The following is a 57,671-nucleotide window of genomic DNA, read 5'->3' on the forward strand; positions in this document are numbered from 1 at the left end:
TCAAGCCAACCAATCAATTTAAGATTTGAAACATGACTACCTAGCTCATCATCACCGGTTAAATAAGCAATTGGCCATTTAGACAAGTGCTTTTGCCAACGTTTAAAGTTGGTCGGCGTCATCCAGTGCTTCTTCAACCAATCAATGCACCATGCTTGGCGTTGGTTGTCATCGAGTGCGAGCGGAGAAATAACCACGCGTTCGGGTTCAACTTGATTCAGTATCTTTAGACCCAACTGGTGGAAAGTACTGACTTGCACCTTCTCGGCTGATATGCCAATTTTGCTGTTAAGGCGCTGCTTCATCTCTTCCGCGGCTTCACGACCAAAGGCGAGCAGTAACAACTCTTCAGCTTGAGCTTGGTGGCTTTGCAATAAATACGCGACGCGAGCGGTGAGAACACTGGTTTTACCTGAGCCTGCGCCCGCTAAAATAAGGTTGTGATCATCATTCATCAAGACCGCATATTGTTGCGATAAGTTCAGGGGTGACGACTCACATTGAGCAAACAATACTTCCCAATTTTGTCTTTCTGTCTCTAACCACTGTTGATTCCTCTCGGCTTGCTGAATTTCCGTTTCAGACAACCATGGCTGCATTCGAGCAATGCGGTTTGGCATGCGCTGTGCCGCTTCCTCTAGAGTCATCGTCATATTTTCCAGACCTGCGTTGACCATGTCGACCCAAGTCTTCACTTTAGAATGCGGTAGGAAAGCAGGAAGTTGCTCAAGACGTGTCAATTCAGCTTCCCATTGAGGAACGTGCTCTGCCAACTGTTCACATTGTCTGTCATGCCACTTCTGATAAGCAGCAACCGATGCGCGCGCAAATTGACGACATTGTTCCCATGGAAGGCCTTGGACTAACCAGCTTCGCTGTTTGCCATCTTGTTGATTAGCAAAAAACTGCAACGATCCCCAAAACAATCCGCGCTTTATCGCGATCTTGCCACTCCAAATAGTGAAAGGGATACGTTCTTCACTGCCTACTGAAGATAACAGCAGGCGTGGACCATCAAGCTCAACTTGATGATATTCATTTTGAATAAAAAACTGTGCAGTCTTATTAGCGCTTAGCTGCATTGGAGCGTGCTCTTTAATTGGGAATATTGAATTTATATCATGATGCAGTGAGAATTAATAATGTCTCACTGCTTATCGACGCTTTCATGACCACCTAGGGGCAATTATGGATAAGTATCAAATTCTTGTGCTTGATTTCTGTTAGGATTATGGTTTTAGTGTGTCAAGTGAGCGACTGTGGACTTCTCAGCAAAACTACGCCTTTATTGGGCGAATAAAACCATAAATTACAGCGTATTAATTCTCATCACTCTGCTCGGTGTTGTAGTACCTGCTTGGTATTATGGTCAAAACACACTGATCACACCATTAATTTTAGGGGTTATTGCTGCGGCTCTTGCTGAAAGTGATGATAGCTTTACCGGACGTTTGAAAGCACTCACGCTAACCTTTATCTGTTTTGCCGTTGCAGCCTTCTCTATTGAGATTCTCTTCGATACGCCTTGGCTGTTCGCGATAGGGCTTTTCGTTTCAACCTTCTCTTTTATTATACTTGGGGCAATTGGCCCTAAATATGCCAGTATCGCATTTGGATCATTACTTGTGGCTATCTACGCCATGCTTGGGGCTCACGAGAGCACTAACCTTTGGTTTCAACCTCTACTATTGTTAACGGGCGCAGCTTGGTACTACTTCATGTCGATGATTTGGCAGATCGTATGGCCGATGCAACCAGTGCAGCAAAACCTAGCAACAGTATTCGATCAAATCGGCAATTACATCGGCTCTAAAGCAGAGCTCTTCTATCCAGTTTCAGATTTGATTCCCCAACCACATCGCATTATTGAAGCCAAACTCAATGCTAGCACTGTTAACGCGCTCAACATGTGCAAAGCAACGCTACTCAACCGCTCTAAGCGCGGACACATTGACGGACCGAGTGACCGATTCCTTAATACTTACTTCATCGCACAGGATATTCATGAACGCGTAAGCTCCAGCCACTACCGTTATCAAGAGCTGGCAAAACACTTTGAGCGATCAGACGTTTTATTTCGATTTAAGTATCTGCTCGAAGCCCAAGCTAAAGCTTGTAAAGAAGTAGCAAGCTCACTGAAGGTTGGCGCTGAATACCAACATGGCGAAAAATCTGTTCTGGCACTGGATGAACTGATGTCTTCACTTAATCATCTGCATCAACAGAACAACCCAGAATGGAAATCACTGCTCAACCAGTTGGATTACTTATTTAATAACCTAGCTACCGTCGAAAAACAGCTATCAAATATAAGTAACCCAGATGCAGAAAAACTAGAAGAAGGCGTACTGGACGATACCAACCCTCATACTTTGACGGCGATGTGGCATAAGATCAAAGCCAACTTGAACACCGACTCAATGCTATTTCGTCATGCAATTCGTATGGCGATCACTTTGACGATCGGTTACGGAATTATCCAAGGTTTTGAGATTGAAAGAGGTTATTGGATTTTGCTAACAACACTGTTTGTGTGCCAACCAAACTACAGTGCAACGCGACAAAAGCTGACGGCTCGTGTCATTGGCACCGTCGCAGGCTTGTTGATTGGAGTACCGTTGTTGACCTTTTTCCCATCTCAAGAGAGTCAGCTGGTATTCATTGTGGTCAGTGGCGTGATGTTCTTCGCTTTCCGTATCAATAACTACGGTTTCGCGACCGCCTTTATCACACTGCTTGTGCTCTTTTGCTTCAATCAATTAGGGGAAGGCTACGCAGTTGTATTGCCAAGACTAGCAGATACCTTCATTGGCAGCGCGCTCGCTGTTTTAGCGGTTAGCTATATTTTACCGGACTGGCAATCAAAACGACTTCACAAGGTGATGGCAGATGCGCTTGATTCCAATAAAGATTATCTCGCTCAGATCATTGGCCAATACCGTGTAGGCAAAAAAGACAGCCTTAGCTATCGTATTGCACGCCGCAGTGCACATAACAATGATGCAAATCTGACTGCCGCTGTTAGTAGCATGCTGGTTGAGCCGGGTAAGTATCGTACATCTGAAGATGAGAGCTTCCGATTCCTAACACTCAATCATGCACTACTCAGCTATATCTCTGCTCTGGGAGCTCATAGAACACGTATCGATGACGAAGCAACACACAAACTGGTACTAGACGCACACAGAGTAATACACGAGCATCTCGACGCTCTCAACGACCAGCTGTTTTGTCATCAAGAACAATGCGAAGTAAAAAACGCTTACGATCCTGAACTTGATAAGCGTTTAAGTGAATGGAGAGAAGAGGATGAGAGCTCTGTTAGAATGGTTCTACAACAGCTACATTTGATTTATCGAATGCTTCCAGAACTGCATACCTTAGCCACAAAATTTGCAGTTAAAGTTAAGATTGAAAAGCCGCTTGAAAAAGAAGTTTCAAGATGAAAAACAAAACAACAGTAAAAACAAAAAGACAACGAAGCTGCTCATTTTTTGAACACTTCGTGTGTTTGTACATTGCTCTACCAAAAGGCTCATCTAGGTAGAGCAACCACTTGCCTACCCTTTATCTACAAGGGCCGTTCAAATCTTACACGCATGTAAACTTGCTGACTTTGATTGACTCATCCATAACTTTGCCTAACATTCCTCGGACAAAAAACAACCAAAGGGATCTATAGTTGTCTTAGTTTTAGGAAACTTCAAACTTCATTTAATATTCACTTAATCTTGTTTGATTTATTGAATCAGTAAGCTATGCTCTATTGAGCATATGGATTTGAACTAAGGTCTCATTATGAATACACAGCAATTTGAAGCATTTAAGCAGAAAATACAGCTCCTTAACCCGCAGCAATTGAAAGCACTTCAAGGTGAAATAGACGAAAACCTTGAAACAGATCAACCTTCTCTTTTGACAGATGAAGAGTTAAACGTACTGAATGAGTTGTTCAATTAATAGACTAATGTCACTATTTTAGCTTAAATCCACCTGATCTTAGTAATTTGTAGCCGTTCTCCATTGCACTCAAAATATCGTCCGCCTAGACTCATTTCATACGTCAATAAAAGGTTCTGCTATGTCGATATCTGGTATTCAATCTGGTTACGCCATCATTCAGCAGTCAACCAACATGGCTGAAGAAGCCGCTATCGAGCTTAACCAAAACTCCAAACACTCTCCAAAAACCAACGACACTTTCCAAACTAGCGATTTGAGCTTCAATCAAATAGAACCTGAACAACCCATTTCGTTTAAAGAGAAAGAGCCTGAACCAGCTTCTTCCTCTACTGAAGCGTTATTAAAGCTGACACAGAGCGCAAATTACAACCGTGTTGGTGCGAGTGTGGTTGATCGTCAAAACGAAGCCATTGGTAGCCTTCTCGATATCCATATCTGATTCGAGCTACTATTTATCGATTTGATGGTTACCCTCTTTTTGACTAACAAATGGCTCTAAATCCATACAAACTGTAACTCATTATATCAGGCACTTGTTTCTGGTTTATTACTCGGTAGAATCAGCGCAAATCAATTTTGCTGCACAAACTTTACTTCATACTATTTATGCCAAAACTAAATCTGCATCGCCGTGACTATGTTTCTATTTTAGGAGGCGACATCTCCGCAGACGAATTAGAAAAGAAGCTCCAGCCTCATTTTGATAAGCCAGTGAATAAACTGACTCCGAGCCCTTACCTGACTGAAAAAAACCTTACACGTCGCTGGGCGGCTCTCGATAATGCAGACTCGCAGCAAGAACTGCTCGACCCTCATACTCAAAGGCAGATTCAGGCTTATGAGAAAAACATAGAGCACTTTATTGGCACGGTAAAAGTCCCTGTTGGTATATCTGGCCCTTTAAGAGTCAATGGCCTGTTTGCTAAAGGCGACTACCTAGTCCCACTTGCAACCACTGAAGCGGCGCTTGTCGCGTCGTATAACCGTGGTTCAAAGCTGATCACAGCTTGTGGTGGTGCAAGTGCAATGTTGCTCAATGAAGGCGTAACACGCACTCCTGGTTTCGCATTCCAAGGATTAGTTGAAGCAGGACAGTTTGTAGCATGGGCAGTGACCCAGTATGACCAATTTAAAACCTTAGCTGAATCAACAACGTCGCACGGCAAACTTACCGACATCAATGTCAACATCGAAGGTAACCATGTTTACTTGGTGTTTGAATTTCTAACCGGAGACGCTTCTGGTCAGAATATGGTAACTATCGCGACCAACGCGGTATTTGAGTACATCATAGAAAATACGCCGGTTAAGCCCGATCATGCTTTCCTTGATGGCAACTTATCAGGCGATAAGAAAGCCAATACACAAACCTTGCGCAGCGTTCGTGGTAAAAAAGTCACAGCCGAGGTCAATATCTCTGCTGAGCTTGTCGCTAAGTACCTCCACACCACACCAGAGAAGATGGTGCAGTTCGGACAAATGACCACAGTCGGTGGCGCTCTAAGCGGTACGATTGGTATCAATGCTCATTATGCCAATGCACTTGCTGCACTCTACATTGCTTGCGGTCAAGACGCGGCGTGTGTTGCTGAGTCTGCGATTGGTATGACTCGTATGGAGCTCAACAAAGAAGGTGGTTTGTACGCGAGTGTAACGCTGCCTAACTTGATGTTAGGAACAGTCGGTGGCGGTACTGGCCTACCAAGCCAAAAAGCGTGTCTCGATTTACTAGGGCTACACGGCAACGGTAAATCACAAGCCTTAGCTGAGGTTTGTGCGGCTTTATGTTTGGCGGGTGAGCTATCGATTGTAGGCGCATTCTGTGCGGGTCACTTTTCGCGCGCTCATCACAAGTTAGCGCGCTAGTTTCTGTTATAAAACCTTAAACCGACCGTTGTCACGCATTGAGTGAGTTGTGTATGGATTACTTACATTTATCGCGAGTGAGCCTTAAACACCTCACTGCGCTTCATATTATGCTGAACACCCACAGCGTCACTCAAACGTCAGAGCAACTCTTTGTCAGCCCTTCGAGTGTGAGTAAGACATTGTCTCAGCTGCGTGACATCCTTAATGACGAACTTTTCTATCGAGACGGCACCAAGCTGATCCCGACTCCCTTTGCCCTGAAAATAGCGCCCACTGTTCACGCGATTCTTTCCAGCATGAACGGGTTACTTCACCAAAAGAGTTTTACTCCTCAGGAGTATCAAGGCAGCTTTTCACTTTCGATGCGTGAAAGTACCTTCGAAGTGTTTGCCTCGAAGATCAGCAAAATCACCACTGAACTTGCACCAAAAGCCAAACTTAATATCTATTCGAAACAGGAGCTTGGATTCGATGCTTTGCTCAGTGGTAAGGTCAACTTGATCCTGTTGCCACACGATATCTCACAACCCCCAACGGATAATAAAGAGCTGGTGTGGGAAACGATTCTTCCTGATGAAATGGTTTGTTTGATGGGCGCTCACCACCCTCTCGCTCAGCAAGAACTAACAGTTGAAGGCTATTTAGACTACAAACACATTGGTATCTTAGATAACGAACTGTCTAAGCCTTACTTTGAGCAAAACTTAGTGCAATGTCATAAGCCTAGAGATATGGCGATATCGGTAGCGGACTTTGGCGCGGCGGCGGTGTTATGTCACCACACACCTTTCTTGTTCACTTGCTCAAAACAATGGGCTGAGCATGCCAAACAAGCACAAGGCTTGGTAAGTAAACCGCTTCCTTTTGATTACGGAAAAGTGGCGTATAGCTTGGTGTGGAACAAGCCAAACATGAATGATCAGGCGATCAAATGGTTGTGTGACTTGTTTTTAGAAGCCTAACTCTTTTCGCATTGATGACCGAAAATATTAGGTATAAACCTCAGGTGTTTGCATTGGCCTTTGAACAATTAAGTAGAGCTTATCGTGAAAGCTCTGCATTTGTTGTTCGGTGCATTTAGGCCACTCTAAAGCTTCGCCAATTACCCCATGATGTTGAAACGCATTTAACCGAATTCGAACATCACTTGGCAAACCCTTCAAGTAATACCCGACCTGCTCTACCTCGATATCTAGGTCACTTTTATTAGGAATATGCAGTAACCGAACTTCATGTAATCTGCCTTTATCAGCTAAGTAGTTAATGGTTTCAAACACTCGATGGTTCCCTCTACCCACTAACCATTGATGCGTTTCAGATTGCCATGATTTTAGGTCGATCATCGCACCATCAAGGTAAGGTAATACCTTATCCCAACCTTGCTGTGTCAACGAGCCATTACTATCAATAAAACACGTTAAGTGTGCCAATTGCGGATCGCTTTTGATCGCCTGAAATAGCTCGACGATAAACGGCAATTGCATGGTCGCCTCGCCACCCGAAACGGTAATACCGCTCAGGAAGAATTGATTGTGCCTAACCAGTTCAAGCACATCTGATACCGTCATCGTGGTGATTTTGGGGCTAGACTTATGATCACAGATATCGACGCACTGATCGCAGTTGGTACACGCTAACGGATCCCACTTCACTTTGCCTTCAATAAGACTCAGAGCACTGCTCGGGCAGCCACTCACGCAGTCTCCACAATGGTTACAGTGGTTGATGGTGTGTGGATTATGACAAGTGATGCAATCGAAATTACACCCCTGTAGGAACAGCACCAAGCGATTTCCTGGTCCATCAACACAAGAAAAGGTCAGCACACGGCTGACCTTCGCTTGTTTTTCTGTCTTATTATTTTTAACCCTAGCCATTTGAGTTGTTAGATCAGAAATTTTCATAATTCACATTGTTCGTATTCGAGAAACACATAACATGCGTACGTTAAAGCTATTCGTATGTCGGCGACATCTCTAAGCTCGCTACGCGTGGTTTACGCTCTAGTATGCCCGTATTTTTTGCAGCTTCAGCACCAAGGAAAGTGGTATTGGTGCGTGAACCTTGCTCGTCATATTTGGCAATGTCAGACAGCTTAATCATATAACCTGTCACACGAACCAAATCGTTCGATGCTACGTTAGCGGTGAACTCACGGTAACCCGCTTGAATCGCCCCTTTGCACAGGTTGAACATCGCTTCTGGATTGGACTTCACCGTTTCGTCGATGGTCAGAATGTCGCTGATACCCGACGTGTAGAACTTGTGGTGACCAGCCGTCGCACGTACGTAAGACACTGGATCCGGTTCTGTTCCGTAAGGGATGCGTACACCCGGCGTCACATCTTCATCTAGGCTGATACCACCTTGAGCGTGTAACAGAGCCTTACCTTCCAGCCCATATTTCACTTCCGAGTTTTCAACAATCTCAGCCAGCTTTTCAGAAATACGATGGCCTAACTGATTTGCTTGTTCATCGTGACCATAGCGCCCTGCTTTGCCTTCTTTTTCCATTAAGATGTTAACCGCCTCAGCCATGCCATAAATACCAAACATTGGCGCAAAGCGATCTTCTTCAATTAAGCCTTCTTTGGTTAAGAAGCCTTCGAAGAAGTTAGACTCTTCATGTAAGAAGCGGCTACGTGCATTCATCAATTCGATCATGATGCTGCTGTAGTTAGGTAGTACTTGCTGTAAGAAGTCTACGCTGTCTTCAGATTTCAGAGCCACTTGCTTGAGGTTCATACGTACTAGCGTGTTTGAACCACCCGCCAGAGGCAAAGAGTTGTAGCAACTCACGATGCCAAAACGCTTATCTCCGTACGCAGCGGCGTGTGCAGGATAATTGGCAATGTGCGGCTTGCTGCATTCACAGATATTGCTCGCAGCATGACGAAGCAGGTCATCAGATGTGACTGCAGGGTCGTACATAAAGGTTAAGTTAGGTGCGATCTGCTTGAGTTCAGCATCCACACGTAAAATAGTGCGACATACAATGTTGTCACTAGGGCCAATATTAACGTGCATGAAGGCATCTGGCAGCGTGCGATCCAGCATGATCCAGAACAGCTTCAGCTTTTGGTATACCTGCTCATCCGTCAAACCGCCAACAAAAGGCATCAACACATCGTCCAACTGGCCTAAGTAAACCGGAATTGAAGTCACTGATGGAACGTGATGATAAAGGATGGTGAGCATGTTCAATGCTTCGTCGAAATTAGTAGCCGCGCTAAGCTCTAAATACTTGGAGCCTTGATGTAAGTATTTAGAATAATCAGGAAGCACATAGCGCGGCTTAAATGGGGCGTGACCTTCAAACATGTCACACAGCACACCTTGTTGTAAGGCTTGCTCTACTTCATTGCTTACCGGCATATACGGCAGACTGGCTTCAGCTTCTAAGGCAAGATAGCTCGACTTCTGTTTTGGGGACAGGTTGGCATCTGAAATGATATTGCTAAAGCGTTGTTGTTGTTCTGAAAGTGTTGAAGAAGTAGATGACGCAGATTGGTGGCTCATGATTAAACCCTTAATATTCTTATGGGCTTATTTTATATCTCACACTTACATTTCCACTAATGAAATGTATGCAAGCCTACATTTCCAAAATGGAAAACACCATTTGTAACTTAGTAATTTATGAATAGATAGCTTGTAAATTTTGTGAATAGACAGTTTTTAAATTGGCCATTTGCCAATTAACGATGGTTGTTTATCGATGATTGTCGTTGGGGAAGGGAAAGAATGAGCAGAAGAGATTAGGCCGCTTAATTGAACCGTTTAGTTTAAAACGCAAGTGCGTATAAATAGAAAACCCACATAACGGATCCAAAGATCGTTGATGTGGGTTTAGTCAATTAAGCGTGAGTGCAGTTATCTGATCAGCTATCTATATGTCAACTGCAGATACGTCAACTACAGACAAGTGAACTATAGATGAGGAACCACTTGTTTACGGCCTACACCCATCAGAACCTTCAAAGTACCTTGTGGGGTGTCGATTGAAAACGGTGTTGAGACTTCAACAATCGAAAAACCTGCTGCGCTCAATACATTCTGGGAGCGCTGTTCGCTGACCCCAAAATCTTCGCTGTCGTTTTCTAAGTACCAATCCCAGTGTACAAAAACCCCATCGTTTTCTAACAGAGTATAAATAAGGCTGACCGTATCTTGTAGGTTCGGAATAAAGCCACATACCGAAGAGGCTACCACTAAGTCAAACTGATTTCTGAATGCTGGGTGTTGGGCTGCAAGTCCGCGCGATAAGATATCAACGACAGGCTCTACATTAGACAGCTCTTTTTTATCTAACTCTTCAATCATCCCTTCTGAGATATCGAGAGCGATGATCTCTTTTGCAAAAGGAGATATTTTCTGGCTGAGTAATCCTGTACCACAACCAAAATCAAGGACACGGGTTCCGTTCAAATCAACGAGCTGTGTTAACTGGTCAAATGCGGACTGTGCGAATACAGCAGTAGCGGGATCGTTATCCCAATCAGGTGCGTACTCGTCCCATTGTTTCGCCATCATGGCCTCCATCTTTACTTCTTGTAGGTTCGGAACGCCCCCAGAATAAACCAAATTAGTCAATTCGTCATAGAGTTATCATGCAAAGATGGACTATTTCTAAGATAGTCAGCACAATATTCAGATAATATGCACCGCCACCCGCTCAATATGGAAATGAAATGAACCTTTCTCAAGTCCAAGCCTTTTGTTCTGTTGCTGATTTAGGATCCGTCTCTGAAGCTGCGCGACAGCTTGAATGTAACCGAACCAAACTGAGCATGTCGATCAAAGCCTTGGAAAAAGAGTTAGATGTCGAACTGTTTGTTCGAAGCGGTAACCATGTCGAGCTGTCTGAGGCAGGTAAGGCCATATATAAAGACTGTGAAGGCATGTTGGTAACGGCAGCACGCATTAAGCAAACCTGCTTACATGTTTCGGGTGAATTCAACGCAGAGATTTGGATCGCACGCGACGATTCCCTACCCGATGAAATGTGGCAAAGTTTATCGCACGCCCTAAACAACAAATACCCTTCCACTTCTTTCAACTTCGTTCTCGCTTCTAGTGGCGACTTGGCTAATCTTGTCGAAACTCAGCAAGTTGATTTTGCGTTTGGTGTCGATTACGAGCGTGTCGACGACCCAAGAATTATCTACAACCCACTCGGCAAGATCCGAATGATGTCGGTATGTAAGAAAGGGCATGATTTAAGTGCGATGCGAAGAGTGTCGGATGAAGTACTAAGAAATTCGATGCAAGCGACCATGGTTTATCTCAATGAAAAAGATAACCCTGAGCTTGAGCCCTTCTCTCGCCGATACATTGGTTTTTCTAGCTTCGATTTTATGTTGGATACGATTCTACGAGAAGATGCATGGGGCGTAATGCCTGAGCCATTGATACGCCATTTATTGCGTGAACAGGAACTGGCGGTGATCAAGCACACTTATGGCCTGACTCAAGAAGACTACTGTATGTTTACCGCGGCAGGTATGGCAGAACACCCAGGAATGAATTGGTTAGCGGATCAGATCAGCGATTACTTGTTTGATTTCTAAAGTGTCAGATAATGTTCTATCTCGACACTTAAAATCGTCTAACAAATAGAAAGCCCTCTCTTTAGAAGACCATCACGTGATCCACTAAATAACGTCCGTCTTCTTCAACTAACACCATTTCTGCCACAAATTCGCCTTTCGCAATGGTATACGCTTGCTTCCAAACAAAGGCGATGGAATCGGAGCGTCTGAATAGCGCCACAGGCTCACGTTCAGCAAAAAAGCCATTACTGTGCTGATAATGATGACACACCTTTTCCAGATACTCAGGCGTCACAATATCCTTCATGCGCTGCGTAAAGTCTCGGCAGTGTTGAGCATGGTCAACCTTGGTTGAACCGTCCATCAAATTGTCCATGATCGGGTTAGCAATCGCCCACAACTCGCTATCGTTGAGATCATCAAATTTCATCTTCATCCATTCCTTTTCAAGTTCAACTCGGCTCTATGTTCAAGGTTCAGGTTCAAACCCAAGTTTAAGGTATAAAGTTTCAATGCGATTTCTGTAACCTTAACAACCTGCTCCTTTACACTGCGAGCCTATGAGACCTTCACAACCTATGTGTTTTACTAATCATAAACCATTTAGCGCCAGTTTCACATTTCCTGAAAAACAGTCATCGTCAACTTTACTGACACCAAAATCTACCACTAAGTAATTGAATAGTAACAACTTGGATGTAAAACGGGTTACCGACATATAAACGTCATCAGATAAAGTTTGTAAAGCTAGCTCAATATTAGAACAATGACGTTATCAAAAACATCTGGAAAATATTATGTGTGACAGGAAAAGCCAAAACGAAAATCGAGTACTATTGTTCTCAGCCCTTTTAGCATCAGGCTTCGCGATTGGCGGATTGGTGTTGGGTCTTCTCGTTGGCTCTCTAGTCATAGTATTTGACGGTGTCTATTCTCTTATCAGTTTACTGTTAACTTTATTGTCACTAGCTGCTTCGAAATACATTAATCGCCCATCAGACAGGGAGTTCCCGTTCGGTCGAGCAATCATTGAGCCAATCGTAATCGCCATTAAAGCGATTGTGATTCTGCTTGTGGTCGGTTATTCACTTTATTCTGCGATTGGTGCTCTGATGACAGGTGGTCGTGAAGTTGATGCTTCTATCGCAACTCTGTTTGGTATTTTCAACGTATTGGGTTGTGGTTACGCTTGGTGGTACATCGCTAACAAGAGCAAACGTATTTCTTCAGGTTTGATTCAAGCTGAGTCTAAACAGTGGCAAATGGATACGCTGTTGAGTGTGGCAGTTACGGCAGGTTTCGTTGTTGCTTGGTTGGTGGCTTACTCTCCGTTTGCTGAATACGCGGTATATGCCGATCCAATGATGATGTTGCTGATGTCTTTCTACTTTATCAAAGTGCCGTTCGACATGTTACGTGAAGCAATGCGTGAACTGCTAATGATGTCGGCAACCAAAGATATTTGTGACGCGGTAGATAAGAATGTTGTCGCTGTAGACAAAGATGCGGACCAAGATTTGGAGCTAATGGGTGTGACTAAGGTTGGCCCGGAACTAAGAGTCAATGTTGATATTCATACTAACGACCAAGATGCGATTACGGTTGATGATATTGAACGAACACGCCATCAATTAAAGCGACGCTTATCTAAAATGCCTTATGAGCTTCAATTGAACCTCAATATCGCGAGCTAAGAGCATTCTCTCTTAAGTTCAAGACTGAACCTCTTCAGAAGCCGACGCCTTAACCGTCGGCTTTTTGTCTCTAGTTACCCACCAGCAAGCCAGTGAACCAATCGTCACCATACAAACGCCCTGCCAGAAACTCATGCTCAATGACAAACCTAGAATCATAGAAGACAGTAAGGTCGCGAAGATTGGCGTAAAGTAAGACATGGTTGCCAAAAACACCATGTTGCCACCTAGAATCGCCGTGTTCCAAAGCGCGTAACCAGCGCCCATACAAGCCCCAGCAAGCACTAAGTCAATCGCAGCACTTGAAGTCATCACCATGCCGGTTTCATCACTCAATGCGTATTTGATCCACAGAGTGATCGCAGTAGCGATAAAGAAAAGCACAATCGCATTCTGCCCTTTAGCAACGCGTTGGGTGTAATTGCAATATACCGCCCAAATAATCGCGCCGAAGAATGCCATCGAATAGGTTTTAGGGTTGGTCGCAATATTAGCCGCGATTTGCTCGACAGAAAGCCCCTGATCGCCGCTGATACTCCAAGCCACGCCAAAAAACGCTAAGACGATACTTGGATAAACCAACCAGTTAATCTTTTTGTCACTCAGCAGTACCGCAAACAACACCGTTAGTGCAGGCCATAGATAGTTGATAACGGCCATTTCTAAGGCTTGATGTCGGCTATTTGCCATTCCTAAAGCCAGAGCTAGGAAGATCTCGTAGCACACGAATAAGGCACCACCGATCAACAAATACGATTTGGAGAAGCGCGACAGCTTAGGTAACCCCATAACACAGACTAACAACAGTGAGCTCACCGTATAAAGACTGGCGGCACCACCAATTGGGCCCAGTTGTTCTGACACACTACGAGACAATGCAATTAAGCAGCTCCATAGTAAAATGGCAGCAATGCCGTAGCAGCTATGGCGATGAGATTTCAGCACGCCTCTTCCTTCTTTTTATTGTAATTAGGTAATCAAAGCGAGCTTAAGCAAAGGTAGGCTTAAACACCACTATCGATAAGTTGCAGTAAGTAAAAATAAGTAGCCGAGCACATAACTGTACTCGGCTATCCATCATTTACTCAAAAATCTAAAAGCAATTAGCAATTAGCAATTATGCCAACAAAAGTGCTTGCAGGTCAGCCAGAGACTTAACCTGATAATGAGGGTTAATTCCTGCTGGCGTCGCTTTCTCTTGGCTGTTCAACCAACAGGTCTCAATACCAAAATCCAAGCCACCTAAAATATCAGAGTGTGGGTTGTCCCCGACCATCAATACTCTTTGCTTTGATGGCAATCCAATCAGCTTGTGCGCATGCTCAAAAATTTCCGCGTCTGGTTTAGCGACACCGACTTCCTCAGAAATGATCACATGGTCAAAGTAGTCTGTCATTCCTGTTCGTTCCAAACGGATTGACTGCAGCTCTGTGAAACCATTGGTGATGATGCCCATGTTCACTTTGCCTTGTAACGACTCCATCAACTCTTTTGCACCAGGAAGCAGAGAACAGATGTCTGCCATTGCGGCTAAAAACGCACTGTTTAGTGCTGCCGTGGTTGTCTCTAACTTTGTTGCCCAGCTTTCAAAACGCGCGTGCTTCAGTTGTGCAGCCGTAATACGGCCATCTTGGTAATCGACCCATAACGGCAAATTAACCTCTTGATACACTGAATAATCCTGTTCGCTAAAGTCCACGCCAAAACGGGAGAACATCAGCTTCATTCCTTGAAAAGCATCAAAGTGGAACAAGGTTTCATCTGCATCAAAGAATATCCAATCGTACTTCATTTTATGTCCTATTATTCGCGCGGTTGAGCAGTGCTTGTATTTATTTTCTCGTTGCCTCAAAGGCCAGATGTGCATTCTACTATCAATTTTGTGAGCCTGAATATAGTTCTAAGAATTTATAGAAAACAAGCAACAAGTCATGATGTATCGCAAATTTTGCCACATATTAAACCAATACCATACAAGAAATACACTTAAGTACCGGGAGGTACCATGAAGCACTTCTTACCGTCATCCGTCATGCTCACCCCATTCCTTGTTAAGTATTATGATGAACAACCAGAAGACACCTCTGACGCCTTAGATACCGATGAGTCTCAGCAACCTCAAATTGAAGCTAACGATGACTCACGCAAACCATCGACACAAACTGAACTTGAACCGACGTTGAGTGAATAGCCTTTACTTTCATGGTCATGGAACGTAATTCTGTTATTAAATCAATCAATAGTTCGCTTTCCATTACTGACAATAAACACATAAGAAAACCATAAAAACGATTGCTATATGAGCCCTATCACAACACATAATCACAAAGTGGTAGTTCGGAATCAAAGTTGTTCCAGATCAATGGTCGACCAGTTGATTGCCGACAACATGTAGGAAATTAAAAAATCATAATTAACGGAGTTTTCCAATGTCTACTGCATTTTACATCCCTACAATCAACTTCATGGGTACTGGCTGTTTGAAAGATGCTGCTGATAGCATTCAGTCTCAAGGCTTCAAAAAAGGTCTGATCGTAACGGATAAGATCCTTAACCAAATTGGCGTGGTTAAACAGGTACAAGACCTACTTAGCCAACGTGGCGTAGACGCAGTTGTATTCGACGGTACTCAACCAAACCCAACCATCACTAACGTGAACGATGGTCTTGAGTTACTAACTGACAACGATTGTGATTTCGTTGTTTCACTAGGTGGCGGTTCGCCACATGACTGTGCAAAAGGTATCGCTCTGGTTGCCTCTAATGGCGGCAAGATTGCAGATTACGAAGGCGTAGACCAGTCTGAAAAGCCAATGATGCCTCTAATTGCTATCAACACAACAGCAGGTACAGCTTCTGAAATGACGCGTTTCTGCATCATTACTGACGAAGCTCGTCACATTAAGATGGCTATCGTTGATAAGCACACAACACCGCTTATCTCAGTAAACGATCCTGAGTTGATGCTTGCTAAACCTGCATCACTAACGGCAGCAACAGGCATGGATGCGTTGACACACGCAATCGAAGCTTACGTTTCAATCGCAGCAACGCCAATCACAGACGCAGTTGCGATTAAAGCAATCGAACTTGTGCAAGCACATCTAAGAACAGCAGTAGCGCACGGTGAAGACATTGAAGCTCGCGAGCAAATGGCTTACGCACAGTTCATGGCGGGGATGGCATTCAACAACGCTTCTCTTGGCTATGTTCATGCAATGGCGCACCAACTGGGTGGTTTCTACGACCTTCCACACGGTGTATGTAACGCTATCTTGCTACCACACGTTCAACGTTACAACGCGCAAGTTTGTCCAGAGCGTCTACGTGATGTTGCAAAAGCGATGGGTGTGAATGTTGAAGGTATGACAGCAGAACAAGGCGCAGAAGCAGCTATCAACGCGATTGTTCAACTAGCAAATGACGTGAACATCCCAACAGGTATCGCTCAACTTGGTGCTAAATTGGAAGACATCCCGACTCTGTCTGACAACGCACTAAAAGATGCTTGTGGTTTCACTAACCCTAAACAAGCGACTCACGAAGAAATCTCAGCGATCTTCGAAGCGGCAATGTAATCTAGCGACAAGTTATTCGAGCTAGAAACACGCGGCTCTTGCTAAAAACAAATAGCTAACACAAACGGGCTCACCTTCTGAGCCCGTTTTTTTATCTTCCTGTCTCTTTCAATTCTTTGCCTTCATAGCCAACCAAGAACGACGAATCACTAGCTACTCACCACTAAAAAGTCGCATTGTTGCGATCGCTTGGTTATAGTCAAACTATTGATATATAGAATGACAAACAGGTTCCATTGAGTCGTTGGATAGTTAGCACCTCATTATTAGCTTCACTCGTTGTCCACTCCGCTCAAGCAGAGGAACAAAATGGGTGCCACAGTCAGCCGCTAGAAGACGCCCCTGTCGAAAAAGCCTACCACTACCTAAACAGTAAATTTTGCCAACCCGCATTATGGTTTGACAGTTTCTTTGTCGATGACCGCATTACCGAAGATGCTCGAGCGGGCACTTCTGTCCGTTGGTACAACGATTTTATTTACTCAGAAGGTGGTGACGTCGACTACTCAACCAAGCTCAACGCACGTTTACATCTTCCCTTTGCGAGTAAGCGCTTAAAATTAATCTACGAATCTGTCAGCGATGAAGAGTTCTTTGATTTCTTTCCACAAGATTCAGAGGAATTAGAGAGCGCACTCGGCCTTCGTTACGATGCTTATGCGAAGGGTTACAGTAGCTTCAATATTAAAGCGACACTGCGTCCGCGTATTGAAGCTCGTTATCGCTTTACCTACCCTCTCACTACCGATGCCGTATTCAGGCTGACCCAACGTGTGTATCAAGAAAAGCAAGAAACTGGCGAGATCACCGATATCGATTTTGATCTTTCTTTGAGTGATGACTTCTTAGCGCGATGGTCGAACTTTGCAGGTTATAACGACGACCTTAAAGGCTGGGAGTACGGTACGGGGCTAACTTTGTATCACTATCTTTCTCAAGACCAAGCTCTGCAATACAGCGCGACGATTGCAGCAACCAGCGAGCCGTATAACCACTACGAATATTCACAAGTGTCGATAACCTACCGAGAAAACGTTTGGAAAGAGTGGCTGTTCTACGAATTGATTCCGCGCTATCAATGGGAACGAGAGCCCCATGAGAAACACACCGAAGAGGCCAACATCACCCTACGGCTTGAAGTCCTATTCAATAATGTCTAGCTCAACAACGCCTAGTTAGTATTTATGAGATGAGCATCGTGAGATAAAAACATGGACACAAAAAAAGCACATCATGTGATGTGCTTTTTCAGTTCTATATAAGGCTTAAGCTGTAGTCTTAACCCTTGTAGTTTCTTACTCGTGCCGCTTCTGCTTCACGCTTGTCGACAACGGTTTTACCGATTGGCGCCAATGAGATAACCGCGAGCTTAAGGTGCTGAATCGCAAACGGAATACCGATGATGGTAATGAAACACGCTACTGCTGACATGATGTGACCAATCGCAAGCCAGATTCCCGCAAATAAGAACCAAATAACGTTACCAATCACACCTAGCGGGCTGGTACCGATGTCAGTTTCATTGGTCAATTCATCACGTGAAATCGCTTCTTGACCAAATGGGAAGAATGAAAAGTTGCCCATTACAAAACACGCTCTACCCCATGGAATACCAACGATGGTGAGGAATGCGAGCAGTCCGAAGAACCACCATGCCAATCCCATAAATACGCCACCAAACAGAAACCAAATGATGTTTCCTATTGTTCTCATGTTGTCTTCTCCAAATCTTTGAATGCTGTTTATTTCATATGCCGAGTAAGGCAATACTTGTTCTAATACGTTCATTATTATTGAGTCTTTATGAACCGCTTATGAATCGCCTACATTTTCTGTGATTGATACACACCACGAAACGCCAAATCCGCATAGGGATCATCGATTTTATTTGATACCATGTTCGTAGATTTTTAGTATCACAAAGCTAAACAGCTACAACAACTAATTTAAGGCCGAATTTATGAACAACACTGAGCAACCTAAAAAGAAAATGAAAAACTGGGTGCCAATCGTCTTCTTCGGACTTCTCAGCACAGTGCCTGTATTCATGTTTTTAGTCGACGTGTACATCAACCAATACATGTAACAAGACCCCGCTATCCTATCGGCGTAAAAATGAATACAGGAAACATGTCCTGTATTCATCTCAGTTAAATCACTTCTACTGTAATTAATTCAACTCTTCTGCGATCAAATCAACTCTTAGTTAATTAAATCAGCTCTTCGTTAATAAAGTCTAGAATGTCGATCAGCTCATGATCTGGCAAGTTTAGTAAGTTATCACCCACATACCATTCAATCTTACATTGGGTAGGCAGTTCGCTGATCGCTGGGTTTCCTATCCAAACCTTGTGCTTCTTAGCTATATTGTCGCGCAGGATAATGCCATCCTCAAAACTCACCGGTAAATAGAGGTGAAGCATGTTTACTTGGGGTTGCTGCGGGTTCACTTTGAACTGCGGGTAATCTTGTAAGATTTGATAGATTTGCTTGGTACGCTCATACAATGCTGGCATCAACTCGATCCGTTGATCAAACTGCATTGCTGCCGAAACCACGTAAGGCGTGCGATGATAAACATTTCCGCCCTGACGCTTCATCCATGCTGAAGCTTTTGCTACGAAAGCCTTATCACCTAGTAGGAGTGACCCCCCAAGACCATTTAACCCTTTATAGAGCGAAACATAAGCTGTATCGAACCCCTTAGCAATCTCGCTATATGGCTTTTGATAATACGCGCCACACTCCCACAAACGAGCACCATCCATATGCAGATGAATCGATTGTTCTTTGCAGTACTGCTTTATCGCTTCAAGCTCTCCCCACTCAGGCAGCTGACCACCAATCTCTCGCATCGGTAGTTCATACAATGCCGCGGCAATCTCATCAGGCCAAGCCTTTAAGTCGTCGACATTCCAAGTGCGAAATACATTACCAACCGGAAGTATATTGAAACGGTTCTGGAGCTGATACCCTTGGCGTTCATGGCGCATAATATGGCTGGATTCGTGCATCGCCACCAAAGGATTTCTTTTTTCTTGGCAAGCAATCTCTAACGCTGTCGGTTGATTCATTGTGCCAGTAATCACAAACACGGCGGCTTCATAGCCGAGAAAATCAGCCACTTTGCTTTCAAAACTCTCAATAAAATCGCCATCACCGTAGGTGTCGTGCGCCACATCATGTGTTTCGCACCATTCAGCCATTTGCGCGAAGGTTTGTGCTGGTGTTGGATCGAAGTGACCAGAAAGCAGCAAATTACATTGTTGACGCAAGTCCGTGCTCATACCTTTTCCTTTATTCATTGTCGTTCTATGTAGGGTGATTGAATTATTTACGTTAGCCTTCAACGGTGACATAAAGTGCACCTCTTCGCTTTTATTATTAGCGAATAATTAGTTTTACGCAGTCATCGGCTGCGTGTGCCGGAAATACTCAAATTGACGGGTGTTTTATATAATTAAGTCCCTAAAAACACGTGCATCTAACTAGATAAGTATGGGCTAATTCGTTGTTGTTCAACCATTCTTCTATTATTGTATATCTATAATTCCAATAAATATTATTCGTTAATGGACAAAGAGGGCTATATGTCGAAAAATCGAGTCTTGGTGCTATTCGCCCACCCTTCTCAGCATCGCTCTGAAGCGAACAAACCCTTATTTGAGCAAGCCAAGCGTATTGAAGGCGTCACCTGTGTCGATCTTTATGCTGAATACCCGACCTTCAAGATCAATATCGATCGTGAACAGAAACGCCTGTTGGACCATGACATCATCATTTTTCAGTTCCCACTATATTGGTACTCAACACCCGCGATTCTTAAAGAGTGGCAAGACCTCGTCCTAGAATACGGATTTGCTTACGGCACCGACGGTAATGAACTGCAAGGTAAGAGCTTGTTATGCAGTATCACCGCTGGCGGCAAAAAAGAGGCTTATCAAACTGACGGTTATAACCACTTCACCATCCGTGAACTGCTTCACCCAATCGAACAAACGGCGTCTTTGTGCGGCATGAACTACTTGGCTCCATTGGCTTTGTTTGGTTCACGTACTGCGTTAGAAGAAGGCCGAATTCAAGATCATGTAAATAGCTACAAATCGCTTTTAGAGGCTTTTGTTGCGGGCGAAGTCGATCTTAAAAAGGCAAGCAAGGCTGAAAAGCTAAACCATTATGTCGATGAAATGATGAGCAGAGGTTAGATCATGACAGGATATTTTCTACAAGCATTTATCTATTTGCTCGCGGCAGTCATCGCCGTCCCTATCGCCAAAAGGCTTGGCCTCGGCTCTGTGCTTGGTTACCTGATTGCCGGTGTGGTGATTGGCCCAATCATCGGCTTAGTGGGTGAAGAGACCACGACCATTCAACACTTTGCCGAATTCGGTGTAGTAATGATGCTGTTCTTGGTCGGGCTTGAGCTTGAGCCGAAGATGCTTTGGGCAATGAGAAACCGCCTGATGGGGCTCGGCGGCCTACAAGTCGGTGGCACAACGGCCATAGTCATGGGGATTGCTCTGTTCTTCGGGCAACCTTGGACGATCGCGCTGACTATCGGTTTGATCTTCGCACTGTCATCTACCGCGATTGTTCTCCAAACCTTTAATGAGAAAGGGCTCTCCAAGACAGAAGGCGGCAAGAATGCTTTCTCGGTCTTACTGTTCCAAGATATCGCTGTCATTCCGATGCTGGCATTTATCCCTCTATTGGCATTGCCAGAATTAATCGAAGCTGCACAAAGCGCGGTCGCTTCGACTTCTGATCACCATGAAGAGTTGAGTCTTGTTGCTGGCCTACCCGGCTGGGCTTATGGCCTTGTGATCACAGCATCTATTGCGATTGTTGTGGTCGGCGGGCACTTCTTGAGTCGTCCACTGTTCCGCTTTGTGGCGAGCTCAGGCTTGCGAGAAATCTTTACTGCAACCGCACTGATGTTGGTTATTGGTATTGCTGCACTAATGAGCCTAGTCGGCCTCTCACCAGCTTTAGGAACCTTCCTTGCGGGTGTGGTATTGGCGAACAGTGAATTCCGCCACGAGCTTGAGTCTAATATAGACCCGTTTAAAGGGCTGCTACTTGGCTTGTTCTTCATTACGGTAGGTGCGGGCATCAACTTTGATGTTCTATTCAACGACTTTGGTTTGATCATTGGCCTCACTCTTGGCGTTATGCTACTTAAAGCCTTGGTGTTGTTTACATTGGCGCTGATCTTTAAAATCAAAAATAGTGACCGATGGTTGTTTACGTTGAGCTTGGCTCAAGCCGGTGAATTCGGTTTTGTACTACTTAGCTTCTCGGCTCAAAACCACGTATTGCCTGCTGATATAGTTCAAACTCTGTCGCTGGTTGTTGCCCTTTCAATGTTCCTAACTCCAGGCTTATTCATTCTATTTGATAAAGTGATACTTCCTCGTTACGAGCAAAAGTCTAACGACCGAGAAGCCGATACTATCGAAGAGAAAGGTACGGTGATCATTGCTGGTATTGGCCGATTCGGTCAAATCGTTAACCGCTTACTGGTGTCGAATGATGTCAATACTGTGGTTCTGGATCACCAAGCTAACCAAGTCGATTTGTTACGCTCCATCAATATCAAATCTTACTTTGGTGATGCAACTCGTCATGACTTATTGCATACCGCAGGAATCGAAGAAGCAGCAATGTTTGTCGTCGCTATCGACAACCAAGACTCAAGCGTTGAATTAGTGAAATACGTTAAACACACCTACCCTAATGTGAAAATCTTAGCGCGTGCATTCGACCGTGGTCACAGTTACCGCCTACGAGAAGCCGGTGCAGATTCTGTAATCTCAGAAACGTACCACTCGGCACTCGAAATGGGCTCAGAAGCTCTACGTTCTTTAGGGCACCATCCATTCTTCGTTGAACAGCAAAAATCAACGTATCAACGTGTTGAAAGCCGTAAGTCTGAAAAACTATACCAAGCTTGGTCTGACGCTGAAGAGAACCCACGTTACGACAACAACTACCGACAAATCTTCATTCACCTTGAAGAAGCAATGAAAGAAGACATGAAAAAAGACCGTTCAGACAAGCACTCTCGCTCAGAACGAGGTTGGACACCGCCACCGAAAGGCTATGCAGATGGCTTTGAGGAAGAACAAACCTAAGCAGAGCTCAAATTCGAGGTTAACAACCACTCAAAAAGCGGCTTTCGGGTCGCTTTTTCATTCTCTAAATACGAATAGCACGACCGATGAAGCCAAAACACGGAACCTAAATCAGATGAACCACGACATTTATGTGATCCAGTTATAATTTTCAATCTCAAGCTACCCGTCAAAAATGAATTCACTTTTTACATTTATAAAACATTACCTCCCCACATAAACCACACCATCAATGTGGGTATATATGCATTCTTTTAAGCCCTTCAGTCGTCGTTCTAATTCGTAGCGACCATTCTCTAACGTTTGAGTTACATTGCATATATCTAAACACGCCTCACAAGTCGCCACTAAAGCATTCACATCGCCAATAATTAACGCTCCGCACTCACAAATTCAAACCATAAAAATTAACACAAACGTTTCAAAGTATGTCTATCGTTACAATTTGTAACGAATACCAGTTGTCGGTATAGTCCTGCACTTCAAAAAGTGAGGCGGTTGCGCTCACCTTAAAGGAGATATAATAATGATTACTAATGATGCAGTAATAATGGGCATGTTAGCTGTTATTCTTGGCGGTGTTTTTATCACGGAAAGTAGCCAAAATAGCGCTCTGAAAAAATTCTACTCGTTCGTTCCGGGTCTATTGCTCTGTTACTTTGTTCCTTCTCTATTGAATAGTTTAGGCATCATCGATGCGTCAAACTCAAAGCTATACTTCGTTGCAAGTCGCTACCTATTACCGAGTGCACTCGTTCTTCTGATCATCTCAGCAGACCTTCGTAAAATATTTGGCCTTGGTTCTAAAGCCGTCATCATGTTCCTAACCGGTACTGTCGGCATTATCATTGGCGGGCCTTTAGCGATTCTAATTATCGACCAAGTTAACCCTGACCTTGTATCTGGCGATGTATGGCGCGGCCTTACAACAGTGGCTGGCTCTTGGATTGGCGGCGGTGCAAATCAAGCAGCAATGAAAGAAGTGTTCGAGGTTGATGACCAGTTATTCTCTGCAATGATTACGGTTGATGTTATCTGTGCGAACATTTGGATGGCCGTGTTACTTATCATGGCAGGTCGCCAAAAGAAGATTGATGCATGGTTAAAAGCTGACACATCATCTATCGAAGAGCTAAAAGAGACGGTTTCTAAATACCAAGAAGAGAACGCTCGCCCAACAACCACAACAGATCTAATGAAGATCACGGGAATTGCATTCGGTCTTACCGGTCTAGCTCACTTATTCAGTGACCTAATCGCACCTTGGATCTCGACCAACGCTCCAGAACTCGCGAAATACAGCCTTACATCAGGCTTCTTCTGGTTAATCGTTATGGTGACAACGTTCGCGCTCATCGCTTCATGCTTCAAATCTACACGCAGCCTTGAGCACAGCGGCGCGTCTAAAGTTGGTTCAGCGTTCATCTACATCCTAGTTGCAACCATCGGTATGCAAATGGATGTGACGGCTATCTTAGACAATCCAGGCTACTTCTTCATTGGTATCACATGGCTAACTATCCATGCCATTCTAATGATTGTGATGGCGAAGCTTATCCGTGCACCACTGTTCTTCATGGCTGTCGGTAGCCAAGCTAACGTTGGCGGCGCAGCATCGGCTCCTATCGTAGCAGCTGCATTCCACCCAGCTCTGGCGCCAGTAGGTATCCTAATGGCGGTACTTGGTTACGCACTCGGTACATACGGCGCTTACATCTGTGGCCTAATTATGCAGGCTGCGGCAGGTTAATAAGCCTCGAAATAAAAACGATATGGGCGACAGGACCTTTGATCATGTCGCTCTTTGTTATGTGATTTTCTTGTCACAAGCGTTTCTAAAAGTGCAAACACATATCAAAGCGGGATAGACACAAAAAAGGCGACAGTAAAAACTGTCGCCTTTCTATTAAGCTTTCTTAAGTTAGCTTCCTAATTCAGAATTATTCCCAATCTAGGATTACTTTACCTGACATACCAGAGCGCATCATGTCGAAGCCTTTCTGGAAGTCATCCACTTTGTAGTGGTGAGTAATGATTGGTGTTAGATCTAGGCCAGACTGGATTAGTGAAGCCATCTTGTACCAAGTTTCGAACATCTCACGGCCGTAGATACCTTTGATAACCAAGCCTTTGAAGATTACTTGGTTCCAGTCTACCGCCATGTCTGATGGTGGAATACCTAGTAGAGAGATCTTACCGCCGTGGTTCATGTTAGTCAGCATGCTGTTGAACGCAGATGGGTTACCAGACATTTCTAGACCTACATCGAAGCCCTCAGTCATGCCAAGATCCGACATTACGTCTTCAAGCTTCTCTTCCATCACGTTTACTGCGCGAGTCACACCCATTTGACGAGCAAGGTCTAGACGGTATTCATTTACGTCAGTAATTACAACGTGACGAGCACCAACGTGCTTAGCAACAGCAGCAGCCATGATACCGATTGGACCAGCACCAGTAATTAGCACGTCTTCGCCTACTAGGTCGAAAGAAAGCGCTGTGTGTACTGCGTTACCAAACGGGTCAAAGATTGATGCTAGATCGTCAGAGATTTCTGCAGGGATCTTAAATGCGTTGAACGCAGGGATCACAAGGAACTCAGAGAACGCACCAGTGCGGTTTACACCTACACCTGTTGTGTTACGACAAAGGTGAGTACGGCCGCCACGGCAGTTACGACAGTGACCACATGTGATGTGACCTTCGCCAGATACACGGTCGCCGATTTCAAAACCACGAACTTCTTGGCCGATGCCAACAACTTCACCCACGTATTCGTGACCTACCACCATAGGTACTGGAATTGTGTTTTGTGACCACTCATCCCAGTTGTAGATATGTACGTCTGTACCACAAATTGCAGTTTTCTTAATACGAATAAGAAGATCATTATGACCCATTTCAGGTTTTTCAACCTCGGTCATCCAGATGCCTTCTTCAGGCTTAAGCTTAGAAAGTGCTTTAATTTTCATAATGTTATCCAGTTCATCTCGCCTAACAGTAAGGCGAGAATCAAAAATCTATATGTTCTATTGGGTGTTGTTCTATCTAATCAAAGGATGCAAAGGCACCCCTTTAAAATTAGATGATAGCCATGTCTTTACCAACTTGGATGAACGCATCAATTGCGCGATCCAGTTGCTCACGAGAGTGCGCAGCAGACATTTGCGTACGGATACGAGCTGCGCCTTTTGGTACTACTGGGAAAGAGAAACCTACCACGTAGATGCCTTTCTCTAGTGCGCGCTCTGCGAATTCAGCCGCAACTTTTGCATCACCCAGCATGATTGGGATGATTGCGTGGTCAGCACCGCCCATAGTGAAACCAGCTGCTTCCATGCGAGTACGGAAGTGAGCAGAGTTTTCCCATAGTTGAATGCGTAGGTCGCCAGATTCCGCTAGAAGATCTAGAACGCGGATAGACGCCGATACGATTGCAGGTGCAACAGAGTTAGAGAATAGGTATGGACGAGAACGCTGACGTAACCAGTCGATTACTTCTTTCTTACCAGAAGTGTAACCGCCTGAAGCGCCACCCATTGCTTTACCAAGCGTACCTGTGATGATGTCGATACGGTCAACAACGTTATGGAACTCGTGAGTACCCGCGCCGTTTTCACCCATGAAGCCAACTGCGTGAGAGTCATCAACCATCACTAGTGCGCCGTACTTGTCAGCAAGATCACAGATAGCAGGAAGGTTAGCGACTACGCCGTCCATTGAGAACACACCGTCAGTTACGATAAGCGTGTGACGAGCGTCTGCTTCTTTAGCTGCGATAAGTTGTTGCTCTAGCTCTTCCATGTTGTTGTTCGAGTAACGGAAGCGCATTGCTTTACATAGACGAACACCATCAATAATAGATGCGTGGTTTAGAGCATCAGAAATGATTGCGTCTTCTTTGCCTAGAATCGTTTCGAATAGGCCAGCGTTTGCATCAAAGCAAGATGTGTAAAGGATAGTGTCTTCTTTACCAAGGAACGTAGATAGCTTTTGCTCTAGTTCTTTGTGAGAGTCTTGAGTACCACAGATGAAACGTACTGAAGCCATACCAAAGCCGTGCTGATCCATACCATCTTTAGCTGCTTCGATAAGAGCTGGGTGATTAGCAAGACCTAAGTAGTTGTTTGCACAGAAGTTTAGTACTTCTTCACCAGTCGAGATAGAAACCGCTGCTTTTTGTGCAGAAGTGATAATGCGCTCAGACTTGTAAAGACCTTCTTCTTTAACTTCTTCGATTTGAGTTTGAATCTGTTGGTAAAATGCAGAAGACATTGTCTATTCCTTCCTAATTATTATTCAGCAGCATCGCGCGCCGCATTATGTAGGGGATGTAAACGATTTCAATTCGATCATTTACACTGTAAAACTTATACCCCTATTCTAGTTGAACATCCCCTTCTCGATTATCCCTTTAGTTGGAAAAACATTAATGAATCGCAGGCACGAATAATGGTTCATCCCAGTGACACAGGGCACATAAACGCGTCTTACCTGCTCTTTTTAACGTCAAATCCCCTTCCGTTTGTGTCTAATTTCACTTTCATATCAGATCTCTATTTTTCATCTCAGAACGATATGGTGATGATTATCCGCTTCTCTTAGAATGTGCATCAGCAACTCCGCTATACAGATGAAAACCGATGAGATGAAAAGCAAAACACGCCAAGCAATCAGAGCAATCACGCCAAGTGATTAATGAAATTGATTCACAAATCAGAAGAGATCACTCACAATTGTCAATAAGCTCACCGTTGCAACTAGCCCTACTGGACACTTATGATTAACCCAAAACTCATCGCCCTACTTCCCGATCTCGCCTCGTTTATCTTAGTTGTGAACGAAGGTAGCTTTACCGCTGCAGCAAAGCAGTTAGGGGTGACACCCTCAGCGTTGAGTAAATTGATCACACGTCTAGAAAAAGCACTCTCAGTAAAGCTGTTTGAACGTACCACTCGTACATTGATCATCACGCAAGCAGGCCAGTTGGTATACGACCAAAGCGTGGTCATGATTAATGCGGCGCAACAAGCGGTTGAGCTGTCTACCTCCGACCATACTGAACCTGCAGGCTCTATAACGGTAGCGGCGCCTGAGGCGTTCTTGAACTCAGTGCTACAGCCTTTTGTTGTTCCATTTTTAAATCAGTATCCAGAGATTCAACTCAAGCTAAGGGCAGCTGATGGCGACATCGACATATTGCGCCAAGGCATCGACATTGCCTTTCGCCTTACCGACAAACCTGACGAGAGTTTGGTATTGAAAGAACTCGGAAAAACAAACCTCGTGTTATGTGCGAGCCCGGACTATTTAGATGCCAAAGGAATCCCTCACCACCCTACCGAGCTTTCTGAGCACGACTGCTTATACCTTGCAGAAACAGATAAAGACCACATTTGGGACTTTCTTAAAGATGATGAATTTCACACGGTACCCGTCACTGGGCGTTACGCAGTTAACCACTCGCAGATGCGACTGAAAGGTGTAAAAGAAGGTCTAGGCGTCGGTATTTTCCATGACTTCGTGATTCAAGATGCGTTGGCTGAAGGCTCCGTGGTACAAGTGTTGGAAGATTGGACCATCAAGAGTAATTACCATGGCGCTATCGCGATGCAGTTTGCTCAAACCAAGTACATGCCCGCTCGACTGCGTGTATTCATTGATTACGCGATGGAGCACTTGGGTGACAAGCTGGCAGGAGAAATAAACTGATGCTGAAAGGAATACACCACGCCGCCATTATTTGCTCAGACTACGAAGTCTCTAAGCGTTTTTATACGGAAGTTTTAAAGCTTGAAGTGATTGCGGAGAATTATCGTGAAGCACGTCAGTCGTATAAGCTCGACTTGGCACTGCCTAATGGCGCTCAAATAGAATTATTCAGCTTCCCTGACGCACCTGAAAGACCAAGCTTTCCGGAAGCTCAAGGGCTGAGACATTTGGCCTTTTGTGTTGATGACATTCAACATGTCAAAAGCTACTTGGAAGAACAAGGCATTGAAGTCGAACCGATTCGAGTGGATGAATTTACGGGGAAATCATTTACGTTTTTCGCAGACCCAGACGGCCTGCCGCTTGAGCTTTATCAGATCTAAAGCTGTATCAGATCTAAAGCTGTATCAGATCTAAAGCTTTATCAGATCTAGAGCAGTATCTAGTCTAAAGTCTTCCTCACAGAAGAAGAGCTCATCTGATTAATAAAACGGACCTTCTCAAGTCGAGAAAGTCCGTTTGCATGTCAATTAACTCAACGCGGTCTTGAATCTCTCAACGCGTGAAAACAGTAACCAATCCAATAGCATTGCAGTCACAATCGTTGCACCCGCGAGTGGAAACAGTACCGAAATAACAACCACAGTCACTAAACCCGCTTTCCATAAGCCTGCATCACCAAATTTCGGTGGAGTTCCCAACTTTCTTTGGCCTGAAGGTCTGCGCATCCACCACATTACTCCACCAGTCACTGACACCAAAATGAATGCCAAACAGAACAACGCATTTAGAAGCTTATTAATGATGCTGATGTCACCTTGGTGCAGAGAAATACCGACGGCTAAGGTTTTGGCGAATAAATTGTAATCTTGCCACGTCACCTCTCCTAGAATGCGCCCTGAGTATTGGTCGAGGTGAGTCGTGCGATCTTGGGTTGGGTCGATAATGTCACCGCCCATGGTATTGGCAGCCACGGTGTAAACGCCCGTTTCTGATCGCGGGAAATTGACTTTATATTGCGTAAAACCAAGAGATTGAGCTTTTGCTATCACATCATCAATCGAGAAATTACTCGCAGATAATACATGCTGAGAATGATCCTCACCCATCTTAGAATGATCATGAGCTTCAGACGCTTCTTCTACTTGATGGACGTGTTCTTCTGGCTTATCTTGAGACAAAGGCAGTGGAGTTTGCTCTAGGTTCCAAGGCATTTCCTCTTCAGACCCGTGATTTAAAGAAGCATGCGTTTCGTTAGACAGAGGAATATCGTCCCACATTTGAGCAGGAAAAGTACTCCATGCTTGCACTAGCTTACCGCCCCAAAAACCTGTCCATGATAATCCCGATAGAATAAATAACAGAAGAATGAATGACAGTGTTCCACCGATGTTCGCATGCAGATCACGCATTAAAATACGCGTTCCTGAACCAAATCGAAGCTTAAGAAAACCAGCGCGGCTCGCGTTATCTCTCGGTAACCATAAGTAAATACCACTGATGAGCAACAGAATAGACAAGCTTATTGCGACTTCAATTAGATAATCACCCCAATCACCAATCAACAAAGTGCCGTGAATGTCATTCGCTAGCTGATACAGGCTATCGCTGCGGGGGATTTCTCCTACCACTTCGCCAGTGTATTGATTCACCGTGGCGAAAACGGAAGTGCCATCTTCAAGTGATACAGAAAATCGGTTCGCAAGATCAGGGACTTTGCTCGGTACAAACTGTGTCACCGTACCTTGTGGGTAGTGATTTTGTACGGCAGCTAATTGTTGTGACACCTTGATCGGTTCGCCCGATGCAACAATTTCAATCGCGTCTTGATGGAAAGCAAGTTCGATTTCATCGTCAAACAGCATCACCAAACCAGTAATACTCAACATCAACATAAATGGGATAACGAATAGCCCAGCATAGAAGTGCCAGCGCCAAGTGAGGAAGTAGAGAGTTTTATTGCGGTCTTTGCTTTTTATATTGGTTTTCGAACCAGTTGTTGCACTGCTTTTAGACTGCGAAGTTGCTTGTGCTTTCGCAGGGGTTTGAGATTCATTTCTCAACATTATTATTTCCTTTGACACACGCAAACATACCTTCTGAAAGATCAGAAAGTAATTTGAGCATGTTTAACTTTACTTAATACTTTATTTTTTAATTATTTTAGTGGGTTAGGTTTAAGCAGTAACAAAGGGAGGGCCGCGCGGGGCTTGCCTCATATAGCGTTCGCTTAGAGCCAAAAAAGCGTAGCTGTCTGAGACAATAGAACTCAGTCGAGTTGTCAGTAGTGTAGTTGGAAGTTCATCTTGGTGAAACGTGGAAAAATGGCTAAAGGGACACGGCTTTCCTTTATGAGTATTAGGTTCACCTTCTTCAATTTGAACCAGTTCAAAGCCATTGACCGTACATAACGACGCCCATACTCCCGCACTATTACCATGAGCATTGATAACAGGCATTAATGTCACCAGCACCCAGCTTAATGCTGTAGCAAGTAACATGGAGAAGTTGAACGAGGTTCGGCGCATTATTCCAAATCTTTATAAATTTCCCTTATTATGAGGGACTTGGAATATAGGTAAACGTAAAGATTAACAGCAAGTTAAAAAATTGAAGCTAACGCACACTCTTTTTAGTTAAAAACTGGTTACAACCAAAGAGCCAAAAGAATGTTACGCGTCTATTAGCAGTAAAATGTCTAGAAAAATAGCAGTAAACTGTTTAGAGAAACGACAATAAAAAACGCCGCCTTACACCTTCCCCTAAAGAGGGTAATGTAAGACAGCGTTTTAGAAATCGAATCTTGAGGTTTTGCTCTTTGTTACGTATCTAGCAAACTCAATTGATTAGAAAATTAACCGAAGATCTTGCTCCAAATGCTTGGATTACGCTTCTCATGGTACTCTTCACGAAGGCCGTCAATAGTACGAAGTTCCTGCTGTGCCGACTCTAAGTCACCTTGGTCTAGCTTCTGCTCAATGCTATCCAATGATGCACTGATCTTTTTGAAACCTTCCATGAAGTTATCTTCTTTCTCTATTGGGTAAACACCCGTTTTGAGCTCTGCCACTAGCGTATCTAAACGAACGATAGGCTTTTGCATCTCTTCAATGCTTTGAGCTTCTGCCGCTTGTTTGAACGCAAGCTTCATTTCTTGCATGTTTTTCTTAAGGTCAACATTAGCAAATGCGTTGCCAGACAATACTGAAGCAGCGATTAAGCCAGATAAAAGGATTGAGCGAGTTTTCATTATTTCTCCAAGTGAAGCGGTGTCTTTGAAGTTAGAGCCATCATTATTGTACTGTGGCACTTCGACTTTATTATTTTCGGTTAGTGTATACAAAAATCCGTCGGGCACAAAAATTGATTGTGTCGAAATGCAAACTAGCTAGCTAACCAATGACTAAAAAGTATAAAGTACCGGACAAACCATCACTCAAATACCGAAAACTCGGCAATCGATTGACGACCACGTAATACCAAAAAGGCTAGGAATTGCTGTGGTGAATGGGTAATCACTTTACTCGAATCCACGCCCACCTCACCAAGTAGTGAAGACACGAGATCCAATCCACCCACATCTATGCAGAAATGCGCATCGCTACCTGTCGTAATAAACGCACCTTTCGCTTTAGCAATTCTTGCGATCTCGTAACAACGATCAACACTGCCAACGCGGCTATTGCCTTTAAGCGTGGTGTTATTAATTTCGATTGCTACGTTATGTTCCGCCGCACATTGAATCACAACTTCAAAATCGAAATCAAAATTTGGGTTGCCTAAATGACCAAGTGCATCAACACGACCGCCTTTAATCACATTCAACAATGCTTCTGTATGAGTAGCAACATCCGACGGGCGAAAAACGGGCTCGTGGAAGCTGGCAATCACCCAATCTAGATTCTTATCCACACTCGGATGAATGTCGATTTCACCCTGTGTGTTCATGATGTTTGACTCGACACCTCGAATAATAGCGACATCTTCAATAAAACGAGGGAGCACACGTTGGTTACTGAAGAACCAATAGTGTGGCGCGCCCGGCATAGACTCGGAATGGTCGGTCGTACAAAACATAGCTAAACCGTTTTGTTTTGCCGATTTTGCATTCTCGATCAACGTGCTGTAAGCATGACCACTTGCGTATGTGTGGGTGTGGGTGTCTACTTTTAGTTCCATGAATCAATGCCCTCTTCGCTCGGTCAAAAAACGTGCTTAAGAAATGAGTGCTTAATAGCAACAATTCGACCAGTTTATCAGTTGAAAGTGACAATTAGCACCCAAACATAAAGGTTTATTAGGTGTTCATTTACACGACACGGGAATACGTGGCTACCAGAAGACGCTAACGCTTTTCTTATCTAAGTAAAATCGATCATACTCGGTAATTACGCCAATTTTTTGCAACCTACCCAAGTTCGTCAATACTTAAACCAGTCTACAAACTGGAGTGTTAGATGAGAAGAAGACGATATCCGCTGAGTATCCACATCACTAGCCTTTTCCTAATTTTGACAACACTTGTCGGTGCGGTATTGATTTCGATAAGTTATCGGCACTCCCAAGAGCTGCTGTTAGGCACAGTGCGCGAGATCAGTAATGAGCATCGCGACAAGCTGGAATCAGTATTTAAACAAGCCATTGCCCCTGTCATCACAACCTTAAATGTGATGGCGGTGAGCCCGTTTGTTGCTCATCAAACTTCCGCTGTCGAAAAAGACTCTTGGCTTGCTTCGGTCGATATCATCTTCAAACAAAACACCAATTTGGTCGCTCTATTTTATGGTTCTGAAGATGGTGACTTTAGAATCTTTCGTCCACTAAGCACCAATAAACAGAGAGCCGACAACAACGCTCCCGCCAAAGCTACCATGATGGTCAGCAGCACCAATCTAGATGGTGAAAACTTTATTACCTTTCTCGATGGCGCACACCAAGTGATCAGTACCCGACAAGCCGAGAGTAAGTTCAACCCCACGACTCGACCTTGGTTTCGTAACGCAAAGCCTGACGGCTCAATACAACTCTCTGAGCCCTACCTGTTCTATTTCCTGCAAACCAATGGCATCACGCTTTCTAGACGTTCTTTGGATGGCAAGCATGTCGTTGGTGCCGACTTCACGTTGAAATCTCTCTCTTCCCAGATCAGTGAATTGGCCTACTCTCCACAAACCCGACTCGCTCTGTTCGATCAACATTTCAATCTTCTCGGCCAACATCAACTTGATCTATCGATTCCCAAGCTTACCTCCCAGCCTAACGACACAAGTAAAACTGAGAAAACGAATAACCAAACGACAGGGAAACTCTCTGGTAGTGAGCAAGACCAAAGCTTCTTTAATGTGCCTAAGCGTGAACAGATGGAAGCATTGAAAGCATCCGTCATAGCACCACTTATCTCCGACGAGGAGAAATTAAGCCTCAACCTAAAAAACGTTGAGTACAACTTAAACACTTGGGCATTAACGCTAACTCCTGTTGAGCTCACTCAGGATGTCACTTTATATTTGGCAGAGGCTACGCCACACAATGAGTTGCTCTCTGATCTTATCTCGATGCGTGACAAGCAAGTCGCCGTCGCGATTGGGATGTTGTTCATCTGCTTCGCTATCGTATGGTTTGTCGCCAATCGTTTGTCTCAGCCGCTTAATACGCTGATGCAACTCACCGACAACATCGCACGATTTGACTTCAGGCGAACTCATTATCCCAAAAGCATGATTCAAGAAGTGGCTAACCTCGCCCACTCAATTGAGCTGATGGAACACACACTTCATGATCTTATTACGCTACTTCGAGACACGGCAGGTAATCAGGAGTTTTCGATATTAGCCAAAAATATTGCTCATCAAAGCTATTTAATTACCAAAGCAGAAACCATCGTCCTCTTCACTCAATCAAAAGAGAAAGATGTGTTTGATACGGCCGCGAACCTCGCCATTCTTCCCTTTAAGGCCGACATTAATGACTTCATCAAGCACACCCCTTGGTTGCTGTGCCAGCTTAAATCCGGAGAAACCATCCACTTAAACCGAGAAGACAATGTTCTCAACTATTACCAAGATTCGATCTTCAATTCAGATCTGTACCTGTTCCCACTATTAAACCGTGAGAAGTTGTTGGTGGGTATCGTCGCAATTGGCTATGAAAGACCGATTACCAAGATGCAGGCAGACAAGCACGCCTTCTTACGAGAACTGCTCAGCTTTGCGGAAATAGCCAAAGATAACATTGACCAAATGCAGCAACAGAAAGACATGCTGAATGCCTTTATCGAGTTGATTGCATCAGCGATTGATACCAAATCACCTTACACGGGCGGGCACTGCCAACGCGTGCCTGAACTGACCAAATGGCTGACTCAAGCAACCATTGATGATGACCGTTATTACCCGCAATTCTCATTGGATAGTAAACAGTGGGAAGAGTTAATGCTCGCCGCTTGGCTTCATGACTGCGGCAAGGTAACCACACCTGAGTATGTCGTAGACAAAGCGACAAAACTTGAAACCATTTACGACCGAATCCACGAAGTGCGGATGCGTTTTGAGCTGTTGAAACAGCAAGCGGAAACCGATTGCTGGAAAGCTATAGCGAACGGAGCGCTTCAAGAGGAGCAGCTTAAGATCCTCGAACAAAGCTTGTCAGAATTGGATGAAGAATTTGCCTTCGTTGCTGAGTGCAACCTTGGCGGCGAATCTATGACGGAAGAGCAGCTAGAACGCTTAGATCAAATAGCCAAACGCCAATGGAAACGTACACTGGATGATCAATTGGGTTTGTCTTGGTCTGAAAAAGAGAGATTTAACACCCAAAAAGAGTCGGTTGAGAAAGACAGAACTGAGCCAACGAGGCAGGAAGAGGGTTTGCCCGTCATGGAGCCTCTGCTTGCAGACAAACCGGAGCATAAAATACCTTGGGACAATGGCTTTAACCCTGCCGATGTATGGCAAGAAGCGTTTGTGCTTAAGCCAGGAGAGGTCAAATACAACCAAGGTGAACTGCACAACTTGAAAGTTCGTCGTGGCACGTTAAACGATGAAGAACGTTTCATGATCAACGATCATATTATTCAAACCTTCACCATGCTTAACAAGCTGCCTTATCCTTCTTACCTCCAGAATATTCCGGATATCGCCAGCGGACACCACGAGCGTATCGACGGCAAGGGCTACCCAAGAGGCTTAAGCGAAGACCAATTACCTCTACCGTCCAGAGCGATGGCCATTGCTGATGTCTTTGAAGCGCTCACCTCTAGTGATCGCCCGTATAAGAAAGGCAAACTCCTAAGCGAATCACTCAACATCATGACCGACATGGCCACCAGCGGTCATATCGATCCCAAGCTGTATTTGCTGTTCTTAGAAAACAAAATCTACGACAAATACGCTGAGCGATTCCTAGAGACTAAACAGCGTTGCGAGATTGAACCAAACGAACACATCGACCGAGTAAAAGAGTACATTCGTTCATTGTTCTAGGCTTTTGTCTGTAATCTTCAGCCTCAATGTTTAGCTTTTAACGGCAGAGTCCAAAACCGCAGCATCTGCTACAACCACAGCAGATCGAGGTGTTTGCTTGGCTTTTGCTTTGCTGTGTCTTTTAGCCAATAGAGTATTGGTTATGCTCGCCACGACTATCAAATTGATGCCGATTAACTGCTGAGATGAAAACACGTCATCAAAGAACAAGCTCTGCCATAACGCACTGAACAGCATGTTCGTGAAAATTAGGGGAGCCAACTGAGAACCGCTGTCTGCCAACTTGTACGCTTTCGAGCGGAAGATTTGCGTGTTAATAGTAAATAGAGCCAATCCAAAAGCGCCAAGCCCAATCCAGCGTAAGCCTTCAAAAGATAGCAGAGCCGAAAAGGTTCCATTGCCCGCAGCACTCTCAAGCATATCTGGATCCGCAGATACTGAAGTAAACACAACCATTGGTATCACAAAGATTGCCGCGACCAAGAACGTCCACGCGTTAAGCTCTGCGGGTGCCAGGCTAGTCTTGGATGCTCGATACAAACTCACTTGTGAACCTGAATTAAACACACCCGCCAATAACCCTAGCAATAGCGCTGGCCTAAAGAATTCCGAACCAAACTCAAACTGCGACCAATCCCCTGCCATCATCACTACGCCGAAAAATGTAATGGCTAAACATGCGATAGTCGTTGTATGAATCTTGGTTCCGAATATTAATTTTTCTAACAACGGAATAAACAGCGGACCCGTACTGAATAACACCACACCTTCAACCAGCGTTAAGGTTTGTAGTGAAGTAAGGAAACACCACTGACACGCCACCATAAAGATCGCCCGCATCACCAAAGGTTTCCACATATCGAGTGAAGGTTTCGTTATTTTGTAAAACATCAAGAATAAAAATAAGAACAGACTGGGTAACAAAAAACGCACAAAACTGAGTAACGAGATTGGCATCACTTCAGATAGATACTTGGCCATCAAGCCACTCAAAGACAAACTGAACGTCGACAACAACATGAAAGTCGTCGCCTTGGTAATATCAGACATAATTATCACCTCCTATGACACCTATTTTAGAAGCGTGACGTGATGAAAAATAGCGAGTAATATTAACCATAACTGTAAGGAAAACTTACCAATGAAGAAACTCGTCCCGCTTAAATCCGTTTATGCTTTCATTGCTGTTGCTGAAACCGGCAGCATGACCGACGCTGCTCGAGTGTTGTATGTCAGTCATTCTGCAGTAAGCCAAGCCATCAAATCACTAGAGCAACTGGTTAATAAACCGCTATTTCAGCGAGTAGGTCGTCGTGTTGTTCTTAATGCCGCCGGTAAGCGATATTATCGAAAGGTTGCGCCCGCACTTGAACAGGTGATAGAAGCCACCGAAGAGCTTGCCAGAACGCCTAACGATCACCGCATTACCCTCAACATGGTGAACTCACTCGCCATGCACTGGTGGATCCCGCGAGTCTCGGAATTCCAAAGCTTTGCCCCCTCTCTTGATATTCGTATATCCACGCTAACGGGCACTTTCGACATAGAGCAGGAAGGTGTCGACATCGCGCTGGTGCACGGTAAACCGAGCGAGTGGGACCGATATTACAGCGAAAAGCTCGGTGACGATGATCTGGTATTGGTGTGCAGCCCAGCACTATTGAAAAACCAAATGGGATTAAGCGTTGAACAACTGGTGAAACAAAACCCAACCATTGGTGTCTTCAACCCAAGAAGACAGCATGACTGGCAAGTGTGGTGCGATCATTACCAAATACCCATGCCGACGTTCCACAGTAACTTGACGTTCGATGTCTCGATTCAAGCCGTACAGGCTGCCATTCGTTCGCTTGGTGTATTAGTCACTCACCGCTTGTTTGTGAAAGATGACATCAGCCATGGCATGTTGGTCGAAATTAGTGAGCCAGTGGCTAACCCCCATCAAGATTTCTATTTCGTTTGTCCAAAAAACAAATTAAAACAAGAAAGTGTGCTAAAACTGAGAACATGGTTGAGGCATGAATTCACACGCTCAGAGACAAAACTCAGCGAGTAACTAATCATCAAGTAACAAACCAACTAGTAACAACTCATCTAGTAACCAACCATCTAACTTACAGAGGCCATTATGATTATTACCACCACACAATCTGTCGAAGGCAAACGCATTGTCGATTACAAAGGGGTTATTGCCGGAGAAGCCATTCTAGGGGTTAACGTATTCAAGGATATGTTTTCAGGTATTCGAGACTTCGTCGGTGGACGTTCTGGCACCTATGAAAAGGAACTGGAGAAAGCACGTAACTACGCATTCAAAGAGCTAGAGCAGAAAGCGATTGAAGCGGGTGCAAACGCAGTTGTTGGTGTCGATATCGATTATGAAGTCTTAGGAACAGGTAATGGCATGTTGATGGTATCAGCCAGCGGAACAGCGGTTGTCGTCGCTTAATCGAATCTGAAATCATGTGATTCAATAAATGCTTATTCCAACGTTCGGTTTGTTTATCACCAGAAGGTTGGAATAAGGATAAGCCGTGGCTGAAGTGAATTTAACTCGTTCTGCCTTCTTGCTCAGAGATGATCTCATCAAAAGAGGCAATTCGAGCGAGGAACGTCCCCTTGTCTTTCGGTAATATAGAGCTTGCCAAAGGCAGGTCAGCCTTCATCGCGTCGACCGCCCTTCCACGTACCAACACTTCAAAATGTAAGTGAGGCCCTGTTAAACGGCCTGTTGCACCCGACAACGCAATTTCCTGCCCACGCTTAATCTGTTGCCCTTTCTTAACCAAGAATCGACTCAAATGCAGATAACGAGTTTTGTAAACACTGTTATGTTCTATCACTATGTATTTCCCTGCGTATGGATGGTCACGAAGTGCCACAACCCTACCGTCTCCCGTTGAATAAACGGGTGAACCCACAGGTGTGGCGAAATCAGTACCATTATGCGGCGATACACGTCCAGTCACAGGATGCTTTCGGAATGGGTTGAATGATGAAGTGATTCTTCGGAATTGTTTGTCTATTGGGTATCGATTGAAAGCTTGCTCAAGGCTATTCCCTTCTCGGTCATAGAAACGTCCATCCGCAGCAAGAAAAGCCGCCACTTCCCTATTTCGTAGCTTGATAGAGACCCCTTGCACTTCAGTCTTACCCGTTAAGTGATCTTCCATGTATTGCTCTTTAACCAAAACATTAAAGCTGTCGCCAGCTCTGAGATCTTTGGAGAAGTTAATTTTATCTTTCAGCGTTCGAGTGATATTGGCTATCTGGGCACTGGTTAAACCGGCCTTGTAAGCTGACGTGGAAAAACTACCCTGCACCGCACCTGCGTACAGCTTTTCTTTCCATTCCCCAGGAGTCTCGATGAACTGATAACTAAAACTACCGTCATCATTTTCTGTGTAAACAGCCTGCTCAACCAAGCTCTCATGGTAAATCAATTCGACTAGCTGCTTAGAGTCACTATCCAACAACAACTCTAGATGATCACCAGGCTTGATCGTGTCCAGTTTCAGTGATTCTAGATCGGCCTCAAGTATCTTTTGAGCCGTTCCGTAAGGGAGTTTCCAAGAGGTAAATACATTACTGAGTGTATCCCCAACTTTGACAAAATAATGAACTCTTACCAGAGAACTTGACTCAACGTCTGAACTCGATGGCTTCTCATCAGCCGAAACCACACCTTGGTAAGGTGTAATTTTGATAGCGATGTCTTCTGGTGGTTCAGGAGAAAGAGAAAGATATAAAGCAAGTGAAAATGCGCTGATAGCAGTAACAATCAGGCCAGTGCGGAGGAACTTCATAAAAATACTTAACGGTTATCACAATGAACTTTTCAAATGTTATAACATAACAATTGATTCAGTAAAATAAGCGAAATGTAAGAAACCGTTCCGTAAAAATGATTAAAAGCATAGTAAGCGTACGAAGCTCACCATGCCATTAAATAATTACTCTTCACAAAGCGCTTCAAAACGATCTAAGCCGCGTAGCATCTCAAAATCTGGCTCTTCAGCTAGCAACTCTCGCATTGAGCCACTGGCTTCGATAGAGCGCTCTAAGTCGTCGATTGCCTGACCTTCAGCACCTAATCTTGCATACGAACAAGCTCGTTGGTACAAGGCGTGAGCATTTTGATCATCCACTTCCAATACACGGTTACATAAGCTCATTGCCCAATGGTATTCCTGCATGTCCATTGCGGCATCAGCTTTATAAGTGAGCGCCTCTAAATCACCAGGGCGGACTTTTAAGATCTCATCGTAAATTTCAATTTTTTGCTCGGCGGTTTGAGCATTTTGCGCTCTCAACCATAAGTTGTGTATTTCATTGATGATTTCAATTTCTCGGTTGTTCTCTGAGATAATTCGAGTCTTACGCTTTAGATCCCTTTCAAGAACGTTAAACTTCTTCTCGTACTCTTGAGCGATAGAATTCAATCGCTGGTCAGCCATCTCTTTGGTTGTGTGCTTGAGTTCTTTAAGCGATTGCCACCCAACTAATGCGATAAGTGAAGCGACACCCGCAATAATGTAGAAAAAATAGGTTACAGTCACGTTGGCGTAATTCAGCGATTTGTCCGCCACAGCGAGCTCACGGTCGGTCATCTGAATAGTCAAACGTCTTTCAAGATCTTGTTGGTCCATTCTTAGCTGCTTCAATTCATCCAAGATATAGCGTTCCATCAACGGTCGATCTAAATAGTCCAATTCTGAGTACTCAACCTCTTCGCTTGCAAAACTCATCGTGCTGAACACCGAGATAACTGCAATCAATAAGATTCGAAGCATTATACATTCCTTATATGTTTCATCTTTAGGCTAACTGTATCTTGTAATAGTCATACAAGCTAGGAAGTCGACAAGTTTGGCTTATTCGTATTAGTTAATAGTTATTTATAGCTCGATAGTCACTCACTTCTACAATCGACTCTTTCTACAATCGATTCCTCCAACCACGGACTCTTCCAACAATCCTGCATAAATTCCATTGTGTGCTATCAGCTGTCGATGGTTACCTTGTTCAACAATTTCACCCTTTTCCAACACCAAAATCGTATCTGAGTGACGAACGGTACTCAAACGGTGTGCAATCGCAATCACGGTTTTTTCCTTGAAAAGGCGCTGCATTGCTTTTTGAATTAGGTCTTCGGTGATTGAATCTACCGAACTGGTCGCCTCATCAAGCATCATCAGTTGTCCACCTTGTGCAACCGCTCTAGCGAACGAGATAAGCTGCGTTTGCCCTACAGACAAGTTGGATCCGTTCTTTTCCAAGTGGAAGTCATAACCTTGTGGCAATTGTTCAATAAACTTATCGGCATAAACATAGCGCGCAGCCTGTTCAACCTCAGTTCTAGATAGATGCGTTTTACCCAGCGCGATATTGAATTGGATGGTCTCTTCAAATAAGTGCACGTCTTGCATCATCATTGAGAACAAATGAGCAGAGTCTTCGCTTGAGATCTGAGACAGCTCTAATCCATTCAACAAAATGCTGCCTTCATAGTCTTGGTAGGTTTTAGAGATTAGACGCAGAACCGTCGACTTACCTGACCCCGTCGAACCTACAAGCGCGATTTGATGCCCTTTCTCCAATAAAAACGATACATTATTTAGAACATAAGGAGAGTCGTCTTTGTAACGGAAGCTCACGTTCTTAAACTCTAGGCTCACAAACTGTTCGAGCTGTTTTTCAACCTTGCTCGATAGCAACAGGTTGCGCCCTTCTTCTTCAGTCGGCTCAACAAACAGCTCTTCAATATGGTCAAACGCTGCAAATGAACTCTGAATCGAAGCAATCTGCGAAGTAAAGTCACGGATCGGCACAAACACTTTCTCTAAGGTGTTGATGAACGCAATTAGCACACCCAACGTGAGTGCCCCTTCTATCACTTGCTCAGAGCCATACCAGATCATAATTGCGATGGTGATAGAGGTGATGCCAGAGATAAACGAGAACAAAATCGCATCGTATTTATTTATCTTTTTCTGCGCTCTTAAAAACTCATCGGTATAGCCTTGGTAACGCTGTTCTACTTGATCTTCCGCTCGGTACATCTGAACGGTTTTCATACCAAATAAGACTTCTTGTAAAAAGCCAATACCACGAGCGAGCGAAGAACGAGTCACCTTGTACAGTTCACGAAGTCGGTTTCTCACGTACACCGTCAAATACATCACAGGCGGCATAATGATCAAAACAATCATCGTTAATTGCCAATCAATGAAGAACATCATTACCAACAGAGCAATGGTATTGATACTGTCCTTCACTAGACCAACAACCGATTGAACAAACGTCTCGCCGATGGTTTCCAAGTCGCTGGTTAGTCGTGAAAGCGTGACGCCAATCGGTGTGTTATCAAAATAGCTGCGTGGTAGTTTGAGCACACGAGCAAACAACACTGAGCGCATGTCAGTTATCGTGTATTGCCCGGTTTTACGCAGGTTGTACGAATAGGTGGTATCCACCACATAGCTCGCCACCAGCACGGCAACGAGATAGAAGACGTATTCGAGCAGACCATCCATATCCCCATGACTCAGGTGAACATCGATCACTTGAATGATCAGCCAAGGGAACAACAAGCTCGTGATGACAGAAAGAGGAAGCATAGCGATGCCCAGAATCGCAGAGCCTTTGTATTTCTTAGCAAACTTAAAAAAGTGCTTGAGGTACTTGAGATCAACACCTTTTAACATGCTGCTGCCTCCGTTTCATTCTGCTGTAACTGCCATGTATCGTAATAGTAATCGCACGTTTTCAATAACGTCGCGTGGTCGCCCTTCGCAATCACCTTACCTTCGTTCAACACGATAATTTCATCCATATATTCAAGGGCATTAACACGGTGTGAAACCACAAGTACCGATTGATTTTCCAAGCGCTTAAACAAGCCCTCTAAAATCTTACGTTCTGTTTCATAGTCGACAGCCGATAGAACGTTGTCCATGATGATCAGGTCGGTGGGTTGCAATAAAGATCGCGCAATGCTCAAGCGCTGTTTCTGACCACCCGACAACATGATCCCTTTCTCACCGACTAAGGTTTGGTCGCCATGCTCAAAACGTGTAACGTCATTGGCTAACTGACTCAGTTCTAAAACCTCATCAACCTGACTCTTTGCCAAGTCAGTATCTAAGCTACCGAAGCGGATATTGTCTTCGACGGTTGCAGAAAACAGATAAGGGTCTTGCGTCACGGTTTTCACGTAACGGCGCAAATCACTGCGCGAGAAGCTAGTGACATCTCTTTCGCCAAGAAAAACCGAACCTTCTGGTACATCCAAGTGATGGTTCAAGCAATTCACTAATGTCGTTTTACCCGCTCCGATTCCGCCTAGCACACCCACTTTCTTACCTGCTGGAATGTCAAAGCTGATGTCATCGAGAATCAGACGCTCTTCACCTGAATAGCTGAAGCTGAGGTTGCGAATAGAAAACGTTTTTCCCTTCAGAGATTCAACATCTAACTCAGTGAGCTTATCTTCATCAAGGTCTGGAACTTTGGCATTAAGAATGGTTTGTACACTTTGAATACCCACCATGCCACGCTGATAAATGGTCGCGATTCTGCCAAGCTGCATCAATGGCATAGCGAGCAAAACCGAGTAAGTCAGAAAGGCAGTAATCTCACCGAGGGTTAGCTCTTGTCTCATTAACATGTAGCCACCGAGCCCAAGAATGATGATTTTCATCAGGTCATTGGCGTAGTCGAGTACTGGCATAAAGAAGACTTGAATACGTGTAATTTTAAGGCGGCATTCAAGTAATAACTGATTCAGCTTTTCAGTTTCAGCTTTCACCCAAGGTGACATCTGCTGGCTCTTAATCAAATCAATCCCAGACAGGTAACTCATTAGCTGAGCAGACAGGTTTTGCAGACGTTTCATGTGCTCTAAATGCAGCGTTTTCATACGCTTGAAGCCCACCCGAAAAATCACAAAAGCGATTGAGATAGGAATAATCGAATACAGTGTGAGTTCTGGCGATATACGCCACATATAAAGAGGTGTCAGCGATAACGCGAGTAACGCATTGAAGAACTGAAGAAACCCCACACCAAACATCAGTCGGATGCCGCTAAGGTCATTATTCATGATTGAAATTAGCCGACCAGATGCAAAACGTTCATGAAAGCTGCTCGGTAAGCGATTCAGCTTTTGTAGAAGTGTACTCTTTAGTGCGGCTTCTGTAATTCGCCCCGGATTAAGCGCATAGATACGAGACAGAATTCTCACCACCACCATGGCAACCGACATGCCGACCACGATCCAAACATAGGTTTGAAGCTGCTGATGGCCCGTTGTTGAAGCATCCTCAATAAGATCGATGGCAAGTTGGATATAACGAGGGATCTCTACCTGTAACCAGTTAACGAGAAAAATGAACACAATCGCCAGTAAGTACGAGGGGCGATTCATGCGCAAATAGTGGGCAACAAACTGTCTTTTATTCATAGTCTTCTTTGTTTAGGGCAGGCTCACCGAGTTTTGGTGATTTCGTAAAGCTAGAAACGAGCGTCACTTAAGTAAAGATACACCTAAAACACCGGATTGATAATATCACTCCATTCATTTTATACAGGTTATCTCAGGTCTCGATGTTAGAAAAATTCACAACAAAAGCGCCTAAAACAACGTTACCGCCTAAATAGCGGTAACGTTGTTTGGTAGAAGATAAAGATTAAAGAATCACGTCTACATTATCGTCCTCAATATTTACAAGGAGTTTCACTTCACTTCCCATTGCCGACGGATACCAGACTTCAACCCATACTTTATCAACATGATTGGGTAAAAGGAGAGTTGTAGAGAAATCAATATCTTGATTGATTGGGCTCCTCAGCACTTGTGAGGTGTAATCGACAACATCACCATTGAACTCTGTATAAATACTCATAAAACCTCGAGAACTTTGCGAGCTTGCTACGTCAACGTTTACAGACACTTCTCTCTCCGTAGAAAAATCAAAACCTTCCGGTATAGATAACTCAGATGATTTAATAGACTGCGGTACCACTACTGGAGCAGGTGCCACAACGTTATTGCTACCAACGGTCGAATTACTCGGAGGAGTGACGGGGACCGGAGCCGTAGTATTGCTCGGAGGAGCGACAGCACTTGGAGATGAAGCGGTACTATCACCTCCACCTCCGCCGCCACAAGCTGAAAGGAATACAAAGCCTACACCACTCAAAATTAGTTTGATTGTTTTCATAAATCCTCCTGATTAATCTTCCGTTGACCAAGTTTTGTTGGCGTTAGGGTTTTGGTACCACGTTGGTTTTGAAGCACCGCCTGATGTAGCCCACTCAGCAAATTCGGGGTACACCTCACTAACATCAATGTATTCTGATGGATGATTCCAAGGTGATGAAATTAAGATACCCCAAGGCATGTTTTGTGTCGTTCGGTAATATTTATCACTAGACGGGTCTGAATCATCTTGTGCAATACCATAGAAATCACTCACTAACGTGCCACGCGACGTTGGTGGGAAGTCCGCAGTATGGATTTCTAAGTCTTTCCCTGGCGATGTAGAGAAACTGTCACCATGGTAATAACCCGCTCCCGCACCAAAGATGAATGGGTCGAAGCCACTTAATGGCATCAGTGAACTCGCTGTGGGCTCGTTTCCAGAAGCAAACGGCAGAGAAATACTGAACGTCATTTGGTCAGCTTCTAAAGTCGGACTACAAGAAGGGTTAGTGCGGTGGAACATACACTCACCGTTAATCGGCAGATCATTTTTTAGGTTCAACGACGCGACAACAACGAGGTCTCCTCCTGGCGATGCAACACTTTTGTCTTCACCCGTAAACGGCGAAATATTTACCCGAGTCGCGCCATTCTTTTGCACTCGAGCCGTTTGAAGATCGACATCTGACTCATCGAAGCCATCAAGCTTCCATCCCAGTCCATTACCATAAGAAGCACCGTAGGCCATTATGGTTCCCGTAATATCCATTCGAAGCACTGCGTCCTCTTTACTTAAAATGGTGGTGCGGTAGTAAACCACAACGTCATTTAAGTCGAAGTCACCAACTTCTGGCCAATTATCTTCGAAGGCCGCTGTATAGTAATTCGAATGTTGAACCGTTGTGCCAGGATCCGTAACGTTAAACACGTAGTCCTCAACTTCACCATCACCAACATAACCGTCACTCGGAATGTTAGGGCTACTCGCTAAACGGAATCGAGTTTGTACGCTCCCAACGACAGCATCATCACCCACTCGAATAGGGACGACTTGGCTTCCATCTACAACAGAATGATTTTTTAGTATCTGCTCGTCATCCTCAAAAGATCCATTCATATCCCAGTCAGCCCAAGCTTGCAGATAACCACTCCCCACAACGTTGACATTAATTAAACTGTCTAAGCCAACTTCAAGGTTCGTCAACAATGTAATTCCGTCCTCATCATTTCCGCCAACATCCAAATCATCGCCGTTGGATGATGCACCAGGTTGGCCATCTGTATCGGCATCAACACTAGCACCTAAGTACAGTGTGGAAGATATCGCATGCTCAGCACCGTTACTCGCCTGCAACGTTCCATAACTATCAGGAGCGTCACCAAAATCAGATTCATCTGAACTTTCTATTGGCGTAGTAAACCCAGATAAGTCCCAGTTACCGTCAAATGCCGAGAAAATCGGGTTGGGGAAACTACTGCTACTGCTCGTAACCGTTTCAAATTGTAGAGTTACAATCGAGGTATTCTTGTAGGTGAATTTTACAGCACCGGAAGTGTCGGTTTCCGAATAGTTCGTACCTGGCCCGGTGAATAGAACCGACGTTCCATCGGCACTCTCTTCCGCCGTCAAACTCGCGCTAGCACTACCAAGTTGATAACTGTAGAAACCTTCACTTTTAAACACTCTTACTTGCTCCGACTGCACGGGTTCGCCATCAATGTCATAGCCAATCATGTCAAATTCGGGAAGTGTATAAGGCACTGAGAACGTACCTGAGAGGCCATCCGTACCATCATAAAATTCAAACGTATAAGTTAGACCTGCAGAGCCCGCAGAGTTAGTTTGATAGAGAAAACCAATATCTCCTGAGGGTTGTGTTGCACCAACTTTGTAGTTAGGAGCATGAAACAAAAATGTCGCATCACCGAACACACTACTAGACACTTTGGCATCTATTGTTTTTCCATCATGTGTACCAACGTTGAGGAAGTGCATCGAAGATCCATCATAGGTTGGCCCAGCCCACGAACTGCTGCCGTTCGTCGCCTCTACATGATTTGAAAAGTCCAAATCTACCGTCGTTGCATAGACAGGGGCACTGGCAACGGCCGTCATAAGATAAATAACTTGCTTGTATTTCATAGTAAACCTCGACTTCTTCTTCGCATGAGCGATTTCCTTGAAAAGTGTGTGAACTCTGAACGGCAAGTTAAAGAAGCGTCTCAGTTAACTCTGAAACAAACTATTCGCATCTTTGTTTATTATGTTGGTGCCGATAAAGCGAGCTGCTTAATACAAAGAAGCAAAAGAGAAGCCAAGTTTCCGATCGTTTCAAAATCACCGTATAACATTGAAAAATAAGACTTATTTTTCCACATTGAAATTACAGTCAGAATGAAACGGTCTTTTCTTCAAAATAAGAATCAATTTGATGAGAGGTTAGTCAACTTGAAAGTCTGTTAGATAAAGAAACGTTCTATGCTGGTTGGAAACGGATAGGTTGTTTACGGACTGGAGGCGTTTTGCTTAAAACTCAAATTACGATGGGTTAGCTCAACTAAAGGAGGGAGGAATTATTGTTGGTTCATGGTGAACAAAACTGTTTAAAACATTCTACTTTTAAACAGTTTTGATTTATCAAAAGGGTTACAGCATTTCCTTTGCGATTAGATGCAGCAAAAAGGTTTCACGTTCAATGCTCATGCCTTTTTTAGGGCTCTCAGCCATGGTCTTTTCGTTGTGAGCGATCGCTTCATGGATATTCATCCACACCGGTTTCATCCCGTTTTTCACTTCGTAGTCTTCGTAAGCTGTTTCGCCAAGCTCACGATCAATCTTGCATGAGTAGCAGTAAGAAATCATGTGCATTATATCTGCATCATCTTTATACCAAGGACGAAACTCTTCAAAAATACCGAACGGTTTAATACTGTGAATGTTCTTCGCACCCGTTTCTTCTTCAAGCTCACGGACCATACCTGCGATCACATCTTCACCGTCATCCAAACCACCACCAGGAATGGTGTAGTCGTGATAACGCTCTGTATAAAGCATCAAAATGTCTTCGCCATCTAACACAATCGCACGTGCAGCATTGCGCTTATATACCGTCTTATTGTCTAGGTGATCGATATCAGGGTGAATAGTGGTTTTTAGGTGTCTCATGATTCTGACTGCTCTACTGAATTTGGCGGCATCATATCATAATCATCAATAGATTCGACGTTCTCCGTCCCCTGAAAGAACACATAACCTCTGCTTTTGATCGCTGTTCCCCCACTGCTATCTAGTAGAAATAACCATCAAGTAGCACCTTATTGACGGAGGCCGTTCCTGTTAGAGCACCAGCTATGCCAGCATGATCAAACACTCAAAAATCCGTTAAAAATAGCGAAATATCAACCTATTTCAATATCTTGACCAAATTAGAACAACCTTTTCTGAAATCTAAAATATACTAGTTTCATAGAGCTTCTAATCTGGTTCTGTAGAACTTAACGCATTCGATTATAGAGTTATCACGTAGGAGATAAACATGAAGAAAATTGGTTTGATGGCTGTATTTGCCGTTGTGTTGGGCGGTTGTGCAAACGACTATGCAGAATATAGCGAAGGCCAACGTGTTTCAGTGGCTAACCCAGCTGCGGTTTATTGTGTTCAACAAGATGGTGAATTAGACACCGTAACTGAAAACAATCAACGCACTACTTATTGTGTATTTGATGACGGTGAACGTATCGAACAGTGGGAATACTACCGCAACAACCATGAGCAAAAAGAAGAAAGCTAAGCTGCGACATCGTGAACTGTTGACGTCACACCTATACACGACGTTGACCCTTCACTAATGCCACCCTGTCAAATGACATGACATTAGGTAAACTGTTCGCTATCGAGCGGTCGGTTTACCTTACTATACACATCAACTTTGTACACACATCAACTTTATACACAAAGCACCTTTGGGCTACCTACCTGTATTACTAATATTGGTGTTTTCGCTATCTCCACCAGCGATGTGTGTGATCTGATTCTGGATCTAAATAACGATTCAATAAAGTCAGGTTAGTATCGAGCAATGCTAGGTACTCCTTAACTTTTTCTATGTCGATTCCGACTGGGGTATTTTGGATGCAGGTCTCCAACACTGGAAGCAAGCTTTCTACGATATCAAAATGAGATGAACGCCCGACTAACTCCTTTGCCGCTAACAAGGCTTCCAAAGACAACCTTTCTGGCTCTCGTCTTACTGAATCCAAATCCCTCTTAAATGCACCCACAGAGACACCTTCAAGATAGACTCGGTAGGTCGTCAGAGCATCCATTAACAGAAACAATTGCCCTTGCTCTGTTTGATGAGGGTATGGCACTGCGACATGAGCCTCTCGCTGAGGATCTATTTGTAGTTCCACTCCAAGTGCAGAGCACTTCTCGACCAAAACCTTAAGCAAACCTTGCTCGTCCATCAGCGATTGAATCTCGAAGATACGTTGTAAGTGGTAGTCATTAGAAACGAACGTCACCGTCACACTCTGCCCGCGTGTAAACAGCCCACTTTCAATCATCTCTGAGGCCAAGTTTTGAATGTTCTCAACCGTATTTGTCGAATGCTGCTCAAGTAAAACCGCCCCTATGGGAAACGGATACTCAAGTTGATTTTCAAGCTCTCGAAAATACTCGTGCATCATATCGGCTTCAGAAACGGTTTGGCCTTGTGTCACCCCACCACAGAACGCCACAGCCGTTTGCTGGTTCGACTCTTCAGCCAAAGGCCCAGCCAGATACTCAACTAAAGCATCAACTCGACTGATTCCTTCATTAGTCAATTTATTCTCATTAAGTCGCTTACCTAGCACAATAAGGAGGTGAATAATGCTCATTTTATGTTCAAGTCTCGTTTTAGTGATTAGATGGAGTGAATTATGTATACAATACTTATTAACAAAAGTATTTTGAAATTCTTACATGTTGCTATCAATAATGCTCACTATTGATAGCAACATCTCGGGTCATACAAGAATAGACGTGTCGCTTTAAAGCAAACATAGCACGCTCTTGTATTTCATCGCTCTATGCTTGTTAACACGAGTTTCAATAAAAGAGACCTTTCAAGCAAAGAGCCAGCTCAATCGAATAACTGTTTCAGCCAAAGAACTGCTTCACCCAAAGAACAGGTTCACTCAAAGAAGTGGAACTAACGAAATACAAATTTTACACAGAGTTCGTTCATCGAACCGTCTTCACAGGAAGTTACTATGCTGTCTATTTTTGATATCTACAAAATTGGGGTTGGGCCGTCCAGCTCCCACACAAATGGACCAATGATCGCTGGGTTTAACTTTACCCAAAAAATTGATGCTCAGCTTACACAAGTAGAGCGTATTCAAATCGACTTATACGGCTCGTTATCATTAACGGGTATTGGTCACCATACAGACAGAGCGACCTTATTAGGTTTACTCGGCAACCGCCCCGACACCATTAAAATTACCAGTGCTAACAAAGCAATGCGTAAAGCAATTGAAGATAAGTCTCTACTGGTTAGCGGTAACCATGAAATTCACTTCGACGTAGAAAGCGACTTGCTGTTCCATAAAACCAACCTTCCGCTGCATGAAAATGGCATGACCATCTCTGCTTTTGACGCAAGCGGTAGTCTTTTAGAGATGGAAACATATTACTCAATTGGTGGTGGCTTTATTGCAACCGCTGATGAGCTACAAAACGGCAAGCAAGAAGCAGAAACACAAGTTGAGTTCCCTTTTTCTTCTGCCAACCAACTACTTGAATTGTCAGAGCAGCAAGGGCTTAGCCTTGGTGGCTTAATCCTGCGCAATGAAGTGTCTTTTCAAGGCATGGACGTGATTGACCAAAAAGCCGACCAAATCTGGAAGGTGATGTCTCTGTGCATGCAGCGAGGCTTCGACACCGAAGGCATCCTTGATGGCGGTCTAGAAGTGACGCGTCGAGCCCCTGCTCTTTTGAAAAAGCTTGAGGCCAATGCTTCGATTGAAAACGATCCAATGGAGATCATGGATTGGATTAACCTATTTGCCTTTGCTGTGAGTGAAGAAAACGCTGCGGGTGGACAAGTCGTAACATCGCCAACTAACGGTGCGGCTGGCGTTATCCCTGCGGTACTAATGTACTACCACCGCTTCATCAAAGAGCTAGACACTAAGCAGTTGAAAGACTTTTTAGCAGTCTCTGGCGCTATTGGCATCTTGTACAAAACCAACGCTTCGATTTCTGGTGCAGAAGTGGGTTGTCAGGGCGAAGTTGGCGTATCTTCATCAATGGCTGCAGCAGGCTTAACCGCCCTACGCGGTGGTAGCAACGAACAAATCTGCATCGCAGCTGAAATCGCTATGGAACACTCACTAGGCATGACATGTGATCCGATCGGTGGGCTTGTTCAAGTGCCATGTATCGAGCGCAATGCAATGGGCGCAATGAAAGCCATCAACGCATCACGTATGGCGCTGAAACGCACCAGTAAGTGTCTTATCTCGTTAGACAAGGTTATCGCAACCATGTACCAAACAGGTAAAGACATGAACAAAAAGTACCGTGAAACGTCCTTAGGTGGCTTGGCCGTGATCCACATGGCTCCTCCTTGTGAATAACCGCTAAGAACACGAGTCGAGAAAGCCGCTGTAGAGACGGCATTATCGTAAACGTCGTTTTCGATACCCAAACAAAGCCAGCCACCAAGCTGGCTTTTTTATTGGCTAAAATCCAACAGCTAATTGAAAGTGATACTCACTTGAATATTTTACAAGATTTCCACCTGTAACTTTCCGTTCTTGGCTCGCGAATTAGCAACAAATAAATCTGACCGACATTTACACAACCATCCACTAGCAAAATCTAATATTGCATATTTAATGCATGAGAAAAATGAATCGCTCGATAAGAAAAGATATAGAGAGCAAAGTAACGAACACATCAAATGTTTCATTTTATGTATTGCTATTAATGATATTATAATTGGGTAATTACACTACATATCAACACAAATGTGAGAATAAAATAATGTGGAATAGATTAAACAAATCAATGATGTTCTGCCAAATGATGTTCGGACTTTCGTTCTATGGCGTCATGGTGATCTTGACTCGTTTCTTCCTTGAAGATCTGAACTACAACGAAGCCGACACCATGATGGTTGTTGGTGCTTTCTCTGCAATCGGACCGCTATTTGCTATCGCAGGCGGTTTCATCGCCGACAAATTTTTAGGCGCATACCGATCATTGACCATTGCCTTTCTCGGATTCGCAAGTGGGTACGGTCTACTGGTACTCGGTGCCGCAGCGACTAATGTTCCAATGGCATTATGTGGTATTGCTTTAGCGAGTTATGCGCGTGGTTTGATGTCCCCTTCTTACCCAAGTCTTTACAAACGCACGTTCAAAACTCAAGAAGATTTCGAAAATTGCTACCCAATCAACTACTCAGTAAACAATATTGGTGCTCTATTAGGTCAATACCTGTTCCCAATGCTAGTGCTAGTTGTCGGTTTCCACGGTGGCTTCCTTCTTTCAGGTGTTCTAGCAGGTGCTGCACTTCTGATGATGCTCTTTGTTCGCAAAGGCCTTGTTGAAGCAAGTGCTGAAATCGACCAAAAACCAGTTAGCACGAAAAACTGGGCTGCGTTCCTTGGTCTTTCTGCTGCAATGATTGGCTTGGTATTTTTCATGTTCTCTAACATGGATATTGGTCAGAACATCGTTTACGCGATCGGCGCGGCAGCAATCATCTACTTTGTCTCTTTGATGATGAAATCGAAGAAATCAGACATGCTGAAAATGGGTACTATCTTAATCATCACATTTCTGACGACATGCTTCTTCGTGTACTACGGCCAAATGATGACGTCGATGACAATGGTAGCGATCAACACAATGCGTGGCGATCTACTCGGCTTCATCCCTGTAGCCCCGGAAGCTTCAATGGCAATGAACCCACTTTGGTGTATGGTTGCAGGCCCTATTATTACGGGTATCTTCTCTAAGCTAGAAAAGAAAAATATTCACTTCTCTACCGCAACCAAAGTAGGTTTCTCTTTCATTCTGACGGCGATCGCTTTCGGTATCTTAACGATGGCAGTAACGACCGTAGGTGAAGACATTCTGATTCGCCCTGAAGTGTTCTTAGCAATCCACTTCTTCCTAGCATTTGGTGAAGTTATTGTTGGTTCTATGGTTGTAGCCTTCATTCTGTCTGTTGCACCTAAGCACATCGAGAACTTCTCAGTAAGCTTATTCTCTGTAGCAATCGCAATGTCAGGCATTGTTGGTGCCGTATTCTCAACGTCTATTGCACTTGAGAAAGGCCAAGAGATCACACAAGAGATCGTTCAAACGGTTTACGGTGATTACTTCCAAATGCTGACTGTTCTAGCGGTTGTAATGGTAGGTATCGCAATGGCAGCATCGTTCATTATTCGTAAGATGCTAGACGCAGCGAAAGCCGCAGATGAGACGATCGAACTAGAGCAAGCAAACAGCTAATTCTGCTCACGTTAAATAGCTATAACACTTCAAGCCCTTTAGTTTTCTAAAGGGCTTTTTTGTCGGTATGGATGCCAGGGTAAATAAATTGGTGATTCAAGTTACGTTGCTCTGTGTAAATCAAAGTAAATGATAACTATTAGTATTGAGTGTTTTTTAGTTCAGGATTATGATGTCGGAATCAGAACCTGAGAGAGCCTTATATGAGCAAGCCTAGCCCTATCACATTAACTGTTACTCAAACCTCAACCATTACACCGAACATGCAGCGTATAACGCTTAGCGGTGAAGGATTAAGTAAGTACCCAACCGAATGTGCCGGCGGCTACATCAAGCTTTTGTTCTCGCCACTCGGCACCACTGATTTAAGCCAACTGAACGAATATGAGCGCCCAACCATGCGCACTTACACCATTCGTCAGTACAACCCTGTAGAAAACTGGATTGAGGTTGATTTCGTTCGCCACATCACTACAGATTTGCAGTGTGGTTTTGCAGCAAGGTGGGCAATGAACGCGAAAGTGGGTGACACAGTTTCAGTGGCTGGCCCAGGTTTAATTCAAGGACTTAACCTAGGGTCAGACTGGTTCTTCTTAGCTGCAGACATGACATCCCTACCTGCGCTTTCTGCAAAAGTAAAATCGCTTCCAGAGCACGCAATAGGTCACGCCGTCATCCAGATCAATTCAGCAGCAGATAAACAAACGCTTGAAGCACCTAAAGGTATAAAAGTCACTTGGTTGATTGAAGATGAAACTGAAGAAACACTTTCACAAACGGTTCGCAATTTAGAATGGTTAGACGGTCAGGTTTCAATTTGGGCAGCGTGTGAGTTTGAAAGCATGCGCGAGCTGAGACAATACTTCCGCAACGAAAAAGAAGTCGCGAAAGAGAACATCTACATCAGCAGCTACTGGAAACGTGGCGTCACTGAAGACGGCCACAAAGTGTTGAAGCAACAAGATGCTCAAGCTTTAGCGGGTTAAGTCTGTTACTACATACATCTTTTTGCCAGATAAATAAAAACGCCCTTAGCGAAGTTCATCTCGTTAAGGGCGTTTTAGTTTGAATCCAATGAAGAGCAAAGCCGAAGTGTAAGATTAAATACTCTCTCCCACTTCAATCTCGTAACCGAGATCCAGCTTCGCCACCCATTCTTTGTTGCCTTGTAGACGCGCTACAACTTGCTGTGCAGCGACTTTACCGATCTGCTCCCTTGGTGTTACTACAGTCGCTAAACGCGGCGTCATCGCCACTGTGATGTCGTGTCCGTGGAAACCCGCAATCGCCATCTTCTCGGGTACTTGAATACCACGTCGTACGCATTCGTAAAAAGCACCAATGGCCAAATCATCGTTAGTACAGAAAATACCATTCACTTCAGGATGCTTATCAAGTAACTCACCAATCAGTTTTGCGCCTAAAGTAAACGAGGACGCGTCTTCCGTTTGCAGCGTTACTGGCGTTTTATCGGCCTCTTGCATCGCATGCTCATATCCCGCCATTTTCAAGCGAGTACGTTCATCCATTCGAGCAGCCAAATAAGCGATATTGGTACGCCCTCGATCGAGCATGGTTTTAGTCATCGCTCTAGCCGCTTCAAAGTTATCAAAGCCCACTGCTTGTTCAATACGGGGAGACACCGAATCCATAATTTCAATCACAGGGATAGAAACAGTCTGCAGCATTTTACGCGCTCTATCTGTGTGCACATTTTCTGACAGGATAATCGCGTCAACGTTGTAAGAAAGCAGTGAAGCGATGCTTCGCTCTTCCAGTTCTGCGCTATAGCCATAGTGGGCAATCATGGTTTGGTAGCCTGCAGGCGCGGTGACTTGTTCAATGCCACGGATAACTTCGGCGAAAACTTGGTTAGTTAACGAGGGAACAAGAACACCGATAGCATTGCTTTTTGCGTTAGAAAGAATGTCTGGCGCACGATTAGGGATGTAACCTAACTCGTCGACTGCAGCGCTGATCTTATCTCGCAGTGCTTCTGATACCTGTGAAGAGTCTCTTAGACAGCGACTGACGGTCATTTTGGTGACACCAACTAGGTTGGCAACATCTTGTAATGTGGGACGTTTTTTCTTACTTAGCATACTGACAGCATCATGGTTACGATTAATGTTACTGGTAACATAGTAACGAATTTCGACTACTTTAGAAGAACTAAACACCTAAAACTTGATATCAGATCATAAACACACACGTCGCTTTGCCACCAATAAAACTAACAATTCTTATTTTCGAAGACGATGGTCAATAAGTTCTCAACTTACACTTGATGTGTATATTACGTATTAAAAACCCCAACCTTGGATGATCAAGATTGGGGTTTCGTATAACCCATTGCAATTGCGTACATAGCCAACCCCTATTAAGAGGCAGTAGCCTGTCTCTATTCGTTACCTAGCAACCGATGTCCATCAAGAATGCAAGATCGCTGTCCGCCGTGAACGTTTCAGCAAGTTGACCATGCTTAAAGAGCTTCATTGGCTTGCCTGTCGCGGTGTGGTACGTTAATTTTCCTTCACACACTTGCAGCATCGTCCCTTCAGGGATACCAACAACGACTTCACTTGGGTTCATGCACAAGAACTCTTCAATACGTTCATCACGTGTTTCGCCCATATGCCCAGAAATGGATGCTTCTATATAGTGAGGGTTAATCTGAAATGGGCACAAAATAAGCGCAGGCAAGATAGCGGCACTGACAATTGGCATATCATTAGTAGTACGGATCGTTGGGGTTGCGACATTTGTTCCCGCACTCCAACCAATAAACAGCTTACCTTTGTTGATCACAGCATCACGCATCGGTATTACCAAGCCTAGGTCGTGAAGCATACGGTTAAGTACCCACGTATTACCGCCACTAATGATGATACCATCAACCTCTTTCAAGGCTTGCACTGGGTCTTCGGCTTCATGAATACTCACCACTTCGCAATCATATTCATCGAACACTTGCTGTAATTGCTGCGTGCGATCCGAGTATTGCCCTCGAATCATTGCGAATGGAATAAACAACATTTTTTTAGGCTGAGTCTTTTCCATCATTGGACGAATCCACTCTTTACCATACTCTAAAAGTGATGTGTCACCTGGTAACTTACCGTTACTAAATAGCATTACATTCATTACAACCTCACTACAATTTGCAAATTTACTATATATTATTTTGATATTCTCTTGAACTACAGCGCTTGCTGCTTTCAAAGGCTCTACGGGTAAGTATTCATAAATTGAGGGGAAGTAATGTGCGCCAGTAAACAAGTTCGGAAAAGGAATGACCTTTTGAGATAAAACAGTCCCGTCATAACCATAACGCGAAAGAATTGAACGCATTTCTATTCCAGCATTATTGTAATAATCGAAATCATTAAACATCTTTTCAATTTGGGGAAAACTTTTCTATAACAACCATGAAGTAATCAAGGGAATCTATTATCCCCACAACCAAAGGTGCGCAACCTATGATAGTCATGTTGAGATGATGGTCATACGTTATGGTGACGTCAGTAGTTAATAGATTTGTTCAACATTGTTCTACATGTTTGTTTTAGTTTAAAACGAATAAAAATAACGCCCTCTTATTTGAGGGCGTTATTGATTGTTTAAGCGTTCACTTTTACTTCAGTTCTTGGAGACTGACTCCAAGTCACGTGAAATTTTTCAGCTTCATCTCTATCGACTCGCGAATAAGTATGAGAACCAAAATAGTCACGTTGCGCTTGCAGCAGATTTGCAGGCAAAACCTCACAACGTAATGAGTCGAAGTAACTCAGAGCAGAGCTGATTCCCGGCATCGGCACACCATACAGAGCTGAGTTCGCTACCGCGATGCGCCAAGCAAGCTCACGCTCTTCCACTTGTTTGATGAAAGCCTCATCAAATAACAGGTTCTCAAGCTCACTATTTTGTTGGTAAGCCGATGTGATACTTTGCAAGAATGCGGCACGAAT

50 protein-coding genes and 1 pseudogene (2 of these 51 only partly in view) are annotated in these 57,671 nt (G+C 44.1%); 23 read left to right on the forward strand and 28 right to left on the reverse strand.

The features are described 5' to 3' along the window. Nucleotides 1–1,082 carry the 5' portion of a DNA helicase IV gene (gene helD / locus MED222_RS18375; RefSeq protein WP_009845574.1) on the reverse strand. It extends 994 nt beyond the left edge of the window, so 1,082 of the gene's 2,076 nt are visible here — the first part of the coding sequence; its start codon is at nt 1,080–1,082; the stop codon falls past the left edge of the window. Nucleotides 1,083–1,259: 177 nt separating this feature from the next. Here helD and yccS point away from each other — a divergent pair, with 177 nt between their 5' ends. From yccS to MED222_RS18355, 5 genes are all read left to right on the forward strand, one after another. Further along, nucleotides 1,260–3,446: a YccS family putative transporter gene (gene yccS / locus MED222_RS18370; protein WP_009845575.1), complete on the forward strand. Its 2,187-nt coding sequence runs from the start codon at nt 1,260–1,262 to the stop codon at nt 3,444–3,446. Nucleotides 3,447–3,798: 352 nt separating this feature from the next. Beyond that, nucleotides 3,799–3,960, forward strand: a complete 162-nt coding sequence (locus MED222_RS22410; protein ID WP_009845576.1) for a hypothetical protein — start codon at nt 3,799–3,801, stop codon at nt 3,958–3,960. 121 nt (nt 3,961–4,081) lie between these two features. Further along, nucleotides 4,082–4,402, forward strand: a complete 321-nt coding sequence (locus MED222_RS18365; protein ID WP_009845577.1) for a hypothetical protein — start codon at nt 4,082–4,084, stop codon at nt 4,400–4,402. Nucleotides 4,403–4,569: 167 nt separating this feature from the next. Then, nucleotides 4,570–5,829, forward strand: coding sequence for a hydroxymethylglutaryl-CoA reductase (locus MED222_RS18360; RefSeq protein ID WP_009845578.1), 1,260 nt, complete (start codon nt 4,570–4,572; stop codon nt 5,827–5,829). Between the two features lie 53 nt (nt 5,830–5,882). After that, nucleotides 5,883–6,794, forward strand: coding sequence for a LysR family transcriptional regulator (locus tag MED222_RS18355; RefSeq protein ID WP_009845579.1), 912 nt, complete (start codon nt 5,883–5,885; stop codon nt 6,792–6,794). Nucleotides 6,795–6,821: 27 nt separating this feature from the next. Here the strand turns inward: MED222_RS18355 and MED222_RS21390 are convergent, their stop codons facing one another. The 3 genes from MED222_RS21390 to MED222_RS18345 all read right to left on the reverse strand — a co-directional run bounded on the left by MED222_RS21390 (nt 6,822) and on the right by MED222_RS18345 (nt 10,362). Continuing rightward, nucleotides 6,822–7,736, reverse strand: a complete 915-nt coding sequence (locus MED222_RS21390) for a YjjW family glycine radical enzyme activase (RefSeq protein WP_050395117.1) — start codon at nt 7,734–7,736, stop codon at nt 6,822–6,824. Between the two features lie 49 nt (nt 7,737–7,785). After that, a complete protein-coding gene (locus MED222_RS18350) occupies nt 7,786–9,351 on the reverse strand; it encodes a YjjI family glycine radical enzyme (RefSeq protein ID WP_009845581.1) in 1,566 nt (521 codons plus the stop codon). Nucleotides 9,352–9,762: 411 nt separating this feature from the next. Beyond that, entirely contained in the window at nt 9,763–10,362 is a 600-nt protein-coding gene (locus MED222_RS18345; RefSeq protein ID WP_009845582.1) for a class I SAM-dependent DNA methyltransferase, read from the reverse strand. Between the two features lie 161 nt (nt 10,363–10,523). Between MED222_RS18345 and MED222_RS18340 the strand changes: the two genes are divergently transcribed. After that, on the forward strand, nt 10,524–11,402 hold the full coding sequence (locus MED222_RS18340) for a LysR family transcriptional regulator (protein ID WP_009845583.1): 879 nt from the start codon (nt 10,524–10,526) through the stop codon (nt 11,400–11,402). A 61-nt stretch (nt 11,403–11,463) separates the two neighbouring features. Here MED222_RS18340 and MED222_RS18335 read toward each other — a convergent pair whose 3' ends face one another. Beyond that, nucleotides 11,464–11,814, reverse strand: coding sequence for a hypothetical protein (locus tag MED222_RS18335; protein WP_009845584.1), 351 nt, complete (start codon nt 11,812–11,814; stop codon nt 11,464–11,466). 367 nt (nt 11,815–12,181) lie between these two features. Between MED222_RS18335 and MED222_RS18330 the strand changes: the two genes are divergently transcribed. Next, complete coding sequence (locus tag MED222_RS18330; protein ID WP_009845585.1) at nt 12,182–13,078, forward strand: cation diffusion facilitator family transporter; 897 nt, start codon at nt 12,182–12,184, stop codon at nt 13,076–13,078. An 18-nt stretch (nt 13,079–13,096) separates the two neighbouring features. Here MED222_RS18330 and yddG read toward each other — a convergent pair whose 3' ends face one another. Continuing rightward, on the reverse strand, nt 13,097–14,023 hold the full coding sequence (yddG, locus tag MED222_RS18325; RefSeq protein ID WP_009845586.1) for an aromatic amino acid DMT transporter YddG: 927 nt from the start codon (nt 14,021–14,023) through the stop codon (nt 13,097–13,099). Between the two features lie 172 nt (nt 14,024–14,195). Continuing rightward, on the reverse strand, nt 14,196–14,870 hold the full coding sequence (yjjG, locus tag MED222_RS18320) for a pyrimidine 5'-nucleotidase (RefSeq protein WP_009845587.1): 675 nt from the start codon (nt 14,868–14,870) through the stop codon (nt 14,196–14,198). Nucleotides 14,871–15,083: 213 nt separating this feature from the next. Between yjjG and MED222_RS18315 the strand changes: the two genes are divergently transcribed. The 3 genes from MED222_RS18315 (at nt 15,084) to MED222_RS18305 (ending at nt 17,816) form a co-directional block, all read left to right on the forward strand. Further along, entirely contained in the window at nt 15,084–15,269 is a 186-nt protein-coding gene (locus MED222_RS18315; RefSeq protein ID WP_009845588.1) for a hypothetical protein, read from the forward strand. A 238-nt stretch (nt 15,270–15,507) separates the two neighbouring features. Next, on the forward strand, nt 15,508–16,656 hold the full coding sequence (gene yiaY, locus MED222_RS18310) for an L-threonine dehydrogenase (protein ID WP_009845589.1): 1,149 nt from the start codon (nt 15,508–15,510) through the stop codon (nt 16,654–16,656). Nucleotides 16,657–16,892: 236 nt separating this feature from the next. Further along, nucleotides 16,893–17,816 (forward strand): hypothetical protein, encoded by a 924-nt coding sequence (locus tag MED222_RS18305; protein ID WP_009845590.1) that lies wholly within the window; start codon nt 16,893–16,895, stop codon nt 17,814–17,816. Nucleotides 17,817–17,934: 118 nt separating this feature from the next. On the opposite strand, the gene MED222_RS18300 is transcribed toward MED222_RS18305, so the two are convergent. Continuing rightward, the gene (locus tag MED222_RS18300) at nt 17,935–18,369 is read right to left on the reverse strand and encodes a YccF domain-containing protein (protein WP_032555146.1); all 435 of its coding nucleotides are present in this window, start codon (nt 18,367–18,369) and stop codon (nt 17,935–17,937) included. Nucleotides 18,370–18,616: 247 nt separating this feature from the next. Here MED222_RS18300 and MED222_RS22710 point away from each other — a divergent pair, with 247 nt between their 5' ends. Continuing rightward, on the forward strand, nt 18,617–18,742 hold the full coding sequence (locus tag MED222_RS22710) for a hypothetical protein (RefSeq protein WP_017060906.1): 126 nt from the start codon (nt 18,617–18,619) through the stop codon (nt 18,740–18,742). Between the two features lie 124 nt (nt 18,743–18,866). On the opposite strand, the gene MED222_RS18295 is transcribed toward MED222_RS22710, so the two are convergent. Then, nucleotides 18,867–19,943 (reverse strand): threonine aldolase family protein, encoded by a 1,077-nt coding sequence (locus MED222_RS18295; RefSeq protein WP_009845592.1) that lies wholly within the window; start codon nt 19,941–19,943, stop codon nt 18,867–18,869. Nucleotides 19,944–20,246: 303 nt separating this feature from the next. Here MED222_RS18295 and MED222_RS18290 point away from each other — a divergent pair, with 303 nt between their 5' ends. From MED222_RS18290 to MED222_RS18280, 3 genes are all read left to right on the forward strand, one after another. Further along, entirely contained in the window at nt 20,247–20,861 is a 615-nt protein-coding gene (locus tag MED222_RS18290) for an NAD(P)H-dependent oxidoreductase (protein ID WP_009845593.1), read from the forward strand. 3 nt (nt 20,862–20,864) lie between these two features. After that, nucleotides 20,865–22,790 (forward strand): monovalent cation:proton antiporter-2 (CPA2) family protein, encoded by a 1,926-nt coding sequence (locus MED222_RS18285; RefSeq protein WP_009845594.1) that lies wholly within the window; start codon nt 20,865–20,867, stop codon nt 22,788–22,790. Between the two features lie 526 nt (nt 22,791–23,316). Next, nucleotides 23,317–24,540, forward strand: a complete 1,224-nt coding sequence (locus MED222_RS18280) for a DUF819 family protein (RefSeq protein WP_009845595.1) — start codon at nt 23,317–23,319, stop codon at nt 24,538–24,540. 190 nt (nt 24,541–24,730) lie between these two features. Here the strand turns inward: MED222_RS18280 and tdh are convergent, their stop codons facing one another. Together tdh and MED222_RS18270 are read right to left on the reverse strand one after the other, a co-directional pair. After that, a complete protein-coding gene (tdh, locus tag MED222_RS18275) occupies nt 24,731–25,762 on the reverse strand; it encodes an L-threonine 3-dehydrogenase (RefSeq protein ID WP_009845596.1) in 1,032 nt (343 codons plus the stop codon). Nucleotides 25,763–25,871: 109 nt separating this feature from the next. Continuing rightward, a complete protein-coding gene (locus MED222_RS18270) occupies nt 25,872–27,065 on the reverse strand; it encodes a glycine C-acetyltransferase (RefSeq protein ID WP_009845597.1) in 1,194 nt (397 codons plus the stop codon). A gap of 504 nt (nt 27,066–27,569) precedes the next feature. Here MED222_RS18270 and MED222_RS18265 point away from each other — a divergent pair. Continuing rightward, nucleotides 27,570–28,502, forward strand: a complete 933-nt coding sequence (locus MED222_RS18265; RefSeq protein ID WP_009845598.1) for a LysR family transcriptional regulator — start codon at nt 27,570–27,572, stop codon at nt 28,500–28,502. Further along, nucleotides 28,502–28,885 carry an SMU1112c/YaeR family gloxylase I-like metalloprotein gene (gloA2, locus tag MED222_RS18260; RefSeq protein WP_009845599.1) on the forward strand — a complete coding sequence of 128 codons (384 nt, stop codon included), beginning with the start codon at nt 28,502–28,504 and terminating at the stop codon, nt 28,883–28,885. Before MED222_RS18265 ends, gloA2 begins: the two co-directional genes overlap by 1 nt. Before the next feature lie 147 nt (nt 28,886–29,032). Here gloA2 and MED222_RS18255 read toward each other — a convergent pair whose 3' ends face one another. The 4 genes from MED222_RS18255 to MED222_RS18240 form a co-directional block, all read right to left on the reverse strand. Continuing rightward, nucleotides 29,033–30,568: a PepSY-associated TM helix domain-containing protein gene (locus tag MED222_RS18255; RefSeq protein WP_009845600.1), complete on the reverse strand. Its 1,536-nt coding sequence runs from the start codon at nt 30,566–30,568 to the stop codon at nt 29,033–29,035. Nucleotides 30,569–30,679: 111 nt separating this feature from the next. Beyond that, nucleotides 30,680–31,030, reverse strand: a complete 351-nt coding sequence (locus MED222_RS18250) for a hypothetical protein (protein WP_009845601.1) — start codon at nt 31,028–31,030, stop codon at nt 30,680–30,682. 326 nt (nt 31,031–31,356) lie between these two features. Then, the gene (locus MED222_RS18245; RefSeq protein WP_012600383.1) at nt 31,357–31,752 is read right to left on the reverse strand and encodes a cytochrome b562; all 396 of its coding nucleotides are present in this window, start codon (nt 31,750–31,752) and stop codon (nt 31,357–31,359) included. Nucleotides 31,753–31,934: 182 nt separating this feature from the next. Further along, nucleotides 31,935–32,681 carry a phosphatase gene (locus MED222_RS18240; RefSeq protein ID WP_009845603.1) on the reverse strand — a complete coding sequence of 249 codons (747 nt, stop codon included), beginning with the start codon at nt 32,679–32,681 and terminating at the stop codon, nt 31,935–31,937. Nucleotides 32,682–32,959: 278 nt separating this feature from the next. Here MED222_RS18240 and MED222_RS18235 point away from each other — a divergent pair, with 278 nt between their 5' ends. Then, nucleotides 32,960–35,983 carry an HD domain-containing phosphohydrolase gene (locus tag MED222_RS18235; RefSeq protein ID WP_032555068.1) on the forward strand — a complete coding sequence of 1,008 codons (3,024 nt, stop codon included), beginning with the start codon at nt 32,960–32,962 and terminating at the stop codon, nt 35,981–35,983. Nucleotides 35,984–36,013: 30 nt separating this feature from the next. Here the strand turns inward: MED222_RS18235 and MED222_RS18230 are convergent, their stop codons facing one another. After that, complete coding sequence (locus MED222_RS18230) at nt 36,014–37,033, reverse strand: DMT family transporter (RefSeq protein WP_009845605.1); 1,020 nt, start codon at nt 37,031–37,033, stop codon at nt 36,014–36,016. 91 nt (nt 37,034–37,124) lie between these two features. Here MED222_RS18230 and MED222_RS18225 point away from each other — a divergent pair, with 91 nt between their 5' ends. After that, the gene (locus MED222_RS18225) at nt 37,125–38,039 is read left to right on the forward strand and encodes a LysR substrate-binding domain-containing protein (RefSeq protein WP_009845606.1); all 915 of its coding nucleotides are present in this window, start codon (nt 37,125–37,127) and stop codon (nt 38,037–38,039) included. A gap of 72 nt (nt 38,040–38,111) precedes the next feature. Then, nucleotides 38,112–38,432 carry a heavy metal-binding domain-containing protein gene (locus tag MED222_RS18220; protein ID WP_004730185.1) on the forward strand — a complete coding sequence of 107 codons (321 nt, stop codon included), beginning with the start codon at nt 38,112–38,114 and terminating at the stop codon, nt 38,430–38,432. A 100-nt stretch (nt 38,433–38,532) separates the two neighbouring features. Here MED222_RS18220 and MED222_RS18215 read toward each other — a convergent pair whose 3' ends face one another. The 7 genes from MED222_RS18215 to MED222_RS18180 all read right to left on the reverse strand — a co-directional run bounded on the left by MED222_RS18215 (nt 38,533) and on the right by MED222_RS18180 (nt 48,354). Then, nucleotides 38,533–39,789: a peptidoglycan DD-metalloendopeptidase family protein gene (locus tag MED222_RS18215; RefSeq protein WP_009845607.1), complete on the reverse strand. Its 1,257-nt coding sequence runs from the start codon at nt 39,787–39,789 to the stop codon at nt 38,533–38,535. Nucleotides 39,790–39,936: 147 nt separating this feature from the next. Continuing rightward, a complete protein-coding gene (locus MED222_RS18210; protein ID WP_009845608.1) occupies nt 39,937–40,776 on the reverse strand; it encodes a tetratricopeptide repeat protein in 840 nt (279 codons plus the stop codon). A gap of 129 nt (nt 40,777–40,905) precedes the next feature. Then, the gene (locus tag MED222_RS18205) at nt 40,906–42,690 is read right to left on the reverse strand and encodes an ABC transporter ATP-binding protein (protein ID WP_009845609.1); all 1,785 of its coding nucleotides are present in this window, start codon (nt 42,688–42,690) and stop codon (nt 40,906–40,908) included. Continuing rightward, nucleotides 42,684–44,447 (reverse strand): ABC transporter ATP-binding protein, encoded by a 1,764-nt coding sequence (locus MED222_RS18200; protein WP_032555070.1) that lies wholly within the window; start codon nt 44,445–44,447, stop codon nt 42,684–42,686. The genes MED222_RS18205 and MED222_RS18200 overlap by 7 nt, the downstream gene beginning before the upstream one ends. 226 nt (nt 44,448–44,673) lie before the next feature. Next, complete coding sequence (locus tag MED222_RS18195) at nt 44,674–45,207, reverse strand: hypothetical protein (protein ID WP_009845611.1); 534 nt, start codon at nt 45,205–45,207, stop codon at nt 44,674–44,676. A gap of 12 nt (nt 45,208–45,219) precedes the next feature. Further along, nucleotides 45,220–47,331 (reverse strand): LruC domain-containing protein, encoded by a 2,112-nt coding sequence (locus tag MED222_RS18190; RefSeq protein ID WP_009845612.1) that lies wholly within the window; start codon nt 47,329–47,331, stop codon nt 45,220–45,222. A gap of 504 nt (nt 47,332–47,835) precedes the next feature. Next, nucleotides 47,836–48,354 carry an NUDIX hydrolase gene (locus tag MED222_RS18180; protein WP_009845614.1) on the reverse strand — a complete coding sequence of 173 codons (519 nt, stop codon included), beginning with the start codon at nt 48,352–48,354 and terminating at the stop codon, nt 47,836–47,838. Nucleotides 48,355–48,724: 370 nt separating this feature from the next. Between MED222_RS18180 and MED222_RS18175 the strand changes: the two genes are divergently transcribed. Further along, entirely contained in the window at nt 48,725–48,979 is a 255-nt protein-coding gene (locus MED222_RS18175) for a putative hemolysin (RefSeq protein ID WP_009845615.1), read from the forward strand. A gap of 211 nt (nt 48,980–49,190) precedes the next feature. Here the strand turns inward: MED222_RS18175 and MED222_RS18170 are convergent, their stop codons facing one another. Then, nucleotides 49,191–50,069, reverse strand: a complete 879-nt coding sequence (locus MED222_RS18170; RefSeq protein WP_009845616.1) for a YdcF family protein — start codon at nt 50,067–50,069, stop codon at nt 49,191–49,193. Between the two features lie 375 nt (nt 50,070–50,444). Here MED222_RS18170 and MED222_RS18165 point away from each other — a divergent pair, with 375 nt between their 5' ends. The 3 genes from MED222_RS18165 to MED222_RS18155 all read left to right on the forward strand — a co-directional run bounded on the left by MED222_RS18165 (nt 50,445) and on the right by MED222_RS18155 (nt 54,689). Beyond that, nucleotides 50,445–51,815: an L-serine ammonia-lyase gene (locus MED222_RS18165; protein ID WP_009845617.1), complete on the forward strand. Its 1,371-nt coding sequence runs from the start codon at nt 50,445–50,447 to the stop codon at nt 51,813–51,815. 409 nt (nt 51,816–52,224) lie between these two features. Next, complete coding sequence (locus MED222_RS18160) at nt 52,225–53,703, forward strand: peptide MFS transporter (RefSeq protein WP_086027533.1); 1,479 nt, start codon at nt 52,225–52,227, stop codon at nt 53,701–53,703. Nucleotides 53,704–53,906: 203 nt separating this feature from the next. Beyond that, the gene (locus MED222_RS18155; RefSeq protein ID WP_009845619.1) at nt 53,907–54,689 is read left to right on the forward strand and encodes a siderophore-interacting protein; all 783 of its coding nucleotides are present in this window, start codon (nt 53,907–53,909) and stop codon (nt 54,687–54,689) included. 114 nt (nt 54,690–54,803) lie between these two features. Here MED222_RS18155 and gntR read toward each other — a convergent pair whose 3' ends face one another. The 4 genes and pseudogenes from gntR to gndA all read right to left on the reverse strand — a co-directional run. Next, nucleotides 54,804–55,805 (reverse strand): gluconate operon transcriptional repressor GntR, encoded by a 1,002-nt coding sequence (gntR, locus tag MED222_RS18150; RefSeq protein ID WP_083784033.1) that lies wholly within the window; start codon nt 55,803–55,805, stop codon nt 54,804–54,806. A 310-nt stretch (nt 55,806–56,115) separates the two neighbouring features. Beyond that, nucleotides 56,116–56,847: a dipeptidase PepE gene (gene pepE, locus MED222_RS21395; protein ID WP_032555148.1), complete on the reverse strand. Its 732-nt coding sequence runs from the start codon at nt 56,845–56,847 to the stop codon at nt 56,116–56,118. Between the two features lie 24 nt (nt 56,848–56,871). Further along, nucleotides 56,872–57,075: pseudogene (locus MED222_RS22415) on the reverse strand (peptidase T); the annotation flags it as partial. A 248-nt stretch (nt 57,076–57,323) separates the two neighbouring features. Further along, on the reverse strand, nt 57,324–57,671 hold the final stretch of the coding sequence (gene gndA, locus MED222_RS18145) for an NADP-dependent phosphogluconate dehydrogenase (RefSeq protein WP_009845622.1). The gene runs 1,161 nt beyond the window's last position; 348 of the gene's 1,509 nt are visible here — the last part of the coding sequence; the start codon falls outside the window, past its right edge — the gene reads right to left on this strand; the stop codon is at nt 57,324–57,326.

The organism is Vibrio sp. MED222, assembly GCF_000153005.1.
Taxonomy (GTDB): domain Bacteria; phylum Pseudomonadota; class Gammaproteobacteria; order Enterobacterales; family Vibrionaceae; genus Vibrio; species Vibrio tasmaniensis_A.

What these genes read in the sequence shown, in the direction of transcription:
- MED222_RS22410 (WP_009845576.1), top strand. Translation starts at nt 3,799, where the DNA reads ATGAATACACAGCAATTTGAAGCATTTAAGCAGAAAATACAGCTCCTT.
- MED222_RS18365 (WP_009845577.1), top strand. Translation starts at nt 4,082, where the DNA reads ATGTCGATATCTGGTATTCAATCTGGTTACGCCATCATTCAGCAGTCA.
- MED222_RS18360 (WP_009845578.1), top strand. Translation starts at nt 4,570, where the DNA reads ATGCCAAAACTAAATCTGCATCGCCGTGACTATGTTTCTATTTTAGGA.
- MED222_RS18355 (WP_009845579.1), top strand. Translation starts at nt 5,883, where the DNA reads ATGGATTACTTACATTTATCGCGAGTGAGCCTTAAACACCTCACTGCG.
- MED222_RS21390 (WP_050395117.1), bottom strand. Translation starts at nt 7,736, where the DNA reads ATGAAAATTTCTGATCTAACAACTCAAATGGCTAGGGTTAAAAATAAT.
- MED222_RS18350 (WP_009845581.1), bottom strand. Translation starts at nt 9,351, where the DNA reads ATGAGCCACCAATCTGCGTCATCTACTTCTTCAACACTTTCAGAACAA.
- MED222_RS18345 (WP_009845582.1), bottom strand. Translation starts at nt 10,362, where the DNA reads ATGGCGAAACAATGGGACGAGTACGCACCTGATTGGGATAACGATCCC.
- MED222_RS18340 (WP_009845583.1), top strand. Translation starts at nt 10,524, where the DNA reads ATGAACCTTTCTCAAGTCCAAGCCTTTTGTTCTGTTGCTGATTTAGGA.
- MED222_RS18335 (WP_009845584.1), bottom strand. Translation starts at nt 11,814, where the DNA reads ATGAAATTTGATGATCTCAACGATAGCGAGTTGTGGGCGATTGCTAAC.
- MED222_RS18330 (WP_009845585.1), top strand. Translation starts at nt 12,182, where the DNA reads ATGTGTGACAGGAAAAGCCAAAACGAAAATCGAGTACTATTGTTCTCA.
- yjjG (WP_009845587.1), bottom strand. Translation starts at nt 14,870, where the DNA reads ATGAAGTACGATTGGATATTCTTTGATGCAGATGAAACCTTGTTCCAC.
- MED222_RS18315 (WP_009845588.1), top strand. Translation starts at nt 15,084, where the DNA reads ATGAAGCACTTCTTACCGTCATCCGTCATGCTCACCCCATTCCTTGTT.
- yiaY (WP_009845589.1), top strand. Translation starts at nt 15,508, where the DNA reads ATGTCTACTGCATTTTACATCCCTACAATCAACTTCATGGGTACTGGC.
- MED222_RS18300 (WP_032555146.1), bottom strand. Translation starts at nt 18,369, where the DNA reads ATGAGAACAATAGGAAACATCATTTGGTTTCTGTTTGGTGGCGTATTT.
- MED222_RS22710 (WP_017060906.1), top strand. Translation starts at nt 18,617, where the DNA reads ATGAACAACACTGAGCAACCTAAAAAGAAAATGAAAAACTGGGTGCCA.
- MED222_RS18295 (WP_009845592.1), bottom strand. Translation starts at nt 19,943, where the DNA reads ATGAGCACGGACTTGCGTCAACAATGTAATTTGCTGCTTTCTGGTCAC.
- MED222_RS18290 (WP_009845593.1), top strand. Translation starts at nt 20,247, where the DNA reads ATGTCGAAAAATCGAGTCTTGGTGCTATTCGCCCACCCTTCTCAGCAT.
- MED222_RS18285 (WP_009845594.1), top strand. Translation starts at nt 20,865, where the DNA reads ATGACAGGATATTTTCTACAAGCATTTATCTATTTGCTCGCGGCAGTC.
- MED222_RS18280 (WP_009845595.1), top strand. Translation starts at nt 23,317, where the DNA reads ATGATTACTAATGATGCAGTAATAATGGGCATGTTAGCTGTTATTCTT.
- tdh (WP_009845596.1), bottom strand. Translation starts at nt 25,762, where the DNA reads ATGAAAATTAAAGCACTTTCTAAGCTTAAGCCTGAAGAAGGCATCTGG.
- MED222_RS18270 (WP_009845597.1), bottom strand. Translation starts at nt 27,065, where the DNA reads ATGTCTTCTGCATTTTACCAACAGATTCAAACTCAAATCGAAGAAGTT.
- MED222_RS18265 (WP_009845598.1), top strand. Translation starts at nt 27,570, where the DNA reads ATGATTAACCCAAAACTCATCGCCCTACTTCCCGATCTCGCCTCGTTT.
- gloA2 (WP_009845599.1), top strand. Translation starts at nt 28,502, where the DNA reads ATGCTGAAAGGAATACACCACGCCGCCATTATTTGCTCAGACTACGAA.
- MED222_RS18255 (WP_009845600.1), bottom strand. Translation starts at nt 30,568, where the DNA reads ATGTTGAGAAATGAATCTCAAACCCCTGCGAAAGCACAAGCAACTTCG.
- MED222_RS18250 (WP_009845601.1), bottom strand. Translation starts at nt 31,030, where the DNA reads ATGCGCCGAACCTCGTTCAACTTCTCCATGTTACTTGCTACAGCATTA.
- MED222_RS18245 (WP_012600383.1), bottom strand. Translation starts at nt 31,752, where the DNA reads ATGAAAACTCGCTCAATCCTTTTATCTGGCTTAATCGCTGCTTCAGTA.
- MED222_RS18240 (WP_009845603.1), bottom strand. Translation starts at nt 32,681, where the DNA reads ATGGAACTAAAAGTAGACACCCACACCCACACATACGCAAGTGGTCAT.
- MED222_RS18235 (WP_032555068.1), top strand. Translation starts at nt 32,960, where the DNA reads ATGAGAAGAAGACGATATCCGCTGAGTATCCACATCACTAGCCTTTTC.
- MED222_RS18230 (WP_009845605.1), bottom strand. Translation starts at nt 37,033, where the DNA reads ATGTCTGATATTACCAAGGCGACGACTTTCATGTTGTTGTCGACGTTC.
- MED222_RS18225 (WP_009845606.1), top strand. Translation starts at nt 37,125, where the DNA reads ATGAAGAAACTCGTCCCGCTTAAATCCGTTTATGCTTTCATTGCTGTT.
- MED222_RS18220 (WP_004730185.1), top strand. Translation starts at nt 38,112, where the DNA reads ATGATTATTACCACCACACAATCTGTCGAAGGCAAACGCATTGTCGAT.
- MED222_RS18215 (WP_009845607.1), bottom strand. Translation starts at nt 39,789, where the DNA reads ATGAAGTTCCTCCGCACTGGCCTGATTGTTACTGCTATCAGCGCATTT.
- MED222_RS18210 (WP_009845608.1), bottom strand. Translation starts at nt 40,776, where the DNA reads ATGCTTCGAATCTTATTGATTGCAGTTATCTCGGTGTTCAGCACGATG.
- MED222_RS18205 (WP_009845609.1), bottom strand. Translation starts at nt 42,690, where the DNA reads ATGTTAAAAGGTGTTGATCTCAAGTACCTCAAGCACTTTTTTAAGTTT.
- MED222_RS18200 (WP_032555070.1), bottom strand. Translation starts at nt 44,447, where the DNA reads ATGAATAAAAGACAGTTTGTTGCCCACTATTTGCGCATGAATCGCCCC.
- MED222_RS18195 (WP_009845611.1), bottom strand. Translation starts at nt 45,207, where the DNA reads ATGAAAACAATCAAACTAATTTTGAGTGGTGTAGGCTTTGTATTCCTT.
- MED222_RS18190 (WP_009845612.1), bottom strand. Translation starts at nt 47,331, where the DNA reads ATGAAATACAAGCAAGTTATTTATCTTATGACGGCCGTTGCCAGTGCC.
- MED222_RS18180 (WP_009845614.1), bottom strand. Translation starts at nt 48,354, where the DNA reads ATGAGACACCTAAAAACCACTATTCACCCTGATATCGATCACCTAGAC.
- MED222_RS18175 (WP_009845615.1), top strand. Translation starts at nt 48,725, where the DNA reads ATGAAGAAAATTGGTTTGATGGCTGTATTTGCCGTTGTGTTGGGCGGT.
- MED222_RS18170 (WP_009845616.1), bottom strand. Translation starts at nt 50,069, where the DNA reads ATGAGCATTATTCACCTCCTTATTGTGCTAGGTAAGCGACTTAATGAG.
- MED222_RS18165 (WP_009845617.1), top strand. Translation starts at nt 50,445, where the DNA reads ATGCTGTCTATTTTTGATATCTACAAAATTGGGGTTGGGCCGTCCAGC.
- MED222_RS18160 (WP_086027533.1), top strand. Translation starts at nt 52,225, where the DNA reads ATGTGGAATAGATTAAACAAATCAATGATGTTCTGCCAAATGATGTTC.
- MED222_RS18155 (WP_009845619.1), top strand. Translation starts at nt 53,907, where the DNA reads ATGAGCAAGCCTAGCCCTATCACATTAACTGTTACTCAAACCTCAACC.
- gntR (WP_083784033.1), bottom strand. Translation starts at nt 55,805, where the DNA reads ATGCTAAGTAAGAAAAAACGTCCCACATTACAAGATGTTGCCAACCTA.
- pepE (WP_032555148.1), bottom strand. Translation starts at nt 56,847, where the DNA reads ATGAATGTAATGCTATTTAGTAACGGTAAGTTACCAGGTGACACATCA.